Genomic DNA, 57,336 nt, shown 5'->3' on the forward strand with positions numbered 1-57,336 from the left:
GCCGGGTACCGGGCTGCGTGCCGGGCAGCGTTCGCGCCGGGCGGGGCCCGAGCGGCGCGCCGACGGCGCGGCCCCCCGCCGCGCCCCCCCCCGGCCCGCCCCGCCCGCACCCCCCCCCCCCCCCACCCCCGCCTTGTCGAGGCGCGGCGCCACCGATGCGCCGCGCCGCGCTCCCCCCTACCCAGAAACCGCATGCATTTACGCAGAGGACCCCCGAATGTCCCTTTCGCTCGCCGCGTCCGCCCCTGCCGAGACCCCGCCCCACACCGGAGGTCTGCTCCTCCTCGTGGACGGCACGGCCGGACTTCTGCTCACCGCCGCCCTCGGTATCGGGCTCCTGCTGTTCCTCATCATCAGGATGAGACTCCAGCCGTTCGTCGCCCTGCTCGCGGTCTCCATAGCCGTCGGCCTCGCCGCCGGCCTGTCGGTCACCGAACTCTTCGGCACGGTCCAGAAGTCGGACGCCGTCTCCACCATCGAGTCCGGCATGGGCGGCATCCTCGGCCATGTCGCGATCATCATCGGCCTGGGCACCATGCTCGGCGCGATCCTCGAAGTCAGCGGCGGCGCCGAGGTATTGGCGAGGCGTCTGCTCGGTCTGTTCGGCGAGAAGCGGGCCCCGCTCGCCATGGGCCTCACGGGCCTGATCTTCGGCATCCCGGTCTTCTTCGACGTCGGCATCTTCGTCCTGGCCCCGATCGTCTACGCCGCCGCCAAGCGGTCGGGCAAGTCGATCCTGCTCTACTGTCTGCCCCTGCTCGCGGGCCTGTCGGTCACCCACGCGTTCCTGCCGCCGCACCCCGGCCCGGTCGCCGCCGCCGGACTCCTCCACGTCGACCTCGGCTGGGTCATCCTCATGGGCATCGTCTGCGGTCTGCCCGCCGTGGTGGCCGCCTGGGGCTACTCGGCATGGGTCGGCCGCCGCATCTTCGTCCCCGTGCCGCAGGACATGGTCGAGGCGGCGGAGGAGGCGAAGCAGGCCGTCGTCGACGAGCAGCGGGCCGCCGGGGTCGCGCCCAGCGAGCAGCCGGTCTCCCTCGGCACGGTCCTCGGCATCATCGGCACCCCGCTGGTCCTCATCCTCGCCGCGACCTTCTCCTCGATCGCCCTGGGCCCCTCCACCCTCCGCTCGGTGATCGAGTTCTTCGGCAGCCCGTTCGTGGCGCTCACCCTCGCCCTGTTCCTCGCGTACTACCTGCTCGGCATCCGCCGCGGCTGGTCCCGCAAGTCCCTGGAGACGGTGTCCACCGCGTCCCTCAAGCCGGTCGGCAACATCCTGCTGGTGGTCGGCGCGGGCGGCGTCTTCGGCGCGGTCCTCAAGGCCAGCGGTGTCGCCCAGGCCCTCTCGGACACCTTCAACGACGTGGGCCTGCCGGTGCTCGTCCTCGCCTACCTGATCTCCGTGGTGCTGCGCGTGGCCCAGGGCTCGGCGACGGTGGCGATCGTGACGACGGCGGGCATCGTGGCCCCGCTGCTGTCCGAGGGCGACCACTCCCAGGCCTTCGTCGCCCTGGTCATCATGGCCATCTCGGCCGGCTCCATCTTCGCCTCGCACGTCAACGACGGGGGCTTCTGGATGGTCGCCAAGTACTTCGGCATCAGCGAGCGGGACACCCTCAAGACCTGGACGGTGCTGGAGAGTGTGCTGTCGGTGGCGGGGTTCGCCGTGGCGGCGGTACTGAGCCTGTTCGTGTAGGCAACTGATAACGATGCCGGGGCCGACTGTGTGCCGCACAGGATTCTCGACCATACTTCTGCGCTGTGGAGCAGCGCATAGGTTCGAGCAGCCAGCCCCTGGAAGGCGCCGGATTCGACCCGGCCTTCATCCCCGGGCTCACCTCACCCGCGTCCGAACGGGCAAAGGAGGACGGGCGGGAGAAGGAGCCTCAGGTCGCCGAGGCGGAGACGGCCGAGGAGGCCACCGCCGAGCAGGAGGAGACGGAGCAGGCGCCCCCCTCCGGCTCGGAGGAGGACGCCGCACCGGACGCGGACGCCGAGCCGGACGCGGACGCCGAGCCGGACGCGGACGCCGAGCCGGAGGAGGCCGCCCCGGCCGACGGCCCCGTCTTCGAGGCGTCCGACCGCCGCGCCCGGCTGGTCGCCGACCACAGAGGCGTCCGCCTGGCCCTGGACGACCAGGAGTGCGAGTTCCGCTGGGACGAGATCGGCGCGGTGGAGACGGAGACGGCCCGCTTCGGCAAGCGGTGGACCGTCACCGTCCACACCCCTGACCGGCGCTGGTACCCGATCGAGATCGAGGCGCCGGCCAGGAGCCACTTCAAGGAGTGGGACGAGGGACTGGACGCGGTCCTGGACGTCTACTTCGAGACCGAGACCGAGACCGGGACCGAGACCGAGACCGAGTCCGAGACCGAGACCGAGTCCGAGGTGAAGGCGGAGGCGGACGCGGACTAACCGCAGTACTGGCTCTCCTTGCCGATCGACCGGTACATGCAGTCCGCGTTCTCCAGCAGTTGCAGCACGGCATCGCGGTTACGGGAGGTCTCCCGCTCGATCACCTCGTCGGGCGGGTAGAACCCGCCCCCACCGGAACGGGGGTACATCTCGAAGGTGTACGCGAAGATCTTGTGCGCGCCCCAGAGGTAGTCGTCGATCGACCCGTCCGTGATGTACAGGTCGCTGGACTGCTCCGCCGTGTACCCGTTGCTCGCGGCCATCTTCCGTCCGACGGCCTTGAACGCCGCGTTGTCGTCCGCGGTCATCCCGGTCGCCGTGTCGGAGTACGTGTAGCCGAACGGCCACAGCACCAGCTCGCTGTAGGTGTGGAAGTCGACACCCGCCTTGATCTGCTGCGTGCCGCCGACGACCCGGCTGCGCACGAAGTCGGCGACGACCTTCACCTCGGGAGCCGACTCCGCGGCCGCGCCCCGGTACGTCTCGGACGACGTGGAGCCCGAGGAGCCGCCGCAGCAGCCCCAGCGGAAGTTCCAGTTGCGGTTCAGGTCCGTGCCGACGTACGACGAACCGGAGTTGGGCTGGCGGTTCTTGCGCCAGGAGCGGTAGGAGCCGGTGGCGATGTCGTACTCGCCGCCGTCCGGGTTGACGTCTGGGACGATCCAGATCTCGCGGTTGTTCACCATGCTGGTCACCCGTGAGTCGGAGCCGTAACCGGAGGTCAGCTCGCGCAGCAGGTAGAGCGCCATCTCGACGGTCAGGTGCTCGCGGGCGTGCTGGTGGTGCGTGAACAGCACCTCCGGCTCGGACTCGTCGGTGCCCACGTTGTCGCTGATCTTGACGGCGACGATGTTCCGTCCCTGGTAGGACGTGCCGATCACGCGCCGGCTCACGATGGACGGGTGGGCCGAGACGATCGAGTCGATCTCGTTCGTCATCTCCGCGTAGTTGTGGTACTTCGAGTCGGCCGACGGGAAGTCGAGGAGCCGGACGTCGTCCTCGCCGGCGGACCGGTCGGGCACCGCGCCGAGCGGGGAGACCTCGTAGCCCCGCGCGCGCAGCTTCCTGATCTGGCCGGCGCGGCCGGAGACCACGACGCCGTGCGCGTGGACCTCGTCCACGCTCACGCCCGCGCGCTGAAGTGCCGTGCGGTCCGCGGCCGTCGAGTGCAGGTGGATCTCGTACTGCCGGATGTCGTCGGCCGAGGCGGACGGTTTGCGGGCGCTGTCGGCGGCGGCGTCGTCCGTGGCCGCGGACAGGGGGGCCGCGAGGGCGAGGGCGAGGAGCCCGGCGAGGGCGGCGGTGCGTCTGCCGGTGCGGGCACCGGCGCCTCGTGTGCGAAGTCGCATGAAATCTCCTGGTGGGAGGTGGGGTTGTTCCGTGCGACGTACGTGTGCGGGTGGCGCATATCGTTCTGCTGATGGCATGAGCAGGTCAAGACTGAAAGCAGCCGCGCAGTGTACGCGCGTGGTGTCGCGGTCGAGGTGTCACGGCCGAAGTGCACCCTCAGGTGTGGCCCCGGCGTGCATATATGTACGCGACTTCGACAGAGTGAGGGGCCGCGCACACGGAGCCGGAGTGTCCGGATCCCCGGACTCACACCCTTTCAGAGGACTGGCTGATCATGGGCGGATCAGCGCCACGACAGGACCACCACCTGCCGGCCGAGACGACCAGCTTCGTCGACCGGCGTGGCGAACTGACCCAGGGCCGCGAACTGCTCGCCCGCGCGCGTCTGGTGACGCTGACCGGGCCGGGCGGCGTCGGCAAGACCCGGCTCGCCGGACGCATCGCGGCCCGGGTGCGGCGCGCCTTCCCCGACGGCGTGCGCTACGTGCACCTGTCCGGACTGCACGACCCGGCCCTCGTCCCGCTCGCCGCCGCCGACGCGCTCGGCCTCCACGACCGCTCCGCCCAGTCGCCCCTGGACGCCCTCGTCGAACAGGTACGCACCCGGCGGCTGCTCCTCGTCGTCGACAACTGCGAGCACCTGGCGGACGCGTGCGCCCGGCTCGCCGCGGCCCTGCTGCACGGCACTGAGGGCGTCCGGATCCTCGCCACCAGCCGCCACCGGCTCGGCCTCACCGAGGAGCATCTGCTGGAGGTACGGCCGCTGCCGGTGCCCGACCCGGACGGCGACCTGTCCGCCGCCGAGGGCTACCCGGCCCTCACCCTCTTCGCCGACCGGGCCGCCGCCGTCGTGCCGGGCTTCCGCCTCACCCCGGCCAACCGAGCCTCCGTCGCCCGGCTGTGCCACCGCCTGGACGGCCTGCCCCTGGCCATCGAACTCGCCGCCGTCCGCATGCGGGTCCTCGACGTCGACCAGCTCCTCGACCGCCTCGACGACCGCTACCGGTTCCTCACCACCGGCAGCCCCGCGGCCCTGCCCCGCCACCAGACCCTGCGCGCGGCCGTCGCCTGGAGCCACGACCTGTGCACCCTCCCCGAGCAGACGGTGTGGGCCCGGCTGTCGGTCCTGGCGGGCAGCTTCGACCTGGAAACGGCGGAGGCGGTCTGCGCGGACCCGACGCCGGAGCCCGTCCCCCGGCCGGCCGACCGCCCCGGAACACCGCTCCGGCCCGGGGCCGCGCCCGCCGGAGGCACCCTCACCCTGCTGCCGCCCCCGCGCCTGCGGACCGACGACGTCCTGGAAGCCGTCGCCGGGCTCGTGGACAAGTCCGTGCTCTGCCGGGAAACCGGGCCCGGCGGGGTGCGCTACCGGCTGCTCGACACCCTGCGGCAGTACGGCCGGGAGCAGTTACGGCGGGTCGCCGGGCAGGAGGAGGCGGCCCGGCGGCGGCAGCGCGACTGGATGGCCCGCCGGGCCGAGACGTGGGAACGCGGCTGGTTCGGGCCCGGCCAGCCGGAGACGGTGGCCCGGCTGCGCGCCGACCGGGACAATCTCCGCGCCGCCCTCGACTTCAGCCTCTCCGCCCCCGGCGAGGCCCTCGCCGGACTGCGTCTCGCCGGCACGCTCTGGTTCCACTGGCACGCCTGCGGCGCCTCCCGCGAGGGCCTGTACTGGCTCGACCGGGCCCTGACCGCCGCCCCCGGACCCACCCCGGAACGGGCCCGCGGCCTGTGGGTCGCCGGGCTGCTGGCCGCCGCCAACCGGGACTTCCCCCGAGGCCGCCGCCACGCCACCGAGGCCCTCGCCCTCGCCCGCACCCTCGGCGACGACGCCGAAGCAGCACACGCCGAGTACGTCATCGGCGTCATCCGGCTGTTCGGCGACGACCTGCCCGGAGCGCTGCGGCACTTCGAGACCACCGTCGCCCGCGGCCCCGTGCCCGGACAGCACCTCAGCCTCGCCGGCCTCGACCAGGTCGAACTCGCCTGCGCACTGGCCTACCTGGGCGAGGCCGAGCGGGCCGTCGACGTCTGCGAGGACGCCTTGAGGCTGTGCGAACGGCACGGCGAACAGTGGGTCCGCTCCTACGTGCTGCGCATCCTCGCCCTCGCCCACACCGTGCGCGGCGACCGGACCCGGGCCGAACGGCACGCCCGCGAGGCCCTGCGGCTCAAACTCGCCGTCCACGACGTCATCGGCATCGCCCTCACCCTCGACCTGCTCGCGTCGATCGCGGCCGCGGGCGGCTCCCACGAGCACGCCGCCGTCCTCCTCGGCGGCGCCGACCGCGTCTGGGCCGACATCGACACCGGCCGCTGGGGCTCCCACACCCTCAACTCCGTACGCCGGGACGTCGAGGAGCGGGCGGTCCGGGCCCTCGGCCCCGAGGCGTTCGAGCGGGCCCGCCGACGGGGCAGGGCCCTGCCCGCCGCCGAACTGGCCGGCCGGGAGCCGCAGGAGCCGGGCCGACCGCGCCCCGCGGAGCCCGGCCCCCTGCCCCCGCACGACGACGGCACGGTCCGTCTGACCCGCCGTGAGACCGAGGTCGCCCAGCTCGTCGCCGAAGGCCTCGCCAACCAGCAGATCGCCGACCGCCTGGTGATCGCCCGCCGCACCGCCGAAGGCCATGTGGAACGCATCCTCGGCAAGCTCGGCTTCAGCAACCGCAGTCAGATCGCGGCCTGGGTGACGGCGCGGCGCTGCCCCGACCCCGCACGCATCCACCCACCCGAGGGGACCACGTGACCACCGCAGAACACCGCCCGTTCGACCACCGCATGGCCGTCTTCGACACCGACGACGGGTTCCTGGCCGCCGCCCTGCCCTTCCTCGGCGAAGGCCTCGGCGCCTTCGGCGAACCGCCGCCGGTGGCCATCGCCGCCCCGCGCCACCTCGACCTCCTGCGCGACGCCCTCGGCCCCGGCGCGAAGGACATCACCTGCATCCCGCACACCGACTGGTACACCGGCTCCGCCGCCAACGCCGTCGCCCGGGCCGCCACATATCTCGCCGCACACGCGGGCCCCGGCGGCCGGCTCCACCTCGTCATGGAACCCGTCTGGAGCGGCCGCGCCGGCCGCTCGGCCCGCGAGACCACCGAGTGGATCCGCTACGAGGCCCTCGCCAACCTCCTCTTCGCCCCCCTGTCCACGACCGCGCTGTGCGCGTACGACACCCGCACCGCCGGACCCGCCGTCGTCGCCGCGGCCCGCCGCACCCACCCCGACACCGAGGTCTACGAGGACCCGCTGCGGCTCGCGGCCGAACTCGACGCCGTACCGCTGCCGTTGCCGCCGGACCGTGTGCTGCGCCTCCCGCGGCCGGACACCGCCGCCGTGCAGAGCTGGGCCGTCGGCAGAGGGCTGCCCGCGGCGGACGCCGAGCTGTTCGCCGCCGCCGTCGCGGAGAGCGCCGCGGCCCTCGCGCCCCTCGGCGGCGACCTCCTGCTGTGGGGCGAGAGCCCCGGCTGCGTCTGCGAACTGCGCTCCGCCCGTCGCCTCGACGACCCGCTCGCCGGCTTCGTCCCGCCGGCCGCCGACCCGGAACCGGGCCCGGGGCTGTGGTACGCGCGACAGGTCTGCGCGTACGTCGACATCCGTGACGACGCCGACGGAGCGACGGTCCGCCTCCAGTACGCGTAGGCCTCCTCACCTGCGCAAGCAGGTAGGGGATCGGGTAGTCCTCCCCCTGCGCCGGGCCGCCCCCGGGCACCACCCTGGTCCCATGCTGCAACACCCCGGGCGGCACCTCCCCGACCCAGACGCCCGCTACGGCCCGTTCCCGCAACCGCCCCTGGGGGCGGGGCACCTGAGGGTCGAGTACGCCCCCCGGCCCTCCGCCGTCCGCGAGGCCCGCGCGGAGGTGCGCAGGCAGCTGGAGAGCTGGGGACTGGCCGAGCACGGTGACGTCGCGGACGTGGCCGAACTGCTCGTCGGCGAACTGGCCACCAACGCGGTGGTGCACGCCGGGAGCCGCTTCCGGCTCACGCTGTTCGCGGCGCACGGCCTGCTGCGCTGCGAGGTCGCCGACGCCGAGCGCCGGGTGCCGCGGGTGCTGGACGCGGACACCGGGGAGAGCGGCCGTGGGATGTTCCTGGTGGACGCGCTGGCCCGGCGCTGGGGCTGCCACCGGGACGGGCCGGGCAAGACCGTGTGGTTCGAGCTCGGCACCTGCGGGGCGGACGGCTGCGGTCGGCGACAGCCGTGACGCCCGCCGGCCGGGCCTCGGCGGTGCGACGTGCCGCCTTGGTCCGGCTTCGGGCCGCGGGTCGCGTGTGGTTGCTCGCGCAGTTCCCCGCGCCCCTGCGCTCGTTGCGCTCACGCCCTCTTGTCCCCCCGGGCCGCTTGCGCTTTCTTGATCTGTATGGCGGACACCACAGAGCACACGGGCACGCAGCAACCCCAACCGCGGAAGGCGAGCTGGAAACACATCGGTCCGGGCATCGTCGTGGCGGCGACCGGGGTCGGTGCCGGTGACCTGGTCGCCACGCTGATCGCGGGCAGCAACTTCGGCTACACCCTGCTGTGGGCCGCCGTCATCGGATGCCTGGTGAAGATCTCCCTGGCCGAGGCGGCGGGCCGCTGGCACCTGTCCACCGGCCGCACCCTGTTCGACGGCTGGGCGAGCCTCGGCCGCTGGACCACCTGGTTCTTCGCCGTGTACGTCGTGGTCTGGGGCTTCGTCTACGGCGCCGCGGCGATGTCGTCGAGCGCGCTGCCGCTGCAGGCGCTGTTCCCGGACGTGATGGACCTCAAGTGGTGGGGCATCGCCTGCGGTCTGGTCGGACTGGTCTTCGTCTGGTTCAACAAGTACGCGGTGTTCGAGAAGGTCATGACGGTCCTGGTGGGCGTCATGTTCGTGGTGACGGTGTACCTGGCGATCCGGGTCACGCCGAACATCCCCGACGCCCTCGCCGGTCTCCTGCCGGTGCTGCCGGACGAGAAGGACTCGATCCTCAACACGCTGGGCCTGATCGGCGGTGTGGGCGGCACGATCACGCTCGCGGCCTACGGCTACTGGGTCAACGCCAAGGGCTGGACCGACACCGGCTGGATGAAGGTCATGCGGCTGGACAACCGCGTCGCCTACGCCACCACCGGCGTCTTCGTCATCGCCATGCTGTTCGTCGGCGCGGAACTGCTCCACTCGGCGAACGTGGCCATCGCGAGCGGCGACAAGGGCCTGATCCAGCTGGGCGACATCCTGGAGGAGGAGTACGGCTCGGCCACCGCCAAGTTCTTCCTGATCGGCTTCTTCGCCACGTCCTTCACCTCGCTGATCGGCGTCTGGCACGGCGTGAGCCTGATGTTCGCCGACTTCGTGGCCCGGCTGTCGGGCAGGGGCCAGGCCAAGGGCGAGGAGGTCGCCTCCGGGACGCGCGAACGCTCCTGGCCGTTCCGCGCCTATCTGCTCTGGCTGACGTTCCCGCCGATGATCCTGCTCTTCCAGGGCCAGCCCTTCCGCCTGGTCATCCTCTACGGCGTCCTCGGCGCGGCCTTCCTGCCGTTCCTCGCCGGCACCCTGATCTGGCTCCTCAACTCCGGCCGTACGCCCCGGGAGTGGCGCAACGGCCCGCTCAGCAACGTCATGCTCGCCGTCGCCGGACTGCTGTTCCTGATCCTGTGCGTGAAGCAGATCTGGGACCAGCCGTGGGGGGAGTTCTTCTAGGGCGGAAGCAGATCTGGGACCGGCCGTGGGGCGAGTTCCTCCAGGGCGGGACAATGGCCGGATGACCCAGCAGCCCCCGCCGCCCGGCCCCGGTTTCGGCCCGCCCCCGCCGCAGTACGCGCCGGCGCCGCCCCCGTACGCCGCCGCACCGCCCGCGTACGCGCCCGCACCGCCTCCGTACGCCCAGGCGCCGCCGCCGCAGCAGGCGGCGGCCGGGCCGGACTTCCTGGCCGTCGACAAGCGCAACGCGGTCGTCGTCGACGCGTCCGGTGTCGCCTTCGAGTCGTCCGGTCTCTCGATCGAGTTCCGCTGGCCCGAGATCCGCAGCGTCCACTACCGGGCCAGGCCCGACGGCAAGGCGCTGATGGTCGCCGTGGTCCATGTGGACGGCCGGTTCTTCGAGTGCGTGGTGGAGGCCAGACCCAGGACGCGGCTGACGGAGTGGTTCCCGCAGCTGGCCTGGGTCCTCGGCCACTACCGCCCGGCGGGATAGGGCCCGCTACGGCAGCCCGTGCACATGCGGCCCCACCGCGTTGGACCAGGCGTTGCCGGCCGTGGCGTCCCAGTTGGTCGACCAGGTCATCGCACCGCGCAGGTCGGGGTATGTCCGCGGCGGCTTGAAGGACCCGCATCCGGTGCCCTTGGCCAGGCAGTCCAGGGCGTTGTTCACCACGGAGGGCGATACGTAGCCGCTGCCCGCGCCCCGGGTGGAGGCGGGCAGGCCGAGCCCGACCTGGGACGGGGCCAGGCCGCCCTCCAGCTGGATGCAGGCGAGGGCCGTGAGGAAGTCCACCGAGCCCTGGCTGTAGACCTTGCCGTCGCAGCCCAGCATGGAACCGCTGTTGTAGTACTGCATGTTGACGACCGTGAGGATGTCCTTGATGTTCAGGGCCGTCTGGAAGTAGGAGTTCGACGTCGACTGCATGTCGATGGTCTGCGGCGCCATCGTGATGATCAGCGACGAGCCCGCCTTCGCCGAGAGCGACCGCAGCGCCTGCGTCATGTAGGTCGCGTTGAGACCGTTCTCCAGGTCGATGTCGACGCCGTCGAAGCCGTAGGTCTGCATCAGCGCGTACACGCTGTTGGCGAAGTTCGCCGCCGACGCGGCGTCGTTCACGGCCACCGTGCCGCGCTCGCCGCCGACCGAGACGACGACCTTCTTCCCGGCCGCCTGCTTGGCCCGGATGTCGGCCTTGAACTGGTCGACGGTGTAGCCGCCGAGACCGGCCGAGTCGAGGGTGAAGGTCACCGCGCCCGGCGTCGAGGTCGCGTCCGCGAAGGCGACGGCGATGATGTCGTACTGCGCCTGGACGTCGGCGAGCTTCTGGACGGTCGCCCCGTTGTCGAAGTTCTGCCAGTAGCCGGTCACGGCGTGCTTGGGCAGCGCGGGGCCGGGACCGTTCGGCTTGTTCGTGGTGGCCGTCACCGCCGCCGACTTCGGCGACTCACCGGCCCCGTTCGTCGCCGTGACCTGGAAGGAGTACGACGTCGACGCCGCGAGGCCGGTCACCGTCGCGGAGGTACCGGAGACCGCGGTCACCTTGGTGCCGTCGCGGTACACGGTGTAACCCGTCGCCCCGGAGACGGCGTTCCAGGCCAGCGACACCGACGAGGACGTCGTGCCGGAGACGTTCAGGCCGCCCGGCGCCGACGGGATCGTCGGACCCGGGTCCGTGCCTCCGCCGCCGTCGGGGCCGAACACCGACACGTCGTCCGCGTAGTACGCCGCCTGCCCGTACCAGCCGTGCGTGTACACCGTCACCGACGTGGTCGAGGAGCCGGTGGTGAAGGTGGTCGACAGCTGCTTCCAGGAGGAGGAGTCGGGCGTCCAGGTGGACACGTCCGTCGTGCCCGTGCCCGTCACGCCCAGGTAGGCGTACCCGCCCCGGACCCACGCGCCCAGCGTGTACGTCGCGTTGGGCTTCACCCGGACCGTCTGGGCGCACCGGGCGTTGTCCTGCCCCGACGGGGTCGCCCGCAGCGCGGCCGACCCGGAGTGCACCGGGGAGAAGACCGTCGCACCGCTGCCCGCCGAGCAGGTCCAGTCGCTCAGGCCCGACTCGAAGCCGGCGTTCCTGGCGTTGTTGACGTCGGCGGCGCTGGCCTGGCCGACGGTCGTGACAGTGAGGGCCAGGGCAGCCGTGACGGCGCCCGACCACAACCGCAGGGATCGTCTGTGTGGGGACATGACAAGAAAATGGTCCAGACCAAAGAGGCTGTCAAGAGGTCCAGACCAACCTGTCGAGCAGCAGTCCCACCGCGCATCCCGCCAGCAGCACACCCGTGGACATCCAGAACGCCGCACCCGCCGGGTCCAGCACCCCCGGCCGCAGGGACAGCAGCAGCACCTGCGCCGCCGCCGGCACCGCGCACGCCGCCGCCAGATGACGCACCGGCACCTCGCGCCACGGCTCCGGATGGACCCGCGCCGCCGCCCAGGTCGCCAGCACGACGCACACCAGGTTCGGCAGATGCACCAGCGCCAGCGCGGCCCCGAACGACCCGACGCCCCCCGGGCCGACCAGCGGCCCGTACACCAGCGTCATCTGGACGTACTCGGTGAGGACGAGCACCACGATCCCGACGGCCCAGCAGCGGACGAGCGTCATCGGTCACCTCCGGCGATCTCGAAGAAGAGCAGGACCGTGAAACCCGCCGCGGCCAGGCCGCAGCCCGCCACCAGGGCCAGCGACTGGAGCACCGGGGACCAGCTGCCCCGGCCCGCCACCGTCGCCGTGCCCGCGGGATCGCGGGGGTCGTAGGTGACGGTGACCGGGCTGCCCTCGGTCGTCGACCAGCCCGCCAGGTCCTCGAACTCGACCCGTGCGCCGTCGGCCGTGCGGAAGGCGAAGAAGTGCCGCCGCGCGTCGGAACGCTGGTACGGCTCCGTCTCCACGCGCACGCACTCGCCCTCCGCGCGGGCCCCGCGCCGCAGCACCCGCGTCACCGTCACCAGCCGCCGCGCGTACCGCCACGCCAGCGCGCCGAACAGCGCCACCAGCGCGGCCAGTACGACGTATCCGGCGCCCGGCACCGCCACGGCTAGTGCACCTCGACCGAGTCGATGATCCGGTCCAGGTCCCCGTCCGGCAGGGAGCCCCGCTGCGCGTCGATCCGGATCGCGAAGGCCGTGTCGCGCGCGTCCAGCCCGGCCAGGATCACTCCCTCGACCGGGGTGCCCGCGGCCGGCCCGCCGTCCTCGCCGGTCGCCTTGAAGGAGAAGTCGATGCGCCTGGCCTCGTCCGTGCCCGCCAGCTCCACGTCCTTCTGGCCCTTGACGTCGGCGCCCATCTGGATGCCCGCCTCGGCGGCGATCGCGGCCTGCTCGGCGGAGTTCGCCTCGGTGAACCCGAGCTGCACGGTGATGACGGAGACCTTCCTTCCGCCCTCCGTCCGCACCGCCGCAGCCGCGTTGTGCTTCCCGCGCCCGGCGGCGCTCTGCTCCTCGTAGCCCTTCGGGTACGACACGTCGACACCCTTCGTCTTCAGCGTCCCCCAGCCCTCGGGCACGCTGCCCGCGCCGGAGTCGGTACTCCCGCAGCCGGTCAGGGCGGCGGCGGTCGTCAGTAGGGCGGCGGCCAGGCCGGCACGGCGGGTCTTCATCGGCAGGGGCTCCCGTCTCGTCAGTTCGCACAGTAGCTGTAGGGAAGATAGGAGCGGCCCTGTCCGTGCGGCGCCCCCAGGAACTGGGCGTCGGTCAGGGTCTCCGCCTTCTTCTCCGTGCTGATCGTCATGCCCAGACTCAGCCCCAGATTCAACTCGAAGCCGTACTCGGCCGCGTTCACCTCGCCCGTGTACGTCATCCGGCTCGACTTGCCCTGGTCGAACATCAGCTGCCCGAAGGGGTCGTCCGCGCCCGGGCGGGACGTCGGGGCGTGGTCGGCGAACATGTACTGGAAGGGCGTGGCGACCTGCTCGTTGTTGCTGTCCAGCCAGCGCTCGGCGATCGCCCGGTCCCGGTCGCCCGCCGGGCCGGGATCGAAGGCGAGCGTGTTCGTGACGATCTCGATGCCGGTCTGCGAGTCGGTGCCCTTCACCCCCGCGTTCCCGCCGCGCTTGTCCCCGTCCTTCTTGCCGTTGTCGCCGCCCGCCTTGGCGCCGTCCTTCTGGCCGCCCTCCTCGACCGTGCGCGTCATGTCCACCCGGACCAGCTTCCCGGTCTTCTTGTCGTAGGTGACGGTGATGGTGCCGGTCTGCGTGGTGTTCGCCGTGTACTCACCGCTGAGCGGGCCCGCCTCGTACCCCACCTTGGAGCCGTACTCGATGGACGAGGAGTAGGTGTACGACTTGGTGTTCTTGTAGGCGTTGTCGGTCCAGGTGACCTCGGGCGCGTACTTGAAGGTGCCGCCGAGTGCGGCGCTCAGCTTCTTCTCGTCGCCCGCGGAGATCTTCATACCCGCCGACGCCGACGCCTCCAGGCCCACCTTGCCGTAGGTGATCTTCCGGTTGTCGCCGAGGTGCTCCTTGATGCGGTTCTGCGTGTCCTCCTCGTCCTTCAGGGGGCCCTTTCCGAAGAGGTAGAGGATGCTGTCGCCGACACTCGCCTCGGCGCCGCCCGGCATGGTCCGCCGCATCTCGTACATCTGCAGCTTCTCCACGTCGTCCCGGAACCGCTGGGCCTCCTCGGGGCTCTGGAACACCCAGGTGTCGCCGTTGGTCACCTTGATGCCGAGCCCCAGTTCCACCTTGTCGGCGCCGAACCGGCCCACCTTCATGCCGGGCTTGAAGTCCTTCTTGGCGGCGACCGACGCCGCGTCCGTGAACGTCAGGTAGACCAGCTGGTCGCTGTCGTCGACCTTGCCGTCCCCGTTGACGTCCGTCTTCGCCTTCAGGCGCTGCTCCTGGAAGCCGTACTCCTTGCCGATCTCCCAGAAGAGGATCTTCGCCTTGGAGCCCGCCTTGTCGGTGACGGAGGAGACCTGGCACAGCGCCGGCTCGAAGTCCGCGTCGGTGAGCGGCTTGCCCGGGCCGGGCCCGGCCGCCCCGCAGTCGCCGCCGCCGGCGACCCGGCAGACCTGCGCGGCGATCCTGTCGTAGATCAACTGGCCGACGCCGGTGGCCGAGAGGGCCAGGACGATCGCCGCGCTGACGACGACCATCCCGAGGTACTCGGTGCCGGTCGCCCCCCGGTCGTCGAAGACCGGCCTGCGCCCGTACGCCCGTATGCCGCCCCCGTCCGCCATACGTCACCCCTCCTCACGGATCCGCGGGCCTGCCGTCCGCGTGCGTTCGTCCGCGTGCGTTCGTCCGCGTGTCATCCGTCCGCGTGTCTTCCGTCCGCCTGCGTTCCGGCTGTGCGCGTTCCGTCCGCGTGTCTTCCGCCCGCCTGCGTTCCGGCCACGTGTGTGCTTTCCGGACGGCGAGCGTAGGTACGCGACGCTGTGTCAGGCGTGGGCCTCAGGGCCCAAAGGGAGGCCCATCGTCACCACTGGGCCCGCTGGGCCCGCTGGGCCCGCCGCACGAATCGGCCCGGGCCCGCCTCGGCGTCCGGCAAGATGCTCAACCTGCCCCGTTTTGACGCCTCTTGTGCAACGACAGTTGCTCTTCAGGTACACAAACGCTGTTCTCCGGTCACAGAGGCGTGGATACAGTGCTGAGGTAGTCACGCAGTGAAGTCGACACGGTGCGCCGGAGTGACACCCGGCGTTCCGACCGGCATGGGGAAACGGGGAGCTGCGCGTGCCAACTGCCATTGCCGTGACCGGCGCCGACATGGCGCTGCCGCCACAGGACGACCGCACCCTGCCCGCCGTCGTGCTCCGGGACGTCGACCGACGCCCCCTGGAACAGGCGCTGGCCGAGATGCAGGCCCTGGTGGACCACCACGGGCACGTCATCGTGGTGTGCTCACCGGCCGCGCCCACCGCCGTACAGCGACGGCTGCACACCCTGCGCTCCCTCATGGAGAGCGACCGCATCGCCCTGTTCCGGCCGGACCTGCCGCCCCTCGGACTGGCCGTCCTGGCACGCCAGTTACGGCAACTCGCCTCCTGCGACATCAGCCCCGGCGTGCTCGCCTCGGCCGGCCGGCTGCTCGTGCACTACATCCACTCCGGCGCGCTGCTGAACTCCGTCGCCCGCCTCGACCGCGTCCCCGTCGGCCTGAAGTCGCACGCCAAGTCATGGGTGCCCGGCAGCCAGTTCGGCGTCCTCGCCCACCCCGAGCCGCAGCTCGTCAAGATCACCCCCGAGGCCACCCTGCCCGGCCCCGAGTTCGGCACGTGGATGCTGATCGCCAAAGGACAGCTCCAGTCCGACTGGGTCACGGGAACCCTCGCCCCCTCCTGGAAGGTGCAGGGGCTGCGCGAGACGCCGCTCCCGGCCGAATCGCCCGGCTGGTGGGGCACCGGCAAGCTCATCGAGTTCTGCAGCTACCTGCCGGACCTGTCCGTCCTCTACCAGCTGGTCACCTCCGTCCGGCGCAGCCGCTGCCACTGGTGCGGCATCGACGTCATCGGGGACCGCTGCGTGTTCTGCTCGGCCACGCCACCCGCCCACGACAGTCCACCCCACCAGCAGCTCGAGAACCGAACGGCCGTCGGCTGACGCTGACACCGCTCAACAGCACCGTTCCGATCCCGCTCGACCGATATCCCCAACGAGGTTGTACGGTTCATGAACTCCCGTCAGCGCCGCGGCGTGATTCTCCTGCTCCTGTCGGTCGTCTGCGCCCTCGGCGCCTTCGTCGGCGTGCTCTCCGTCATCAGCGACGTGAAGTCGAAGGTCGGCCCCGAGGTCACCGCCTACCGGCTCAAGTCCGACGTGCCGCCCTACACCACCCTCAGCACGGGCCAGTTCGAGAAGATCGAGATGCCCGAACGGTGGCTGTCCGACAACGCGGTCACCGATCTGCGGGACATACAGGGCAAGATCGCCGTGACCACGCTCCGCGCGGGCTCCCTGCTCCAGTCCGACATGATCGTCCGCCAGCCGGCCCTCCAGCCCGGCCAGCAGGAGGTCGCGATCATGATCGACGCGGCGACCGGCGTGGCCGGCAAGATCACACCCGGCGCCTCGGTCAACGTCTACGCCACCTTCGAGGGCGCCCGTGAGGGCGACCCCGACCAGTCGAAGATCATCGTCACCAACGCCAAGGTCCTCGACGTCGGCGAACTCACCGCGCTCGAGCCTGACGAGGGCAACCGCACCCAGCAGCCCACCGACGCCGTCCCCATCACCTTCGCACTGTCCGCGCTCGACGCCCAGCGCATCACCTACGCCGAGTCCTTCGCCAAGCGCGTCCGGCTCGCCCTCGTCGCGCCCGGCAGCGACACCACCGTCCCCGAGCGGGACCGGACGTACGAACTCGCGAAGGACAAGTGAGAGGCTGCCATGCCCACGAGGATCCTCCCGGCAGTCGGTGACACGGACGCGGTCCGGTCCGTCACGACACTGCTCAGCCAGCTCCCGGACGCCGAGCCCGTCGCGCCCGTGGTCGACTCCACCCAGCTCGTTGACACCCTCGCACGGCTGGCCGCCGAGTCGGTCGACGAGCTGCCCGAGGTCGTGATCGTCCACGAACGGATCGGCCCCGTCCCCGCGCTGGAACTGATCCGCGAAGTGGCCCTGCGCTTCCCGGCCGTCGGCGTCATCCTCGTCACCTCCGACGCGAGCCCCGGCCTCTTCCAGGCCGCCATGGACTACGGCGCCCGCGGCCTGGTCGCCCTGCCGCTGAGCTACGAGGAACTCGCCAGCCGTGTCCAGGCCGTCGCCCAGTGGTCCGTCGGCGTACGACGGCACCTGGGCGCGGGCGGTGATGTGTTCACCGGCGTCGGCGGCACCGTCGTCACGGTCAGCGGCGCGAAGGGCGGCACCGGCACCACCCTGACCGCGATCCAGCTCGCCCTGGCCGCGCAGGCCTCCGGCCGCAGCACCGCCCTGGTCGACATGGACCTCCAGACCGGCGACATCGCCTCCTACCTGGACGTCCAGTTCCGCCGCTCGGTCGTCGACCTCGCCGCGATCAACGACATCTCCCCGCGCGTCCTCGCCGACGCGGTCTTCCGCCACGACACCGGCGTCGCCCTGCTGCTCGCCCCCGCCGAAGGCGAACGCGGCGAGGACGTCACCGACCGCGCCGCCCGGCAGATCGTCAGCGCCCTGCGCTCCCGCTACGAGGTCGTCGTCATCGACTGCGGCGCCCAGCTCGGCGGCGCCGGCGCGGCGGCCGTGGAGATGGCCGACCGGGCCCTGCTGGTCACCACGCCGGACGTGGTCGCCGTACGCGGTGCGAAACGGGCCGTGCGGATGTGGGACCGGCTGCAGATCCGCAAGGCCGAGGAGACGACCGTCGTCGTCAACCGGCACTCGCGTGCCACGGAGATCCAGCCGCCCCTGATCCAGAAGATCACCGGCACGGAGGTCGCGGCCACCGTGGTCCCCGCCCATTTCAAGGAACTGCAGAGCGTCGTGGACGCGGGCCGCATCCACGAACTGGAGAACAAGAGCGCGGTGAAGCAGGCCCTGTGGGGCCTGGCGGGAGAGCTGGGCCTGGTCAAGACCGCGGAGGGCGCCCAGAAGGGGGGCCGGGGAGCGGGGGGATTCCGGCGGAGGAGGGAGGGGTGAGGGTGCTGAGGGCGCAGAGGGCGCAGAGGGCGCAGAGGGTGCTCTTGAGGGAGCGGGACAGGGGTCAGGTGACGATCGAGTTCCTGGGGATGACGCCGACGATCATCGTGACGCTGGTGGTGCTGTGGCAGCTCGTACTGGTCGGCTACACCTTCACGCTCGCGGGGAACGCCGCCGACGAAGCGGTACGGGCGGGAACGGCGGCAGAACGCGGGAGCCGGCAGGCCGCATGCGAGCAGGCGGGCAAGGACAAGCTGTCGGACGCGTGGAGGAGCGGCGCCACGGTCGACTGCCCACCGTCCACCGGCTATGTGACGGCTGACGTCCGGCTCCGGGTCCCCGTCCTCTTCCCCGGCACCATCGCGTTCCCGTTCGAGGTGAAAGGCCACGCCGGTGCGGTCGAGGAAGAGGATGACTGAGATGTCTGACAGCCGTCAGCGCCGCGATCGAGGCCAGGTCGCTCTCGAGTATCTGGGGTTTCTCCCGATCCTGCTCCTCGTCGCCCTGGCGGCGGTACAGCTGGGGCTGATCGCGTACACGGCCCAGCAGGCCGGTACGGCGGCCCGCGCGGGTGCGCGCAGTGCTTCGCTGGGCGGTCCGTCCGAGGCGGATTGCAGGGCGGCGGTGAGCGGTTGGCTGGCCGACGAGACCAGTTGTCTGCCCTCGCCGGGTGGGGACGAGGTCACGGTCACGGCCGAGATCACCATCCCGTCGGTCTTCCCGGGCAAGGACAACTTCGGAACGGCCCGCAAGACCGCCACGATGCCGCGCGACCACTGAGCGAAAGCTAGGAGCACCGCACTCATGAGCCTGCGAGCACGCATCAACACCCCCGAGGAGAACGGCAACCGGGGCGAGGACGGCCACATGGTCGCCTCCTACCGGGCCAAGCTCCTGGAGGAGATCGACCTCGCGGAGATGAGTTCGCTGGCCGCCGCCGAACGCAGGGCCCGGCTGGAACGGGTGCTGGGACACATCATCAGCCGCGAGGGCCCGGTCCTGTCGACGGTCGAACGCGCGCAGCTGATCCGCAGGGTGGTCGACGAGGCACTCGGCCTCGGCATCCTGGAGCCGCTCCTGGAGGACGCCTCCATCACCGAGATCATGGTGAACGGCCCGGACGCGATCTTCGTGGAGCGCGGCGGGCGGGTCGAGCAACTGCCGCTGCGCTTCGCCTCGAACGACCAGCTCATGCAGACCATCGAGCGCATCGTCTCGACGGTCAACCGCCGGGTCGACGAATCGAACCCGATGGTCGACGCCCGCCTGCCCTCCGGTGAGCGCGTCAACGTCATCATCCCGCCGCTGTCCCTGACCGGCGCCACCCTCACCATCCGCCGCTTCCCGCGCTCCTTCACGCTCCAGGAGCTGATCGGCCTCGGTTCGCTCGACGAGCACATGCTGTATCTGCTGGCGGGTCTGGTGCAGGCGAAGTTCAACATCATCGTCTCGGGCGCGACGGGCACCGGCAAGACGACCCTGCTGAACGCCCTGTCGGGGCTCATCCCCGAGGGCGAACGCATCATCACCATCGAGGACTCCGCCGAACTCCAGCTCCAGCAGCCGCACGTGATCCGTCTGGAGTCCCGCCCGCCCAACGTGGAGGGCAAGGGCCAGGTGACGATCCGCGACCTCGTCCGCAACTCGCTGCGCATGCGCCCCGACCGGATCGTCGTCGGTGAGGTCCGTGGCGGTGAGTCCCTCGACATGCTCCAGGCGATGTCCACCGGCCACGACGGTTCGCTGGCCACCGTCCACGCCAACAGCGCCGAGGACGCGCTGATGCGGCTGCAGACGCTGGCGTCCATGTCGGACGTGGAGATCCCCTTCGTGGCGCTGCACGACCAGATCAACAGCGCGGTCGACGTCATCGTGCAGCTGACCCGCTTCGCGGACGGCGCCCGCCGCATCACCGAGATCGCACTGATGGACAGCCATGGCAGCGACCCGTACCGACTGGTCACGGTCGCCCGCTTCCACGCGCAGCCCATGACCTCCGACGGCCGTATCCACGGCGTCTTCGAGTACTTCCCGCTCCCGCGCCGCACCGCCGACCGCCTCTACATGGCGAGCCAGCCCCTTCCCCAGGCGTTCGGCATCGCCCGGACGGCGGACCAGCTAGCCACCCGAGAAGCCAGGTAGGACCGACCGATGGAACTGCAACCGCTCATCACGCTCACCACCGGCATCACCCTGCTGACCTGCGTCCTCGTCGTCGCCGGCCTGCACTCCTACGCCATGGGCAAGGCGCAGCGGCAGGCCCTGGTGGACCGCCTGTCCGCCACCGGCCAGGTCCCGGCGGGCGGCCGGCGCCGCAACTTCCGCGGCATCGACCGCCGGCTGCGGCGCACCAGGCTCGGCAAGAAACTGGAACTGCGCCTGGCGGCGACCGGCTTGGACATCACGCCCGGTGAGTTCTTCGTCTACATGCTCGCCACGGTCGCGGGCCTGTGGCTGATCGGCCAGGCGGCCCTGGCCCCGTTCTTCGGCCCGCTGGCGGGGCTGCTGGGCATCTGGGTGGCCTTCCAATTCCTCAACTGGCAGCGCCAGAAGCGCATCGAGAAGTTCATCAACCAGCTTCCCGAATTGGCCCGGATCCTCGCCAATGCCACGCAGGCGGGGCTCGCGCTGCGTACCGCCATCGGAATGGCGGCGGAGGAACTGGAGGCCCCCGCGGGGGAGGAGCTCGCAAAAGTCTCCGCAGTGTTGGCGGTGGGTGCCTCCCTGGACGACGCACTGGGCGAACTGGCGGACCGTCTCCCGTCCCGCGAACTGGTCGTGCTGGTCACCACCCTGATGCTGTCGAACAGGGCGGGCGGCCAGGTGGTCAGCGCATTGCGGAACCTGACGGAGACGCTGGAGGAGCGGAAGGAGACGCGGCGCGAGGTGCGGACGCAATTGTCGCAGGTCAACATGACGTCGTACGCGGTGCCGGTCCTGGGCGTGGGCGCTCTGTTCATGCTGAACGCCATCAACGACGGCTCGCTGGACCGTATGACGGGGTCGCCGATCGGTCAGGCCTGCGTGATCATCGCCTTCAGCCTCTACGCCATCGGCTTCTTCCTCATCCGCCGCCTGTCGCGCATCGACGTCTGAGCACCGAGCCATAGGAGAAGGAGCGCCACATGGGACTTCTGCTGGCACTCGTCATGGGTCTCAGCGTGTGGGGAGCCTTTGCCGGCATCCGCATGTACCGAGCGGAGGCGCGGCTTCCCGGCGACCTGGCATTGGCCCTCGAGATCGGTGGGACCCGCACCAACGCCGTGGGGTCGCTGGTCGACCGGCTCGGCATGCGGTACGCGCCCTCCGTGCTCCGCTTGATGGGGCCGAAGCGGGTCGCGAAGTACCGGCGCAAGATCGACCTCGCAGGCAACCCCGGAGGTCTCACCATCGACCGCTATGCGGCCAGGCGTGCGGTGTACGGCATGATCGGCGGGCTGGGCGGCTTCATCGCCCTGACCAAGGGCAGTGTCTTCGCCGCTCTCCTGATGATCGCCTTCGCCGTCTTCTGGGCCGACGTCGGGATCTGGTCCGCGATCCGCATCCGCAAGGACGCGATCGAGCGGACATTGCCGGACTTTCTGGACGTACTCGCGGTTGTCGTCAGCGCGGGGTTGGGGTTCCGCCAGGCGCTCGATCGAGTCTCGTCCAAGTACGAGGGCCCTTGGGCCGACGAGCTCCGGATCACCCTGCGTCAGATGGATCTCGGGATGAGCCGACGTCAGGCCTTCGACGAGCTGCGCAAGCGCAATGATTCGGAGCAGGTGGCCATGTTCGTCACGGCGCTCCAACAGGGTGAGGAACTGGGTGCGCCCATCGTGGACACGCTTGTCGCGCTCGCGAAGGACATGCGTCGCACAGATGCGCAGAACGCCCGTCGCAAGGCCGCGCGCGCCGTCCCGAAGGCAACCCTGATGATCACCACCTTCATGGTCCCGGCCACGATGATTCTCCTCGGCGCGGGAATGCTGCTCGGTTCCGGCACGGACTTCAGCTCCATCACGGGCGAGTAGAACGGGGCGACGTCATGTCCACGACCAAGGAACGTGCCAAGCTGTTGCGGCTTCGCCCGAAGACACCTGAGATCACCACTCCACCGGCAGGCACGGTCCTCCCGGATCACGTTCGGACGGGTGCGCCGGACATTCCGGTGACGTACGCGACGCCTGCCCTCCCCCCTGGCTGGGTGCCGGCAGACGCGCCGGCGTCAGCAGGACCCCCAGGACGGGCCTCGGCTTGGCCGACGGCACAGGGGGACGCCGGGACCGAGCGGACGGTACGGATCAGGAAGAGGGAGCACGGACGCGCGGGACGCCGGGACGCGGCATCCGCGAAGCCGGGACCCCGGGCCGATCAGCCGACCTCGACGGCGGCTGCCGCTCGGGCCGCTGATCCGTCCACCACTGGCCGGATGTCGGCGACGACATCCGACACGGTCACCATCCCCATCCAGATCAACGCCCTCCAAGCCATGTGCCGGCAGGTCTTCGGCTTCCGCCTGGCCATGATCGCCTTAGCCGCTCCGGCGGCCCTCATCAATGCCAACTCCGGTCTGAGCACCCGCTTGGTCGGCATCGCCGTGGTCGTCACCTTCATGGCCTCCTACGTCCTCTTCCGGGACTGGGAACGCTTTGGTCCCCTCCTGCTGCGCCATCCCTCCCTTCTGGCCGTGGACACCCTTCTCGGCTCCTTGCTCCTGATCAGCGCGGGCCCGGACACCACGTTGGCCTACGTGAGCGTGTGCACGCCTCTGCTCGCGGGCCTCGTCTACGGCTGGCGGGGCGCGGCCGTGTTCGCGTCGCTCCAGTCATTGATCCTCCTGTTGATCTACGCCACGTCGGCGCGTGAGCACACCGGCATCGCCGAGTCATCCCTCCTCCCCGGCTTGTGCCTCATCGCCGGTGCCGTCGGTTCAAGCCTGCGCAACCTCATGCTCCGCTTCGGCGCCGCCACCCAGGCCCTCACCACCGTCCAAGCACGTCTCGCCGTCACGGAAGCGGTCAGCGCCGAACGGGCGCGCCTGGCACGGGAGATGCACGATTCAGTGGCCAAGACGCTGCACGGAGTGGCCCTGGCCGCCGACGGCCTGACCGGATCCGCAGGCGCCGCTCGTATGGACAGCAGACTGATCAAACAACAGGCCGAACTGGTTGCCCGCTCAGCCCGCCGAGCGGCAGCGGAATCCCGTGAGCTTCTCGCCGACCTGCGGCGCGAATCCGACCCGGACCAAGGCACGGACGTACTGGTGGAACTGGCGGCGCGCACGAAGGATTTCAGCACCCGTACACAGCTCCCGACCGCCTACCGTCCCACGGGTGAGCTTGCCGTCCCGCCGGTCCCACCCGCGGTGGCTCGCCAGCTTCTCACCATTGCCTCGGAGGCCATGGAGAACGCCCACCGTCACGCCCACGCCACCCGGGTCGACGTCAGCGCAGGTGTTCACGGGGACCTGCTGCGCATCAGCGTTTGCGACGACGGCCGCGGTCTCCCTCAAGGCACGACCCTCGAACAACTGCGCCGAGCGGGCCATTTCGGCTTGGTCGGCATGGTGGAACGAGCCGCCTCGGTGGGCGCGCGCATCCGCATCGGCCGTGGCAGTCGGACCCAGGGCACAGAGGTGCGCCTGGAACTCCCGCTGGCAGCACTACGCACATCCACCGTCTGACCCACACGACCCGAGAGGAGGCCTCTGATGCCGGACCCCAGCACTCCACACCCCGGCGCATCCCAGCCGCCGCCCCCACAGGACCTTTTCGCCGCACCGCCGACCCACCGCCTCCGGGTCGTCGTCGCGGACGACAATCCCGTGGTCCGTGCGGGTCTCACCGCACTGCTCTCCGGCCGCGCCGACATCGAGGTGGTGGCGGAGGCCGCCGACGGCCGCCAGGCCTACGAGGCCGCTCACCGGCACCGTCCGGACGTCGTGCTGCTCGACGTCCGCATGCCCGGAGTGGACGGCATCTCGGCGCTGCCCTACCTGGTGCAGATCGCGCCGGTGGTGATGCTGACCTACAGCAGGGAGTCCGAGATCGTCCAGGAGGCCCTGCGCCGGGGAGCGGGCGGCTACCTGGTCCACGGCGAGTTCACGGCCGACCAGCTGGTCGACGCCGTGCGGGACATCAAGGAGGGCCGGGCCCACTTCACTCCCACGGCGGCGGGCGCCCTGCTGGCCCAGTTCCGCCGGGACCCGGGCCCGGCCCCGACGGCGTCCCTCCCGGAGGGCCTGGGACAGTCGTCGAGTGCGACTGCATACGGAATTTCCCCGTCCGTAGAACCGTATACACACACTCAACATGCAGTACAGCCAGCACGTTTGCGGCCTCCCGCATCCCCCCATGTGTCAACTTCTTCAGAAAACCTTTCGCAAGTGCAACCGAATGTGGGACAGTCTTCGTCTGAGTGGACGGGTGGCCGCCCGGCCGCTCCCGACAGGTCGCGGTTCCAACTGAGCACGAGGGAGGCGGAGATCATGGACCTCATCGCGTCCGGCATGAACAACCAGCAGATCGCCGCCACGTGCTTCATCAGCGAGAAGACCGTCAAGAACCACATCAACCGCATCTTCGCCAAGCTCCACAGCACCAGCCGCTCCGAGGCCGCCGCGAAGTGGATCGGCACGGCGCCGGACACACGCCGGGGCGGGAGTGACCTCCGATGACGCGATGGGGTAACACCCGGAACAACCCGTTGGGCCCGCGTCATTGGGCCCGGAATTGGGCCCTGGGGCCCTCTGGCGGACAGGGTCTTCCGCCGTACGTTCCTCGTGTCGAAAGCGACACAGCCGAACCCGGAGGGGAACACCATGAGCGACCTGATGCTGAAGACCGCCGTCGCGACCAAGGTCCGTGTGAACGGCTGGAAGAACACGACGGTCGAGGCCATGCAGCGCCGCACCGCCGACAAGGGCCAGACGGCGGTCGAGTACCTGGGCATCATCGCGGTCGTGGTCGCGATCGTCGTGCTGATCGCCTCCACGAACATCGGTCAGACGATCGTCAACAAGCTGACCACGCAGATCAACAAGGTCGCTCCTTGATCCGACCTCACCGTCACAGCGACGCAGGGCAGGCATTCCCCATCTACATCACAGTGGTGGGGAGCCTGCTCTTCCTCGCGTTCGCGTACTTTGCGGTCGGCCAGGCCGCGGTCAATCGGAACGGTGCCCAGACGGCCGCAGACGCCGCGGCTCTTGCTGCGGCGCAGGACAGGCGGGACGTGCTCGCCGGTGTCTGGGTGAAGAACTTGCTCGACCCGACCAAGTGGCTGGACATCTTCGAGGGCAACGCAGAAGGAGTCGGCCCGTCGTGTTCGCGCGCAGACCAACTCGCCGCACGGAACGATGCACGGGTGGTGAGCTGCGCACCGGAGGGGCTTCTGGGCTTCACGGTCAAGGTAGAGGCCAACGAGCCTGTCGGTGACTCGATCATCCCCGGCACGGAGGACCGCAAATCGCACGCTTCCGCCACGGCCGTGATCGAGTCTCGCTGTGAATTCAAGCCCCTGACCCCGGACGCGGGTGAGAAGGTGCTGCCGAGGCTCACCTGCAAGGGCAAGAACTGGGACCTGAAGCCGGACGATCCTCCCCGGGTCCTGCCGAAACCCGAGGATCTCTTCGACGTCCACCTGGCCGACTGACAGCGAACGACGAGTTGAAGGAAGCAGAGCCATGAGCATGCGGTTCACTACGAAGGTCCGCAGGGGAGCGGTCGCCTTGACCGTCGCGGCCGGGATGGCTGTGGCCGGCTGTGGAGGCGGTGGCGGTGACGACGAGAAGCCGAAGCCCTCGGCGTCTGCATCCAAGGGCAATGGATCCCAACCGACTCCTCAGGAGGGGCGGACCAGTGAGCCGTTGGCCGAGGTGAAGGGGCCGAGCGGCCTTCTTCTCCAGATCAACTCCGCGGAGCGCGACTCCGGTGGTTTCATCACGGTGAACGGCAACTTGAAGAATGACGGCTCGGACATCGTCACGATCCCGGCCGAGCTGAGTGGCAACGAGACCGAAATCATCAACAATGGCAGGTCCTTCGGAGGCGCCACGCTCGTCGACTCGAAGAGCAAGAAGCGGTATTACGTGTTGCGCGACACGGATGGGCGCCCATTGACCACCACAGGCTTCTCGGCTCTCAAGGCCGGGGAGTCCATGGCTGTGTTCCTGCAGTTCCCTTCCCCTCCGGCGAGCACTACCGAAGTCACCTTCCAGCTGCCGCTGTTTCCGAGCGCACTCATCAAGATCTCTGCGTGAGGCGCATTGTGACCACTACACCAGCCTCAGGCCGCGTGGCGGCGAAGCACTTCTCCTTGATCGTCTCTGCCGCTGCCCTCGCGGTCACCATCCACCTCAACGGAGCTGTGAGCGCCCACGCGGACGAAGGCCCAAGTGTCCCCCCCGGCACCGAACCCTCCGCCGGAGCACCGGTGAAGGTCGACCCCAACGACCCCGACCTGAAGCTCCCCGAAGGCGCCACCCTCGCCGAACCCAAAGTCCTCGACATCAAGCAGGTCGTGGAGGACCAAAGCGGCGACGAGCGGCGGGAAGACACCAACGCCGATGTCAAGTTCGCCCTGCAGGCCGAGGTTCTCTTCGGCAAGGACAGTGCGAAGCTGAGTGGCCAGGCGAAGGCGCGCATCTCCGCGATCGCCGAGGAGATCAAGGCGCAGAACGCCACGAAGATCCGCGTCTTCGGCTTCACGGACAACCTCGGCTCCTCCGCCCACGGCGACGTCCTCTCCAGGAAACGGGCCGACGCCGTGCAGAACGTCCTCGACCAGGAACTGACCGACGCCGGCGTCACCTACGAGGTCCGCGGCTACGGCGAGCAGTACCCCATCGCCGACAACGCGACGGAAACCGGCCGCAAGAAGAACCGCCGGGTCGAAGTCTCCTTCCCGCGCCAGGAAAGCTGAGCCACCGGGCGTGTGCAGCGTTGCCCCTCCAGGATGGAGGACGGCTGCGGTGAAGGACGTCATGCGGTAGGGGCTTGCGGCTCCTGTGCTGATGGGCTGGGGGTGTCGAGGTTACGGGCACCCCCACGGCGCAGGAGCCCCGCACGGCATCCCACGTGGCACAGGACACGTGCATGACAGGATTGCGCCGGGGAAGGAGCAGGGAAGCCATAGGGGCGTCCACGACTGCCGTGAAGGGATGCCCCGTGACGTCCGCTGCGCCTCTCCCCATACCTCGGGCTGCCGGATCGCTACCGTTCATCGGCCACGCGCTGAGAATGCGCGACAACCTCGGCTTCACCGAGTCGCTGCGCGACACCCGCGAACCGCTCGTCGAGATCGTCCTGCAACCCGGCACACGCACCGTCGTGGTCCAGGACCCGGCCCTGATCCACCAGATGCTCAAGGCCCTGGCACCCACGCTCGACAAGGGCCGGCTCTACGACAAGCTGGGCCAGCTGCTGGGCGACAGCGTCGTCACCGCCACCGGCCGGCCCCACGTACGCAAACGCCGCCAGCTGCAACCGGCGTTCGCCCACACCGAGATCAGCCGGTACGTGGACCTCATGCGCACCGAGGTCACGGCCACGGTCGCCGGCTGGGAACGCGGGCGGCCCCTCGACGTACGCGAGGCGATGGTCGGACTCAGCCTCGACATGCTGGCCAAGACGGTGTTCGCCGGCAGTCTCGACGACGCCGTCTTCCGCCGGCTGCGCAACGACCTGTCGGTGGTGATGAACGGCGTCGGTGTGCGCCTGATGCTGCCCGACTGGGCCGAGCGCCTGCCCTTGCCCTTCAACCGCCGCTTCGACCGGGCCCGGGCCGGCGTACGCGCCACCGTCAACACCGCCGTCGCGGAGTTGCAGGCCTCCGGGCACGACACCGGAGACATGCTCTCGATGTTGCTGCGGGCCGTCGACGAGGAGACGGGCGAGCCCTTGACCGGGCATCAGATCAGCTCCGAGATCCTCACCCTGGCGGTGGCGGGCACTGAGACCACCGCGTCGGTGCTGTCCTGGGCCCTGTACGAACTCGCCCGCCACCCCGCCATCGAGGCCCGCCTCCTGGCCGAGCTGGACGAGGTCCTCGGTGAGCGGCCCGTCACCTTCGACGACGTGCCCCGGCTGCCGTACCTGAACCGGGTGATCACCGAGACCCTGCGGCTGCACCACCCCGGCTGGCTGGTCACGCGCCGCACCACCGAGGAGACCCGTCTCGGCGGCTGGACACTGCCCGCCGGCACCGAACTGGCCTACTGCCAGCACGCTCTGCACCGCGACCCCGCGCGTTTCCCCGACCCGCTCTCCTTCGACCCGGACCGGTGGAACGACGCCGCGCAGGAGCCCCCGCCGGGCGCGTTCCTGCCCTTCGGGGACGGCAAGCACAAGTGCATGGGGGACCGCTTCGCCCGCACCGAGATGGTCACGGCGCTCGCGACGATGCTGCGCTCGGTACGGCTGGAACGCGCCGACGACCGGCCTGTCCGCCAGGTCGCCCGGCTCACCGTACGGCCGCGCGCCCTGCGCATGACCGTCCTCCCCCGCAACCGCCCTGAACGAGCTCACTGAAACTGGGCCCAGGGTTGGGGCCACGGGCCCATGCGTGAGTGATCGACGTTCCTTAGCCTCGGCTCGATGTCCGTCCTGAACGGCCGTATGTCGAGCTGAGCTGAGGTCGCGCATGTCCCCTGCCGGTGACCGGATACCCCCGTTCGGGACGGGGGGTGCACAGAGCAGCCCTCCCTGGGAACGGCGTGCGCCGTTGCCGAGGGAGCTGGGCTGGGCGCAGCTGCTGCTGTGGGTGCAGTTCGCGCTGACGGTGCTGTACGTGATCACCGTGCTGTCGGTGGTGACGTATCACTCCGGGGAGATCCTCGGGATCCTGGTCTACGACTCACTGCCCAGCGTGGCCGGTGTCTGGCTGGCCCGGCGCCTGTGGCGGGGCGGGGCGTGGACGAGCCGCGCGCTGATCGCCGTCCAGGCGTGGATCGTGTGGCTGTCGATCGGCACGCTGCTGCAGGGTGACCCGCGGGGCATCACCCAGGCGGCGATGCCGGTGGCGGTCATCGTGCTGCTGCTGCGGGCCCGTTCGCGTGAGTGGTTCGCGAGCCCTCCCGAAGACAGGGAGCAGCGGCGGGCATTCAGCCTGGAGAGGATGATCCGCTGGCGACGGGACGAGGGCCAGACCGCGGTGGAGTACGCGGGGCTCATCGCGGTGGTCGCGGCGATCATCGTCGCGCTGTCGGTGGGCGGCCTCGGCGGACGCATCGCCGACGGCATCCAGTCGGCGATCTGCTCCGTGACGGGCACGGCCTGCCCGGCAACCCCGCAGGGCGACGGTACGGAGACGGACGCGGCCGGGGACGGCGACGGCGCGCAGCACGACGGTCCGGCAAAGGGCACCGACGGGGGCGACGACGCGGACCCGGACGGAGCCGCGAACACCGACGGAGCCGCGAACACCGACGGCGGCGCGGATGCGGACGGCGGCGCAGACACGGACGGCGGCGCGGAGGCGGACGGCGGCGCGGATGCGGACGGCGGTCAGGGTCCGGGCGACGGGCCGGGCCCGGGTGACGGGCCGGGTCCGGGCGACGGTGTGCGGGCAGGCGAACGACCGGCGTGGTCGACCAGCATCATCACCTATGAGGGCGCGGGAACGAACGACACGATCCCCCTCGCTCCGGGGCCGTTCGACGAGCGGTCGCTCTGGGACGACGTACATGACCAGGAACGCCACGACAGGACGTTCATGGACCACGTCCGGGGCTTCTTCGTGGCCCCCGCCAAGAGCTTCCTGGCCGACACCATGGACGTCGTCAGCGACCCGGTCGGCTCGATCAAGGACACCTGGAACGGCCTGAAGGGCTACACCACCGACTGGTGGGGCGACAAGGCCGACGAACTGGGCGCGGAATGGGACAAGGGGAACTACCTCTCCTCCGTCTGGGGCTGGGTCAATTCGCCCGAGGACTTCGTGTCCGACCTGGCGATCGACACGTTCGTCGACAAGGAGAACTGGGAGAAGGGCAACTACGGCGCCTCCATCGGCAACACCGTGGTCAACGTCGTCGGCATCTTCAGCCCGAAGACCATCACGAAGTTCACCAAATTCAAGAAGCTGGCCGAGGTCGGTGAAGCCCTCGACAAGGCGTCGGACGCGGCGGAGAAGGCCCGCAAGGCGGCCGAGGCCGGCGATGCCGCAGGCGCTCGAAAAGCGGCGAAGGATGCCGACGAGGCGGCGGACGCGGCCGAGAAGCGGGCCCGCGAGTCGGGCTGCACCATCGCCGCGCCCGCGCGCCGGATCCCGTACGGCGGTAACCCGCCCGCGACCACCACCGGCCCCCTCACCGGCTCCGCCGGCACAGGCACCACAGTCCTCGCCGCCGCCCCGTCCGACTCCCCGTACGTCATCCTCGCCGAGGGCGGCTGCGACGAGGAGGCCAAGGAGGGGGCCCAGGACGCCCGGGAGAAGGCGGACGAGGCACAGCAACTGGCGCTGGAGGCCCAGGCGGAGGCGGCGAAGGCCGCCATCAGGCAGGGCAGGCTCAGCATCGACGAGCGCAACATCGACGACTTCGTCAAGAACGCCAAGAAGGACCCCGGCAAGAAGGAGATCGGCAAGGACCAGGCGGCGGCCGCGCTCGGTGAGCTCACTGACCTCGCACGACGCGGGAACGTCGACCGGGCGGGCGCGAGCAAGCTCGGCTCCGAGGTGACCAACGCGCGAACCCCGAGCAGGCTCGAGGAGATGCTCGCCGAGGTGCGCGGCGTGCGGCGTGCCTCGGAGGACGCGGCACCCGGCAGCACCGTGCACACGGCCGTCGGCTCGGAACACAACCGGCGTCAGGTCGAGGTCGCGCCCGGAGAAACCGTGGATGTGTCGAACGTGCCGGACGCCGATGTCCTGTACAAGGGGCGGGACGGCAGGGTGCACCTGGTCGAAGTGAAGAACACGGTCAACCCGACCCGTCAGCCGGAATTCGTCGGGAAGATCAATACCCTCTCCGAGTGGAACAAGGCGAACCCTGGCGGGACGGCTCGGGTCGAGATCGACAAGCCCGATAAGTGGACTGAGGTTTTCCGGCCCATCAAGGGCCAGAAGGTCTCTCCTGCCCAGCTCATGAACGAGAAGGGAGTGGACGCCCGTATCGGTGACGCGAACTTCACTGCCAAGCAACTGGGTGATATGCAGCGGGCGCTGGAAGCGAAGTACAGTCGAGGCGAGGAAATCGACTGGCAGCGGTTGAACGACAACCCCAAGGGGGCGTTGGAGTACCTGGGTGTGGAATGACAAGAGGCCCCCCGGGGAGGGGGGCTTCTTTCAGCCGCCGAACCAGACGACGAGGCGGACGTTGTCCTCACCGTGGAGTTCGGCCAGAGTGCCCATCACGTTCCACACCGGTTGCCATGGTCCGTCGGTCGGTACCAGGTCGCGGTAGGCAGGGGAGACAGGGCGGTACACCTCGTCGCCGAGCACGAGTTCCCCGTCGGCCGGCCACCGGGAGGGAGCGATGTTGCCCTCTCCGAACGCCTCGGCGGCCGCGTCGTACAAGTCGTCCGGGAGCGCAGTCAGTCCGTCGGGTACGAGGGATCCTGTGCGGGCACGGGACCAGCGGCGGACCCAGTACCGAGACGGGCCGTCAGTGCAGCGGGCGTTCCAGTCGACGGCCGTCAGTTCACGCCAGGAGAACCACGAACGACTGTCGCCGTCGAAATCGTCCGCATCCCTGCGTACCGTGTCCGAAACGTCTGGAGGGGCCCCGCGGTCAGGGAAGAGTGCTCTGACAGGCTCCACACTCCGGACGTCGAAGAGCACTGACCACGACTTGTAATCACGGGCCCAATAAAGGTGCCTGAGGTCACAAAAGGGCTCCCATGACGCGTGTTCCATGCCATGGCGTCCGAGTCCGGGCCGGCATTCCAGCCATCCATACAAGTCGGTACTCATAAAAGTGACCCTACCCAAGGCGGCCGCTGAGTGTGCTATTCGGACGTGCAAGTGATGAAACCGAGAAACCCTATCCGCCCTCCGCCGGTACGGCGACCTCCACCCGGGCTCCCGCTCGCATCCCCCACGCGTCCATCGCCCCGGCCATCGCCTCGACCACGTGCCGGGCCCGGAGGCGAGGCATCCCCAGTCGCCCCGGACGCATGGTGCGGACGGTGAGGACACGCAGGTCGCGGTCGAGATAGGCCACGTCGATCGGTATGCGCATGCGGAAGGTGTGCACGCTGTTGGCGGGGGAGAGCAGTATCGCCCCGTCGAGGGCGTCCCGCCCCAACAGGCCCTTGGTGCGCGCCCGGTAGGAGGTGGCGATCTCCAGCGGGACCCGGACGGACGGCTGTCCGTCACCCCCGTGCACGACCAGTTCCCCACGCCCGTCCCGCCAGCGCCGCCCCATCCGGACCCCCTCCGACCGTGCCACCCGTCCATGGCTTCAAGGCCCTGAAGGTAGCCGGACGCGGCGGCCCTCACATGGGCCCACGGACCCAACCGGCCCCAGTGCTTTGCTGGTTCGTGTCTGGAACTTCCCGGTGCGGCACCGCCGTTGGCGTCCCCGTGTGGCGCGTTATGCAACCGTTACGGCGCAAAGCTGACGACGAACCGCCGATTCCTCCCCATACACACCGGGAGTTGACAACCTTCACCCTGGTGCGGCCGCACCCCGCTGTATAGCTTTGGTTCGCTCAAGAGAAGCCTCGTCACCTCCCGGGAGCCGACCGTGACCCGCCGCCCCACCCTCCTCGCAGCGCTCACGCTGACCGCCGCTGCGGCCCTGACGCTGTCCGCGTGCGGGAGCGATGACAGCTCCAAGAGCAAGGACAGCGACAAGATCGCGGGAGCGGACACCGGCGAGCAGGCGACCCCGTCGACCACCCCGAAGGAGCCGGACACCACCGGCCGCCCGAAGATCGAGTTGCCGTCGGACCTCTCCTACACGTTCGACTGGCCCAAGACCGGCGACAAGGACAAGGACGCGGTCCTCGCGGACAGTGAGCAGTCCATCAAGGCGGTCGACCTCGCGATCGTCAACCAGAACGCGCTCGACAAGCCGTACCTCTACTACTACGAGGGCGAAGCGGCCGCCAGTACGCAGAAGTTCATCCAGAACTACGTCGACCACAAGGCGGCCATCACGGGCGCCTACCGCTTCTACGCTCCGCAGGTGGCGGTCGACAAGGACGGCTCGGCGTCCCTCAGCTACTGCGAGGACCAGGGCAAGGCGTACGTGAAGGACCTCAAGACCGACAAGGCCAGGAAGACCGAGGTCACGGCCAAGAGCTACGTCATCTACCACACGTCGCTCAAGAAGAACGACAAGGGCGTCTGGGTGATCCAGAAGATGGTCTCGCAGAGTGGGAGCCCCAAGTGCCGGCCGTGAGAACGCCGTTGGAAAAGCTCACCGCAGTGGTGCTGGCCGGCGCGTGCTGGTCGCTCCTGGCCCTTCCAGGAGTGGCCACCGCTGACGATACCTTGGGCGGTGACACGCAGGGCACCCACCAGGAGGCCGACGCGGGTGCGGACGGCACCGTTTCCGTCACCGTCGGAGGTGTCGTCTTCGACCGCTCGAAGAACGGCAGTGGCAAAGCCGCCGGCGCGCTCAGGGCGGCGACGTCCTGGACCCCGCCGCCCTGCTGGTACGCCCCGAAGTACACCCCGGACCAGTTGAAGAAGTACCTGGAGCCGACCTGGGAGGCCGGTTCGACGGGGTACGAGTGGGATGCCGAGCAGCGGGACCGCTACGTCGACGGACACCCCTACAAGGACTTCAACAAGGACAAGACCGGCAAGGGCTACTTCTGGGACTCCTTCGTCAACAAGGACTTCCCCCCGGGCTGGGACTCCTGCGAGGAACCCATCTTCTGGGTGGACCAGGGCGACCCCCCGCCCGCGAACATCAAGAACGCCGTCACCCCGCGGGTGCTCGCCGAACTCGCCTACGCCGAGATCCGCGTCCCCGGCACCGAGGTGACCCTCGCTCCCGCCGCCCGGACGAAGGTCAACCTCCCGACCTGGGCCTGGCTGGACGCCGCCGACTTCAAGCCGGTCTCCGTCACCGCGTCCGTACCCGTCATCGGCATCACCGCGACAGCCACCGCGACACCCCAGTCGCTGCGCATCGAGCCGGGCACGAAGGACGCCGTCACCTACCCGGCCTCCGGCGTCTGCGAGATCGCCGACGACCGTATCGGCGAGCCCTACGCCACCGGCAAGGCGAACCGCACGCCACCCTGCGGCGTGAAGTACCTCCGTTCCTCGGGCGACGGCACGTACCCCCTCCGGGCCACCGTCACCTGGAAGATCACCTGGACCGGCTCCGGCGGCGCGAGCGGCGACCTCCCGGACGGCGCCTTCGGCGCCACCCAGGACGTGGTCGTACAGGAGATCCAGGCCGTCAACCGCTGAGCGGGGCCACGGCCCCGACCGGCGAGCGGCCACCCGTGTGGGTGGCCGCTCCGCCGCGCGCGTCCTCGCCGGAACCCGAGTCGTCGACGGGCACGGGTGTTTCCCGGCGCCCCCGATCGTGGGTAGGAAAGGCCCATGACCCCTCTAGGCGCAGTGTTCCGACCCCAGTTGGCCCCCGAGCGACTCCGTTCCGTGTGTGACGTCGCGGAAAGTGCCGGGCTCGACGAGCTGTGGCTGTGGGAGGACTGTTTCAGAGAAGGCGGGATGTCGACCGCCGCGGCTGCTCTCGCCTGGACCGAGCGTGTGCGGGTGGGGGTCGGGCTGTTGCCCGTGCCCCTGCGGAACGTCGCCATCACCGCCATGGAGGCCGCCTCCCTGCACCGCATGTTCCCGGGGCGAGCGATCCTCGGCGTCGGGCACGGCGTGCAGGACTGGATGGGGCAGGTCGGCGCCCGCGTCGAGTCGCCCCTCACCCTGCTGCGTGAGCATCTCCTCGCGCTCCGGGCCCTGTTGAGCGGCGAGCGGGTCACCGTCGACGGCCGGTACGTCACGCTCGACGACGTCGCCCTCGACTGGCCGCCGACCACCCCGCAGACCGGTGTGCTGGCCGGTGCCACCGGGCCGCGGTCGCTGCGGCTCACCGGAGAGGCCGCCGACGGCACCATCCTCACCGCCGCCACCAACGCCGAGGGCGTCCGCCGAGCCCGGCGGCTCGTCGCGGAGGGGCGCGCCGCGGCCGGACGCGCGGCCGGACCGCACCCCTTCGTCGTCTATCTGCTCACCGCCACCGGGCCCGACGCCGACGCCCGCCTGCGTGCCGAGCTCGACGCCGAAGGGGTCGCCGCCGTCCCGGACCTCGGGGTCGCCGGAGACGCCGGGGCCGTCGCGGAGGCCGTCGCGCGGCTGGTCGAGGCCGGCGCCGACAGCGTCGTACTGCAGCCGACCGCGGACGAACCCGACCCGGAAGGCTTCGTGCGGTTCGCGGCCGAGGAGGTGCGTCCCCTCGTCCCCTGACCTCCGGCAAGGGGTCGGTGAGGGGCCCAGGGCGCCCGCCGGCACATAAAGAGCGGGCGTCCCCCTGCCGTCCGATGCCACCATCTCCCCATGGCACAACCCCGGGAACCGCACCCGCACCCCTCACACCCCACCTCCTACGAGGACCTCCTCGCCGAAGGGGCCTCCGTCCCCACGGAAGGCTGGGACTTCTCCTGGTTCGAGGGACGGGCGACGGAGGCACGCCCCTCCTGGGGGTACGCCGTGTCCATGGCCGACCGGCTGGGCCGGGCGAGTGCGGTGCTCGACGTGCAGACCGGGGGAGGAGAGGTGCTGGACTTCGCCCTCGCCAGGATCGCCGACGCGGGGACCGGCGACCCGACCGGGGAGAACACCACCGGAACCCCCGCCCTGCGGCAGTCTCACGTCGCCCCCGGAGAACCCGCCCCGAAGCCGCCCCTCCTCACCCTCGCCACCGAGGGCTGGCCGCCCAACGTCGCCAAGGCCACCGCCCTGCTCCGGCCGCGCGGTGTCGGGGTCGTCGCCGCCGCCGAGGACGCGCCCCTGCCCTTCGCCGACGGCGCCTTCGACCTGGTCGTCAGCCGCCATCCCGTCCGCCCCCGGTGGGACGAGATCGCCCGCGTCCTCCAGCCCGGCGGCACCTACTTCGCCCAGCACGTCGGCCCGAGCAGCGTCTTCGAACTCGTCGAGTACTTTCTCGGGCCCCAGCCGGACGACGTGCGCGGTGCCCGGCACCCCGACCGGGAGCGCGCCGAAGCCGAAGCCGCCGGGCTGGACGTCGTCGGTCTGCGGGCGGAACGGCTGCGGATGGAGTTCCACGACATCGGCGCCGTCGTGCACTTCCTGCGCAAGGTGGTCTGGATGGTTCCCGGCTTCACCGTCGAGGCCTACGAGCCACAGCTCCGGGCACTGCACGAGCGCATCCGGGCCGAGGGCCCGTTCGTGGCGCACAGCACCCGGCACCTCTTCGACGTACGCAAGCCCGCCTGACAGACGCACCGCGGGAGAGCCCGCCTGACCCACGCACCCGCGCGAGCCCGCCTGACACCCGCACCCGCGCGAGCCCGCCTGACACCCACACCCGCGGAAGCCCGCCCGGCGCCTCACGCGTGCGGGCCCACCGTCACCTCTCCCACCACCAGTTCGGGCGTCGCCTCCAGCACCTCGCCCACCCGCTCCACCTGCTCGCCCAGTTCCCGGTGCTGCCGCGCGGTCAGCCGCACGAGCGGCTCGACCGTGACGGTCGTACGACGGCCCCGGCGCCGCTGGTGCCACACCCCCGCCACCACACCGTCGACGAGCAGCACCGGGTAGTTGCCCGCCTGGCCGCCCCCGAGGGCGCGCTGGTACGCCTTTCCGGGGAACAGCCGCTCGCGGGGCTGCCCCGCGATGACGTACGCGTCGAAGTAGGGGAGCAGCCGCACACCCCGCACCGGGCCGGACGGGAAGTCGGTGTCACCCGCCGCCACCCATGCCGGTGTCCCCTCGAAGTCGACCTCCTCGATACGCCCTTCGGCGGCCAGTTCGCCGAACAGGGCCGTCGCCCAGCCGGTGGGCGCCGCCAGCCAGCGCGCGAAGTGCTGCGGCGTCGCCGGACCGTACGCGTACAGATGGCGCAGGACGAAAGCGGCCGTCGGGCTCTCCGCCGCCGCCCCCGCACCGGCCTCCGCCCCAGCGTCCCCCGGCACCGGCTGCGTGTACGTCACCTTGCGGCCGCGGTTCGGGCCGAAGCACAGCGTGCCCGCCCAGCCGGCCCGGTGCATCACCTGGCGCCAGCGCGGCCACAGGTCCTGGAAGGCCGGCATCACCCGGTCGCCGGCCCACGGGCCGGTGCGGGCGACGACCTCCTCGGACAGTTCGTCGACGGTCAGGCACCTGCCGTCGAGCGCCTCACCGATCGCCGCCACGATCCGGGCGGTCTGCTCCTCGGTGAGCCGTGCGCCGGGCGGGAACGGGCTCGGTCCGGTGGGTACCGCGGTCAGCGCCGCCGAGAAGAGGGGCAGTTCACGGGCCGGGAGGAGGTGGACCGTGCCGCGCGGGCCGTACGTCTTGATCAGGGACCGGTCGTCCCACAGCGCGGCCCGTACGTCCGCCCGCGTCGCCCCGTGCATCCGCATCCCGACCGACAGCTCCGCCGCGGAGAGCACCTGCGCGTGCGCGCCCAGCATCGCGGCGACCACCTCGGCGACCGGCGTACCGGCCGCGGCCGGCCTGGCCAGGAACTGCCGCTCCGCCCGGCGTGCGCTCGCCGCGTCCCACGTGATCCTCAGGGTCGTCGTCATGAGGCGAGGCTAGGACTCAATGAGGACAGAAACGGTCCTCTATGAGCCCCGGGCACGGCCCCTGGCGCTTCACCTCACCCGGGGGGCTCGCGGGTCGCTCCCTTCACACACCGCACTTCCGCATCATCCGACGAGGGTTTTCACATCGTTATCGGCCGCGGCTCGCTTCCGAGCGGCCGCTCACGTAAATTCGAGCAGGGTAATTCGCGTGAGCAAAGCTGCGCGGGCGGTACCGCGCAGTGGAGGGGGCTGCGCGGTGCCTGGGGGATCTTCATCGAGCCGTGCGGCGGCCATATCGGTCGGCAAACATCCGTGCCCCGACGGTCCGGGCCGCCCCGGCCCCCGTCCGGCGGTGGTTCCGGTCAAGCGGGCGTTCACAGCCGCGTCACCCGTCGGGGGGATGTCGGGACAAGTCGCCCGAGCGGGCCCCAAGGTGCGGCAAATCCGCCGGCGCTCAGCCCCCGGACGCCTGAATCCCCAGCGTATGGCCCATGTTTCGGCCAGAAGCGGGCCCTGAATCAGGGACTCCGCGAGCATCGCCGCGTCGCCGGGCGGCTCCGGAGAGTAGTTGTGGCACGCCGATGCGCGCGGCATCACTCACGAAGGGTTATGGTGGAAACCCCCCCTCGGGCCGGTCCGTCTCCCCCCCACGGACCGGCCCGTTTTTCATGGTCCACCGAGCGGCTCGAACCACCGGCCGGAACCGCTCGTTCCGTCCCCGTGGGCGGCCCGGGGCCGCGGCGAGGGTAGGCTTCGCCTCCGGGGACTGCCACACGGGCAGGGACCGCCCGCGGCCACGACCGGGCCGCACGCCGCGGCCTGTCCGATCCGTACGGAGGGGCTGACAATCACGTGAACCTGCGCGACAAGCTGCGCGGCCTGCTGGTCAGGCTGTACGCACGCCGGGTGGAAGGTCACCTGGACCACGCTCAGGTGCCCAAGCACATCGGCGTCATCATGGACGGCAACCGGCGCTGGGCGAAGGCCGCCGGTTCCAGCACCGTCGACGGCCACCGGGCCGGTGCCGGGAAGATCGAGGAGTTCCTCGGCTGGTGCACCGAGACCGACGTCGAGGTCGTCACCCTTTGGCTCCTGTCCACGGACAACTTCGACCGCCCGCGCGAGGAACTCGTCCCCCTGCTCGGCATCATCGAGGACGTCGTCCGCACCCTGGCCGCCGACGGCCGCTGGCGCGTGCACCACGTCGGCACGCCCGACTTGCTGCCCTCGGGCCTGCAGACGATCCTCAAGGAAGCCGAGGAGGCCACCGCGCACGTCGACGGCATAGTGGTCAACGTCGCCATCGGCTACGGCGGCCGCCAGGAGATCGCCGACGCGGTGCGGTCGATGCTGCTCGACGCCCAGGACAAGGGAACCTCGCTGGAGGCCCTCGCGGAGGCCGTCGACACCGACATGATCGGGCGTCACCTCTACACCAGCGACCAGCCCGACCCCGACCTGGTCATCCGCACCAGCGGCGAGCAGCGGCTGTCCGGTTTCATGCTCTGGCAGACCGCGCATTCGGAGTACTACTTCTGTGACGTGTTCTGGCCGGCGTTCCGCAAGGTGGACTTCCTGCGGGCCATGCGCGACTACGCGGCCCGCCACCGGCGCTACGGCGGCTGACGTACCCGCCGCGACGCGCGCGAATACGGGACGTCCCACGTCACACCACCTCCCGGTACCCGTTCGAGGGGGACCGGTCACGCCGAGTTCACCGGCGCGCCGTCATATGCCGTGGCATGGCGACGCTCGTTCGAGGGCATAACCCAGTCAGGTCGACGCCCGAACCACGGGTGTCGGATCTCAGCGGACGGCACGGGGCCGTCCGCCCGGGAGGCCCTTTGCACCAGCCCGATCGTGCGGTCACAGCACGGACGAAGAGGCGGAGGGCCGGTTTTCGGCCCGCGCAGGGCGGCCGACGACCGGTCCAGCTCCATACCGTCGCTCCCCGACCTCATCCGAGGGGGTACGTCCTTCCGTGGTGACCAGCACAAAGCGCCACAAGCCCGACCGGCGCACCTATGTTCTCGACACCAGCGTCCTGCTGGCCGACCCGAACGCCCTGAACCGCTTCGACGAGCACGAGGTCGTGCTCCCCATCGTCGTGGTCACGGAGCTGGAGGCGAAGCGGCACCATCCCGAACTCGGCTACTTCGCCCGGCAGGCCCTGCGCCTGCTCGACGAGCTGCGGGTCCGGCACGGTCGCCTCGACGCCCCCCTCCCCACGGGGGACCTGGGCGGGACCGTTCGTGTCGAGCTCAATCACTCGGACCCCAGCGTGCTGCCCAGCGGCTACCGCCTGGGGGACAACGACTCCCGCATCCTCGCGGTCGCCCGCAACCTGCAGGCCGAGGGACTCGACGTCACCGTCGTGTCGAAGGACCTCCCGCTCAGGATCAAGGCGTCCTCCGTCGGGCTCCTCGCCGAGGAGTACCGCGCGGAACTCGCCATCACGGACTCCTCCGGCTGGACCGGAATGTCCGAACTGACCCTGCCGGGCGAGCAGGTGGACATCCTCTTCGAGGAAGGCCATGTCTACGTCCCCGAGGCCGCCGGACTCCCGGTGCACACGGGCCTGACCATCCAGTCGGAGCGCGGCAAGGCGCTCGGACGGGTCACGCCCGAGGGCAACATCCGCGTCGTGCGCGGGGATCGGGAGGCGTTCGGCATCAAGGGCCGCAGCGCCGAGCAGCGGATCGCACTCGACCTGCTGCTCGACCCGGACGTCGGGATCGTGTCCATGGGCGGCCGGGCCGGCACCGGCAAGTCGGCGCTGGCGCTGTGTGCCGGTCTGGAGGCGGTGCTGGAGCGCCGTCAGCACCAGAAGGTGATGGTCTTCCGTCCGCTGTACGCGGTGGGCGGCCAGGAGCTGGGCTATCTGCCGGGCTCCGAGGCGGAGAAGATGAGCCCCTGGGCGCAGGCCGTGTTCGACACGCTGTCGGCGGTCACGTCCCGGGAGGTCATCGAGGAGGTGACCGCGCGCGGGATGCTGGAGGTCCTGCCGCTCACCCACATCCGCGGACGCTCGCTGCACGACGCGTTCGTGATCGTGGACGAGGCCCAGTCGCTGGAGAGGAACGTCCTTCTCACCGTTCTGTCCCGGATCGGCTCCAATTCACGGGTGGTTCTCACCCATGACGTGGCCCAGCGGGACAACCTCAGGGTCGGCCGGTACGACGGTGTCGTCGCCGTGGTCGAGAAGCTGAAGGGGCATCCGCTCTTCGCGCATGTGACCCTGACTCGGTCCGAGAGGTCCCAGATCGCCGCGCTTGTGACCGAAATGCTCGAAGACGGGCAGATCTGACCGGCCGCAGTAAGTAGTAGCGGTTATGCGATAGTTGGCGCCGTCCGGAAAAGGCCAAGAGCCTAGCCGGGCGGCGCCTTCGCGTGTGGCCGTTCCGTGGAATTTCCTGCGTCAAACGGGATGTGAGCTTTCACACGCAACGTGGAATTGCCTTGCCCCGTCGGGTTACGGCAGAGTCTCACTCCTGTCAGGCCCCGCATACGACACAGCTGTACCCCCAGCGGTACGGCACCACAAAAGCAACAGCGCCAACTGCATAGCGATGTCGTATGCCGCCCGAGCAACACGCGGCGCTCCCCCCGGGGGAGTTGCCCACCGGGCCCGCGCCTCCCGTGACCCCGCAGTTGGGGAGGCCAGTGCCAGGGGCACGATTGCGTCCGCGAGGGTCACCGAAGCGGGCGATGCTGGAAGGAAACCGTGTGAGCCGGATCTCGGTCCGGGGATTCGCAGTGGCTTCGGCCACGGCGGTCACCGCTGTCGGAAGCGTCGTCGGCGTTGCCTCGGGCAGCACCGCGCAGAACAACGACGCGGAAGCGACGGCAACCGGCGCCACGCTGCTCGCGGACATCCCCGCGGGCCAGCAGGCCCAGGTACAGACCGCGTCGCTGACGCAGCAGGCCGACGCACAGGCCATCCAGGCGGACGCGAGCGCGAAGAAGGACGCCGAGGAGGCCGCCCGCAAGGCCGCCGCCGAGACGGCCATCGCCAAGCAGGAAGCCGCGAAGAAGGCCGCCGAGGCCGCGGCCAAGGAGCGCGCGGAGGCCAAGGCCGCCGCCAGCCGCTCCAAGGACATCGCCGACTTCCCCGTCGCCAGCTCGTACAGCATCGCCCAGATCCAGGCGATGGCACGGCAGCTGGTCCCCTCGGGCCAGTTCCAGTGCTTCAGCAACATCGTGGACCACGAGTCCGACTGGAACTACAAGGCCGTCAACCCCTCCTCGGGGGCCTACGGCATGTTCCAGGCGCTCCCCGGCTCCAAGATGTCGTCCGTCGGCGCCGACTGGCGGACCAACCCGGCCACCCAGATCAAGTGGGGCCTCAACTACATGAACGACCGCTACGGCAGCCCCTGTGAGGCCTGGTCGTTCTGGCAGGCCAACCACTGGTACTGAGCCGACCGGCCCCCGGCCGATCCGTTCCTCCGCTCGAGCCCCGCACCGTCGTCCGGTGCGGGGCTCGCGCCATGTACGGTCGGACGGACGGCTCCCCGGGGGAGTGGTGCGCCAAGACGGGGGAAGAGGACGGATCATGTCGCGTGTGCCAGGGTGGCTCGGCCGGCTCGGTGCCGGGCTGACCGAGATGAGCGAGCGGTACAACGAACGCCGCGCCGAAGCCGAACGGGAGCAGGACGACGACCCCGTGGCGCGGACGCTCGCCGACGGCCAGGTACCGCCGCCCCCGGACTACGCACCCGACGTCGCCGCCCGCCCCGATCCCGCGCTCGCCGTGCCCTGGGGGGTACGGGTCGCGGCCGAGGCCGGCTGGCGGCTCCTCGTCCTCGCGGGCACCGTCTGGGTGCTGATGCGGGTCATCAGCGCCGTCCAGCTCGTGGTGCTCTCCTTCGTCATCGCCCTGCTCATCACGGCGCTGCTGCAGCCGACGGTGGCCCGACTGCGGCGCCACGGCGTGCCGCGCGGGCCGGCCACCGCGCTGACGGCCGTCCTCGGCTTCGTCGTCATGGGCCTCATCGGCTGGTTCGTGACCTGGCAGGTCATGGAGAACATCGACGACCTCTCGGGCCAGATCCAGGACGGCATCGACGAGTTGCGGAACTGGCTGCTGAACAGCCCCTTCCACGTCACGGACAAGCAGATCAACGAGATCGCCACCAACCTGCGCGAGGCGGTCGGGGCGAACACCGACCAGATCACCTCCGCCGGGCTCGAGGGCGTCACGGTCGTCGTCGAGGCCCTGACCGGGATCCTGCTGTCCGTCTTCTGCACGCTGTTCCTGCTCTACGACGGCAAGCGGATCTGGCAGTGGACGCTGAGGCTGGTGCCGGCGGCGGCCCGGCCGGGAGTGGCCGGGGCCGGTCCCGCGGCGTGGCGGACGCTGACGGCGTACGTGCGGGGCACGGTCATCGTCGCGCTGATCGACGCCATCTTCATCGGGCTCGGGATCTACTTCCTCGATGTGCCGATGGCCGTGCCGCTGGCGGTGTTCATCTTCCTGTTCGCGTTCATCCCGCTGGTGGGCGCGGTGGTGTCCGGTGCGCTGGCGGTGGTCGTCGCGCTCGTCACCCAGGGCGTGTTCACGGCTGTCATGACCCTCGTGGTGGTGCTGGCGGTGCAGCAGATCGAGGGGCACATCCTGCAGCCGTTCATCCTCGGACGGGCGGTGCGGGTGCATCCGCTGGCCGTGGTGCTGTCGGTCGCGGCGGGCGGGATGGTCGCCGGGATCGGCGGCGCCGTGGTCGCCGTGCCGCTGGTGGCGGTGACGAACACGGTCGTCGGCTATCTGCGGTCCTACTCGCAGAAGTCGGCCCTGCGGCACTCGGTCCGGCCACGCGGGGCCACGGCGGTCAGCGCCGAGCCCACGCCTGACGCGCCGTCGCAGTAGCGGAACCCCCGGCAGGACAACACCACCCCCGGCAGGACAACACCACCCCCGGCAGGACAACACCACAGGGCCCCGCCCACCGGTCAGGTGGGCGGGGCCCTGTGGTGCGGGGCGGGCAGCCGGGGTTACTCGGCCAGAACCGCCTCGGCGTCCAGCGTGACGCCGACCGCCTGGATCACGGAAGCGATCTTGAACGCCTCCTGGATGACATCGCGTTCCAGGCCCGCCTTGCGCAGCACCTGCTCGTGCGAGTCGAGGCACATGCCGCAGCCGTTGATCGCGGAGACCGCGAAGGACCACAGCTCGAAGTCGACCTTGTCGACGCCCGGGTTGCCGATGACGTTCATCCGCAGACCCGCGCGCAGGGTGCCGTACTCGTGGTCCGACAGCAGGTGACGCGTGCGGTAGAAGACGTTGTTCATCGCCATCACCGCGGCGGCGGCCTTGGCCGCCGTGTAGGCCTCCGGCGACAGGTTCGCCTTGGCCTCCGGCTCCAGCTCGCGCAGCACGATCGGGGAGCGCGAGGCGATCGCCGTCGACAGGACCGTGCCCCACAGCTGCTGCGCCGGCAGGTCGGAGTTGCCGATGACCGAGCCCAGGTTCAGCTTCAGGTCCTTGGCGTAGTCCGGTATCGCGGACTTCAGTGCGTCGAGGGACATGTCAGATCACTCTCCGGAGAGCAGCGCGACCGGGTCGAGGGTCTCGTCGCCCTTGGACCAGTTGCAGGGGCAGAGCTCGTCCGTCTGGAGCGCGTCCAGGACCCGGAGGACCTCCTTGGGGTTACGGCCGACCGAACCCGCGGTCACCATCGAGAACTGGATCTCGTTGTTCTGGTCCACGATGAACACCGCGCGCTTGGCGAAGCCGTCCTCGCCCTCGATGCCCAGCTCGCGCATCAGCTCGTGCTTGGAGTCGGCCATCATCGGGAAGGGCAGGTCACGCAGGTCGTCGTGGTCCTTGCGCCAGGCGTGGTGGACGAACTCGGAGTCACCGGAGAAGCCGAGGACCTGCGCGTCGCGGTCCGCGAACTCCTCGTTCAGCTTGCCGAAGGCGGCGATCTCGGTCGGGCACACGAAGGTGAAGTCCTTGGGCCAGGCGAAGATGACCTTCCACTGACCCTCGTAGGTCTTGTGGTCGATCTGCTGGAACTCCTTGCCCTTCTCCAGCGAGACACAGGCGGTCAGGTCGAACTCGGGGAACTTGTCACCGACAGTGAGCACACGCTCTCCTTGCAGCGAAGGAAACACCCGGATCGCGGGCGTTTCCCATGGGTTGGACTCTGTTGATGTTGGCACAGGCTCGATTGATTACGGAAATAGCTACACTCGGTCGGGTTGATCGGAGGTAGTTATCAGTGACTTTCGGTAGCAAGCGGAGGCAGCCCAGTCTCGCCCAGCTCCGGGCCTTCGCGGCGGTGGCCGAGCACCTTCATTTCCGGGACGCGGCGGCGGCGATCGGCATGAGCCAGCCTGCCCTCTCGGGCGCCGTGTCGGCCCTGGAGGAGACACTCGGAGTGACGCTCCTCGAGCGTACGACGCGCAAGGTGCTGCTCTCGCCCGAGGGGGAGCGGATCGCCGTACGGGTCAAGGCGGTTCTGGCGGAGATGGGGGCGCTCATGGAGGAGGCCGAGGCGGTCCGGGCGCCCTTCACCGGGGCGCTGCGCCTCGGGGTGATCCCGACGGTCGCGCCCTATCTGCTGCCGACGGTGCTGCGGCTCGTCCACGACCGGTATCCGCAGCTCGACCTCCAGGTGCACGAGGAGCAGACCGCCAGCCTCCTCGACGGTCTCACCAGCGGGCGCCTTGATCTGCTGCTGCTCGCGGTGCCGCTGGGCGTGCCGGGGGTGGCCGAACTGCCCCTGTTCGACGAGGACTTCGTGCTCGTCACGCCGCTCAACCACTGGCTCGGCGGGTGGGAGGGCATTCCGCGCGACGCGCTGCGCGAGCTGAACCTGCTGCTGCTGGACGAGGGGCACTGCCTGCGCGACCAGGCCCTCGACATCTGCCGGGAGGCCGGCCGCGACGACGTGCCGGTCACCACGACCGCCGCCGGGCTGTCCACCCTGGTGCAGCTCGTCGCGGGCGGACTCGGAGTGACGCTGCTGCCGCGCACCGCCGTGAAGGTGGAGACCTCCCGCAGCAACCAGCTCCTCACCGGGTACTTCGCCGACCCGGCCCCGACCCGCCGTATCGCACTGGCGATGCGGGCGGGGGCCGCGCGCGCCGCGGAGTACGAGGAACTGGCGGCAGCCCTCCGCGAGGCCCTGCGCCCGCTGCCGGTACGCGTCCTGGACCGCGACGCCTGAGGCCCACGGACCACCACGCCTGACGCCCACGCCCGGGCCGGGCCCGTGCCGACACCGGCACGGGCCCGGCCCGGGGCGCGGACAGCCCGCGCGGGGTCCGGTCCTACTCGGTGCGCAGACCCTCCGGCCGCATCAGCTTCAGCAGCGGTGGCAGGCTCAGCAGGGTCACCGCGAGGACGACGCCCGCGCCGATGCCGGTCATCGACAGCACGCTCGGCCAGTCCACCCGGACCGACGTGTTGGTCATCCGCAGCAGCACCGCGCCCAGCGCCATGCCCACCGACGCGGCGAGCAACAGGCCCAGCCCGATGGGGATCGCCGTCTGCCACAGCACCGACAGGCCGAGGGTGCGGCGGCGGGTGCCGAAGGCCACCAGGGCCGACAGCAGCTTGCGGCGTTCCCGCAGCTGCTCCAGCTGCGAGACCAGCAGACTCGCCCCGATCAGCGCCAGCACACAGGCGGCGCCCACGGACAGGCCGGTGCGGATGGCGGCGTAGTGCCTGTTGCTCTCGGTGCTGTGCCACGTCATCGGCTGGATGGCCCGGTCCAGCCGCGCGGCCGTGTTGCGCACGTGGTCGTACGCGTCCGGCTCCGAGGGGTCCAAGCTCAGGAACAGCCGGGTGGAGATGAACGGTGCGAGCCGCTCGGGCAGCGCACCGGGCGTGATCAGGATGCCGCCGCGGTCGTACCCGGTGGGATCCTCGCGGGACATGGCCTGCCGGATCCCGCGCGGCACGGTCCAGGAGACCTTGCGGCCGGAGTCCTCCGTCTCGGCCACCAGCTTCGTACCGGGCTTGGCCAGGTGCTCGCTCTCGCTGTCGTACTGCGAGCCCTTGACCGCGAACACGTCACCGTCGCGGCAGGAGGGGAACGTGGCCACCTCGCGCAGCGACGCGCAGTCGGCCAGGGTGACCTGGATGACCTCCGCCTCGCCCCGCCGGTCGCCGAGATAGGCGTCGGACAGCGCGGTGACCTTGCGCACACCCTCGGTGTCGCGGTACTTCCCGACGACGGCCGCGGTGTCGGAGCCGTCCGGCACGTCCACGCTCATCTGGGCCCGGGAGACGTCGTACCGCGACGCGCGGGTGTAGGTGCCCTCCACCCCGGCGAACAGCATCTGCAGCGCGATCGCCCCGGCCACCGCCACCGCGATGCCGTTGACCATCCGGGCCGCCGCACCGCTGCTCAACTGAAGCCGGCGTACGGCCAGTTGCCAGGACACGCCGCCCGGCCCGAGCCGGCTCACGACCGTCTCCACCACCCAGGGCAGCAGGGCCGTGACACCGACCAGCAGCAGCATCACGCCGCCGACGACGAGGTACTGGTTGAAGTTCCCGCCGTCGTCGCCCTGCCCGACCATCGGGAAGAGCAGGGCGAGCCCGCCGAGCGGCAGCAGCAGCCGCCACCACAGCCTGCGCCGCGCGGGTCTGGCCGTGCGCACCACGCCGAGCGGCTCGATGACCACACCGCGCAGGGCGAGGACCGTCACCACGACCGCGGCCGCCGGCACCGCCAGCGCGACCAGGACGGCCAGCGCGGGCGAGGGGTTCAGATAGCTCGGGAACACACTGACCCGGAACACCTCGGCGGAGGCCGCGAGTTGGCGTCCGATCAGGAAGAACCCGAAGCCGAGGACGAGCCCGAGCACCGAACCGGCCAGAGCCTCACCGGCCGCGATCCGCCGGGTCATCCGGCTGTCGGAACCGACCAGCCGCAGGGCCGCCAGCCGGCGGTCACGCCGCTCCCCGCCGAAGCGCACCGCGGCGGCGATGAACACGGCGACCGGCATCAGCAGCACCACGAAGACGACCAGGACCAGCAGCAGCAGCACCGGGTCCCAGCGGTCGGACGGCCCCAGGTCGTCGTTGCCGAAGTGGTCGATGCGGGCTCCGCTGGAGGGACCTTCGAGCACCTTCGCGAGCCCCTCGCCGCCCGCGAAGTAGGCGAGTTCCTGGGAGCCGACCAGTCCCTGCTCGCCGATGGTCCCCGCGATCCGGTAGTCCAGCCGCTCCCGCAGCAGCTCGCCCTCGTCGGAGGCGAGCAGGTCCTTCAGCGCGGGGGAGACGACCATCTCGCCCGCCGCCGGGAACGCCGCCACCCCGGGCGGCAGCGGAGCGCGCGGGCCCTCCGCCTCCAGCAGCCGGCCGCGTACGTCCATGTCCCGGAACGTGGTGTCCGCGTCCACGACGATCAGCGTGTCGTCGGCCTTCGGGATCTCCTGCTGGCCGATGGTGTGGTCGCTGCGGGCCTTCTCGCGCCGGTCGCGTTCCGCCAGCGCGCCCGGGATGGCGGTGGTCAGCAGCAGCAGTGCCACCCCGAGTCCGACACCGACGGCGGTGAGCAGCGCCCGGGTCCACCCCTCGCGTCCGCCGGCGAGGGCGAACCGGGCCCCCAGGGCGAGGTCCCGGCTCCACTGCCTGACGCTCATACGACGCGCTCCATGTCACGCGACTTGCCGTCCCGTACGACGATCTCGCGGTCGGAGTACGCGGCCACCCGCGCCTCGTGCGTGACGAGCACCACGGCCGCGTTGGCGGACCGGGCGGCGTCCGTGAGCAGTTCCATCACCCGCTCGCCGTTGAACGAGTCGAGCGCGCCGGTCGGTTCGTCGGCGAACACCACCCGCGGGCCGGTCACCAGCGAACGGGCCACGGCGACGCGCTGCCCCTGACCGCCGGACACCTCGCCGGGCCGCTTCTTGCGCAGGTCGTCGACCTCCAGACGTTCCATCCACCCCAGCGCGGTGCGCTCGGCCTCCTTGCGGGACGAGCCGTTCAGCCGCAGCGGCAGGGCCACGTTCTCCACGCAGGTGAGTTCCGGCACGAGCTGCCCGAACTGGAACACGAACCCGAAGTCCGAGCGCCGCAGCGCGCTGCGCTCGGCGTCGCTCATCGCGGTCACCTCACGCCCGGCGTAGGTGATCGAGCCCGAGTCGGGCATCACGATCCCGGCGAGACAGTGCAGCAGCGTCGACTTGCCCGACCCGGACGGGCCCATCACGGCGACGACCTCGCCGGGATGGATGGAGAACGCGGCGCCGTCGAGCGCGGTCGTCGGGCCGTAGGCCTTGCGCAGGTCCTGGGCGGTGAGGAGGGAACCGGCGGGGATCGTCATCGGGCCACCGCCTCACGGAGCTTGTCCAGACGCGCCGCGGTCAGCTCCAGCCAGCGCAGATCCGCCTCCAGGTGGAACAGCGCGTGGTCGCAGATGAGCTGGTCGGCCAGATCGCCCTTGCGCTTGCGGTCGGTGAGGATCCGCATGCTGCGCAGGTGCTCGGAGCGCTGCGTGTCGAGGATGTCACCGGCGTCGCGGTGGGTGAGCAGCGCCAGGACGACCTTGGTGTAGAGGGTCGACTGGAGGTACGGCTCCGGCTTCTCGGGCGTGGCGAGCCAGCGCGCCACGTCGGTGATGCCGGCCTCGGTGATGGCGTACCGCTTACGCTCGGGACCGCCGCCCGCCTCGATGCCGTCGACCTCGACGAGCCCGTTCTTCAGCAGGCGGGACATCGTCGAGTAGACCTGGCCGTAGTGGAGCGGCCGGTCGTGACCGAACTTCTCGTCGAAGGCCCGCTTGAGGTCGTAACCGTGGCGCGGGCCGGACTCCAGGAGTCCCAGGAGAGTGTGACCGATGGACATGCCTGGGACTGTACACGTCGTGTATACGCACGATGTATACGCCGGGTGTGCAGTCCATGGCGGGGTGTGCGGGAGCGCAGGTGGGGGCCGTTGTCACGGTTCCGCAACAGCCCTCGCCGCCGCGGCCGGACAACGCCCCCCGAGGATGGTTCAGCTCTTCGGCGCCCCACCGGAGCCACCGGGCGCTCCACCGGAGCCGCCGGGCGCCCCACCCGAGCCACCGGGCGCCCCACCCGAGCCACCGGGTGATCCGCCTGAGCCGCCGGGCGCCCCACCCGAGCCGCCGGATGGTCCGCCCGAGCCGCCGGGTGGCCGGCCCCGTCGGGGGAGTGGTCCGGTCTCCCGGGGGAGCCGTCCCGCCTCCGCCAGCGCCTTGCGCAGCAGGAACTCGATCTGTGCGTTGGCCGACCTGAGCTCGTCCCCGGCCCACCGCGCGAGCGCCTCGTACACCGCCGGGTCCAGCCGCAGCAGCACCTGCTTGCGCTGCTGCTGCGGCCGGCGCTGCGGGCCCCGGCCCTCGGGAGGGACCGTCACTGGTAGAGGGACCCGGTGTTGAGGACGGGCTGCGCGGCCCGGTCCCCGCACAGCACCACCATCAGGTTGGACACCATCGCCGCCTTCCGCTCGGAGTCCAGCTCCACGATGTCCCGCTCGGTGATCCGGGCGATCGCGGCCTCGACCATGCCGACCGCTCCGTCCACGATCTGCCGCCGCGCCGCGACCACCGCTCCGGCCTGCTGCCGCTGGAGCATCGCCGAGGCGATCTCGGGGGCGTAGGCGAGGTGCGTGAAGCGGGACTCGATGATCTGCACCCCGGCCGCCTCCACGCGCGCGTGCAGCTCCACCGCGAGCTTCTCGGTGATCTCCTCGGCGTTGCCGCGCAGCGAGAGGCCGTCCTCCTCGTGGGCGTCGTAGGGGTACTCGATGGCGATGTGCCGCACCGCCGCCTCGGTCTGGGTGGAGACGAACTCGATGTAGTCGTCGACCTCGAAGGTGGCCTGGGCGGTGTCCTCGACGCGCCAGACCACGACCGCGGCGAGCTCGATCGGGTTGCCGTAGGCGTCGTTGACCTTGAGCACGGCGGTCTCGTGGTTGCGCACGCGGGTGGAGATCTTCGTGCGCGAGGTGAAGGGGTTCACCCAGCGCAGGCCGTCCTGCCGGATCGTGCCGCGGTAGCGGCCGAAGAGCTGGACGACCCGGGCCTCACCCGGCGCCACCATGTTCAGCCCGCACATGGCGAGGAACGCCGCGAGCGCGACCAGGATGCCGCCGATGATCAGCGCTGCCTGCGCGCCGGACGCGTGCACCGAGGTGGCGGCCGCGATCAGCCCGGCACCGGCCAGCAGTCCGAGCAGGCCCAGCAGCAGGGCGAGCCCGCCGCCGATGCTGTGGGCGGCGAACTCCCGCACCCGGGGTGCCGGCATCTCGGGCACATCGGCCGTGACCTGCGGTTCGGTCGTGGACATGGGTGATCCCCCGTTTCTCCTGGGAAGCCGCTGCTGCTTGGCTTCCGTCTATCTAAGTGATATCACTTTCTGGCGCCCTGGCAACCCTGAGGGTGTCTCGAACGTCGGTTCCGTTGGGATGGGTGCTGATTGTCACGTCCGCAAAGGGCCGGATCGGCTGCCCTATCTCATATCTCCCGGTGTTAGCTTTCTGAGCTGACCTGACCGGCGAACCTGTGTGACGCGTGAGCACACATGAACGAAGCGGAGCGGATCGGACCCATGGGACGAGCGGAAGAGAGACGCGCCAGACAGCGCGGTGGGCGCCGGGCGGCGCCCGGGCGCCGCCGTTCGTCGGACGCGGCCGGGGGGAAGAGCGGCATACGCAGGCTCTTCACCTGGAAGAAGCTCCTCGGCACCTTCCTCGGCGTGTGCCTGCTGGGCATGGGCGCCTTCATCGTGCTGTACATGGTGATCGACATCCCCGAGGGGAAAGCCGACGCCAAGCGGCAGAGCAACATCTACAAGTACAGCGACGGCTCGATCATGGCCCGCGACGGCAAGGTCAACCGCGAGAACGTCGATCTGTCCCGCGTCCCCAAGGGCGTCCGGATGACCTTCGTCGCCGCCGAGAACAAGACCTTCTTCAAGGACTCCGGTGTCGACTTCAAGGGCACCGCGCGCGGCCTGTTCAACACACTGTCGGGCCGCGGCGCGCAGGGCGGTTCGACGATCACCCAGCAGTACGTCAAGAACTACTACCTGACGCAGGAGCAGACCGTCTCGCGCAAGCTCAAGGAGATGGTCATCTCGCTGAAGCTGGACCGGGAGAAGTCCAAGGACTACATCCTCGCCGGGTACATCAACACCAGCTACTACGGGCGCAACGCCTACGGCATCCAGGCCGCCGCCCAGGCCTACTACCGCAAGGACGCCGAGGACCTCACGGTCGCGCAGGGCGCCTACCTCGCCGCCCTCCTCCAGGCCCCCAGCCAGTACGACTGGGCCGTCGCCTCCAAGGACGGCAAGAAGCTGGTGAAGGCGCGCTGGAACTACGTCCTCGACAACATGGTCGACCAGGGCTGGCTGAGCGCGTCCGAGCGGGCCGGCATGACGTTCCCGGTGCCGGAGGAGCCCAAGCCCGCCCCGGGTATGGAGGGCCAGAAGGGCTACCTGGTCAACGCGGCCAACGCGGCCCTCGAGAGGCGGCTCGTCGCCGAGGGCACCGCCGACGACGCGAAGGAAGCCGAGGCGCTGGTCAACGCCGGCGGCTGGACCCTCACGCTCAACATCGACAAGAAGAAGCAGGCAGCGCTGGAGAAGTCGGTCCGCCAGCAGCTGACCAGCAAGCTCGACCCCGAGAAGCGCAAGGTGGACGGAGACGTCCAGGCCGGTGCCGCGTCGGTGAACCCGAAGACGGGCGCCGTGGTCGCGATGTACGGCGGCGAGGACTACTTCAAGCACTACACCAACAACGCCACCCGCGCCGACTACCAGCCCGCCTCCACCTTCAAGCCGGTCATCCTGGCCGCGGCCCTGGAGGAACAGGCGACGACGCAGGACGGCAAGCCGATCACCGCGAACACGATCTACGACGGCACGAGCAAGCGCCCGGTCGTGGAGGACGGCACCAAGGTGGGCTTCGCCCCCGAGAACGAGGACGACCGCAACTACGGCCCGATCTCCGTCCAGACGGCCATGAACAAGTCCGTCAACTCGGTCTTCGCGCAGATGGGCGTCGACGTCGGCATGTCCGAGGTGGTGAAGGTCGCCGGCAAGCTCGGCATGGACACCGAGAACATGGAGGCCGTGCCCGCCCAGACCCTCGGCAGCATGGGCGCCAGCCCCCTGCAGATGGCCGGTGTCTACGCGACCCTGGACAACCACGGCAAGAAGGTCACTCCGGCGGTCCTGAAGTCGGCGGAGCACCTCAACCAGAGCGTCACCCTGCCCGACCCGGTCGGCGACCAGGTCATCAGCCGGCAGGCCGCCGACTCGGTCACCTCGGTGCTGACCGGCGTGGTCGACGACGGCACCGCCCAGGCGTCCGTGCGCAACAACCCGCTGCGCGACGGCCAGCAGGTCGCGGGCAAGACCGGTACGTCCGACAACAACAAGTCGGCCTGGTTCACCGGCTACACCCCGAAGCTGGTCACCTCGGTCGGCCTGTTCGGCGAGGACGCCAAGACGCACGCCCAGGTGGCGATGTACAAGGCGGCCGGCGAACCCCGGATCAACGGCGGTGACTTCCCGGCGCGGATCTGGGCGCAGTACACCTTCGGTGTGATGGGCGGCGTCAGCGAGTTCGACCTCGACACCCAGCAGGGCGCGGCCGTTCAGCCGACCTGGACGCCCACGCCCACGCAGGAGCCGACGAAGGAGCCGACCGAGGAGCCGACGACGAAGGAACCGTCGTCGTCCCCGCCGCCGACGACCGAGAAGCCGTCGTCGTCCCCGCCGGCCTCCCCGTCGACGACCCCGCCCACCCAGACCCCGCCCTCGTCCCCGCAGACGACACCACCGGGCGACGGCGGCGACCCGTTCGACCCGATCAGACCGGGCAAGGACGACCAGTAGGGACGACCGGCAGCAGACGCCGAAGGGCGCCCGGTGCACACCGGGCGCCCTTCGCCTGTCCCTGAGGCTTCTCAGCCGCGGTTGAGCTCGAACCAGACCACCTTGCCGGTGCTGAGGCGGGTCGCGCCCCAGCGCCGGGCCAGCCGGTTCACCAGATACAGCCCGCGCCCGCCCTCGTCGGTGGCGCGGGCCTGCCGCAGCCGCGGCAGCTGCGGCACGTCGTCGCCGACCTCGCAGCGCAGGACGTCCGTGCGCAGCAGCCGCAGCGTCACCGGCCGCGAGGCGTACCGGACGGCGTTGGTGACGACCTCGCTGACCAGCAGCTCCACGGAGTCGCTGAGCTCCTCCAGACCCCAGCGCGACAGGGCACGCCGGGCCAGCCGGCGGGCCCGGCCCGGTGCCGCGTCCTCCGGCTCCAGGAACCAGTACGCCACGTCACTGGGCGCGATCCCGTCGAAGCGGGCGGCGAGCAGCGCGATGTCGTCGTCCCGGTCGCCCGGCCCGAGCATGTCGAGCACCTCGTCGCACAGGGCTTCCAGGGGCGGCGGATGGTCCGGCCCGGTGAGCTGCGCGACCGCGGCGAGCTTCTCCCGCAGCTGCTCGATACCGGTCCACACATCGCGCAACCGGGACTCGACCAGGCCGTCGGTGTAGAGGAGCAGGGTCGCACCGGCGGGCGCGTCCAGCTCCACCGCCTCGAAGTCCACGCCGCCGACCCCGATGGGGGCACCGGCGGGCACGCGCAGCACCTCGGCACGGCCGCCCAGGTGCAGCAGGACGGGCGGCGGATGACCGGCGTTGGCGATGGTGATGCGGTGCGATACCGGGTCGTACACCGCGTAGAGGCAGGTCGCCATGCGGTCCACGCCGAGGCGCTGGGCCTGTTCGTCCAGGTGGTGCAGGACCTCCTGCGGCGGCAGGTCGAGGCCGGCCAGGGTCTGGGCGGTGGTGCGCAGCTGGCCCATGATGGCGGCCGACGTCATGGAGTGGCCCATGACGTCACCGACGACCAGCGCGACCCGGCTGCCGGGCAGCGGGATCGCGTCGTACCAGTCGCCGCCCACCCGGGCCGTCTCCGCCGCGGGCAGGTAGCGCGAGGCCAGCCGTACGCCCGTGGGGCGGGGCAGCGTCTCGGGCAGCATGGTGCGCTGCAGCTCGTCCGCGATGTACGCCTCGCGGCCGTACAGCACGGCCTTGTCGATGCCGAGGGCGCTGTGCGTGGCGAGCTGGGCGGCCACCAGCAGGTCGTCCGGGTCGAACGCGATGCGCTCGGGGCGGCGCAGGAAGAGGGCGGCACCGATGACCCGGCGCCGGCCGCGCAGCGGGGCGAGGATCGCGCGCTGCCCGTCCGGCACGGCGAACTCGCCGTCCTCGCCGAGCAGCTCCGGCAGTGCGGCGCGGGCCGCGGGAGCGTCGGTGAACACCGGGCGTACCCCGCGCAGCACCTCGGCGAGGGCGCTGCCGGGCCGGACCTCGCACAGCTCGGCGCCGACCGTGTCCAGTTCATTGGGCTCGGGCTGCGCGGCCGGCAGGAAGCCGTTCTCGGTGTCGCGCTCCGCCGGTATCCGGTCGGTGCGGCGCAGCCGCAGCACCAGCGGGCCGGTGGGCCGCTCGTCGCCGACGGGCAGCGGGTCGCGCAGATAGACCAGGATCGCGTCGGAGAAGGTGGGCACGGTGGCCCGGCACAGCCCCATGACGATCTCGTCGAGGTCGATGCCGCGGGCGATCCGCCGGGTGGCGGCCCCCACGAACCGGAGCCGGTCGCCGTCCCGCCGCATCGGCGTGGGGCGGCCGGGCGGCAGGCTCTGGCCGCTGCGGCGCTCCTGCCCGTCGGCGTTCACCCCCGGCCGGTCCTGCTCGTCGGCCGGCTGCACGGGGATGCCCTCGGGGGCGGGGCGCGGCCGGGGCGTCTCGCGCTCGGCGGTCTGCTCTGCACCCGGCTGGGAGTGCTCGGAGGCGGGGTCGCTCACGGTGTCCTTGCCCTTGCCGAACGGCGTGGAGGTGCCCGGCTCCGACGTGCCCGGCGTGGTGTGTGCCGTCGTGACCGGAACGCTGACGTCGCCGCCTGGGCGGCTCTGTACCGGTAAGGCGCCGGGCCCGCGCGCCGGGGCCGGGGTATGCGCGAACGCCCCGCGGGGGTCCGCGGGGTCGACGCCCGCCTGGGGGCGTTCGAAGGAGGTCGGCTGCTCCGTCACGCGTGTCGCATCCATCCGTCCGGGGCTGCGCGCCGCGCGCGCAGTGGGTCCCGCCGAAACTCCGATACCCGGATTACCTGCCCCAGGAACGGAATTCCCGCGTGGTCAGAGGTTGTTCCTGTGCCACCGGCGGGCCGTCCGCGGCCCCAGGGGGCCTGCTGCCGGCCCAGGGGGCCTGTGGCGCAGGCCCTGCCGGTGTTGCCCTCGTACCCCTCGCTCACGTCCTGCCGCCCCTCGGTGACGATCGGTCAAGCCCAGCGCGTGCTCCGGTAGTTGCCGCCGCGCGCCCTTGCGGAGGACGATCCTACGTTTCTTGCCCGGGGGCGCATCAAGGGTCTCATGAGGACACATGCGCGGGAGTGCGGTCCCAGTCCTCCGGCAGTGACGGTACCGTCCAGGACGGATCCGGGCGCCAGTGCTGCCAGCCTTCCGAGAACGGCGGCCCCCAGGCGCGGATCACCTCCACGGCGTCCCCTCCCGCCGTCCGTACCTTTTCCGCCTGTTGGTCGTCCATCAGCCCGTCCCGCCGGGCCTGGGCGAACTCGTCCTCGTCGCGCCAGTGCCAACTGCGGTCGGGATGGACGGAGATGTCCAGGAAATGGTCGACGGAGTCGACGCCACCGGCCCAACGGGCCAGCGGCTCCTCCAGGTTCACGTACCAGTTCTTGAACTGCCAGCCCGGCTCCCAGAACAGCCACACCGACCAGGGCTCGCCGGGGCGGGCCAGCTTCAGCACGCCCGTGCCGAACCACCGGTCCCGCTGGACGGTCCGCGGCTTGGTGTAGCGCGACTCCAGCGGTTCCAGGTGTACGGGCGTGCCGTCGGCGAGCACGGGCTTCACACACTCCGTGCCGGGCGCCAGCCACACGGCGAGCAGGTCCGCGTCGTCCCGGACGACGGTGACCGGGCGCGCGATGTGCACCTGCGTGCCGCCGTTCTCCCGGTACCGCCACAGAATCCGGCTCCCGGGCGCCCAGAAGCCTGCCGCACCACCCGTTTCCACGCGTCTCATCGCTCCACCGTCTGCCATGAACAGATATTAGGTGCCGTAGGCATACGACGCTGCGGCGCGTGTCACGGTTCACGCGCCGGGCACACGGACGCGCCCCCCTGTCACGGGTGCGTCATCCGCAGGACATCGAGCGCCTCGTCGAGCTGCTCCGCGGTGAGGTCCCCACGCTCCACGTACCCGCCGTCCAGCACGACCTGACGGATCGTCCTCCGCTCGGCCAGGGCCTTCTTGGCGACCTTCGCGGCCTCCTCGTAGCCGATGTACTTGTTGAGCGGGGTGACGACGGAGGGGGAGGACTCGGCGTACTCCCGCGCGCGCTCGCGGTTCGCGGTGATGCCGTCGACGGTCCGGTCGGCGAGCAGCCGCGTCGCGTTCGCCAGGAGCCGGATCGACTCCAGCACGTTCTTGGCGATGACCGGCAGCATCACGTTGAGCTCGAAGTTCCCGGCGGCGCCGGCGGTCGCGACGGTGGCGTCGTTGCCCACGACCTGGGCGGCGACCATCAGCACGGCCTCCGGGACGACCGGATTCACCTTGCCCGGCATGATCGAGGAGCCGGGCTGGAGGTCGGGCAGGGCGATCTCGGCGAGGCCGGTGCGCGGCCCGGAGGACATCCAGCGCAGATCGTTGGCGATCTTCGTCAGCCCGACCGCG

51 protein-coding genes and 1 pseudogene (1 of these 52 cut by a window edge) are annotated in these 57,336 nt (G+C 70.6%); 33 read left to right on the forward strand and 19 right to left on the reverse strand.

Annotation, left to right across the window (positions count from 1 at the left end; all coding sequences use genetic code 11):
- The first annotated feature begins 217 nt into the window (after positions 1-217).
- Together ACFV20_RS00975 and ACFV20_RS00980 are read left to right on the forward strand one after the other, a co-directional pair.
- Positions 218-1,696, forward strand: a complete 1,479-nt coding sequence (locus ACFV20_RS00975) for a GntP family permease (RefSeq protein ID WP_385650843.1) — start codon at positions 218-220, stop codon at positions 1,694-1,696.
- A gap of 65 nt (positions 1,697-1,761) precedes the next feature.
- Positions 1,762-2,415 (forward strand): hypothetical protein, encoded by a 654-nt coding sequence (locus ACFV20_RS00980; RefSeq protein WP_385650846.1) that lies wholly within the window; start codon positions 1,762-1,764, stop codon positions 2,413-2,415.
- On the opposite strand, the gene ACFV20_RS00985 is transcribed toward ACFV20_RS00980, so the two are convergent.
- Positions 2,412-3,764 carry a M14 family metallopeptidase gene (locus ACFV20_RS00985; protein ID WP_385650849.1) on the reverse strand — a complete coding sequence of 451 codons (1,353 nt, stop codon included), beginning with the start codon at positions 3,762-3,764 and terminating at the stop codon, positions 2,412-2,414. The genes ACFV20_RS00980 and ACFV20_RS00985 overlap by 4 nt on opposite strands.
- 275 nt (positions 3,765-4,039) lie before the next feature.
- On the opposite strand from ACFV20_RS00985, the gene ACFV20_RS00990 reads away from it, so the two are divergent.
- From ACFV20_RS00990 to ACFV20_RS01010, 5 genes are all read left to right on the forward strand, one after another.
- Positions 4,040-6,511, forward strand: a complete 2,472-nt coding sequence (locus ACFV20_RS00990; RefSeq protein WP_385650852.1) for an ATP-binding protein — start codon at positions 4,040-4,042, stop codon at positions 6,509-6,511.
- Positions 6,508-7,407, forward strand: coding sequence for an anti-sigma factor RsbA family regulatory protein (locus ACFV20_RS00995; protein WP_385650855.1), 900 nt, complete (start codon positions 6,508-6,510; stop codon positions 7,405-7,407). The genes ACFV20_RS00990 and ACFV20_RS00995 overlap by 4 nt, the downstream gene beginning before the upstream one ends.
- 82 nt (positions 7,408-7,489) lie before the next feature.
- Positions 7,490-7,972 carry an ATP-binding protein gene (locus ACFV20_RS01000; protein ID WP_385650858.1) on the forward strand — a complete coding sequence of 161 codons (483 nt, stop codon included), beginning with the start codon at positions 7,490-7,492 and terminating at the stop codon, positions 7,970-7,972.
- Positions 7,973-8,128: 156 nt separating this feature from the next.
- Positions 8,129-9,433, forward strand: a complete 1,305-nt coding sequence (locus ACFV20_RS01005) for an Nramp family divalent metal transporter (protein ID WP_385650860.1) — start codon at positions 8,129-8,131, stop codon at positions 9,431-9,433.
- A gap of 61 nt (positions 9,434-9,494) precedes the next feature.
- A complete protein-coding gene (locus tag ACFV20_RS01010; protein WP_385650862.1) occupies positions 9,495-9,926 on the forward strand; it encodes a hypothetical protein in 432 nt (143 codons plus the stop codon).
- Between the two features lie 6 nt (positions 9,927-9,932).
- On the opposite strand, the gene ACFV20_RS01015 is transcribed toward ACFV20_RS01010, so the two are convergent.
- Genes ACFV20_RS01015 through ACFV20_RS01035 form a run of 5 tightly spaced genes read right to left on the reverse strand, consistent with a single transcriptional unit; the run spans position 9,933 to position 14,616 of the window.
- Positions 9,933-11,621 carry a chitinase gene (locus ACFV20_RS01015; RefSeq protein WP_385650864.1) on the reverse strand — a complete coding sequence of 563 codons (1,689 nt, stop codon included), beginning with the start codon at positions 11,619-11,621 and terminating at the stop codon, positions 9,933-9,935.
- A 31-nt stretch (positions 11,622-11,652) separates the two neighbouring features.
- Positions 11,653-12,042, reverse strand: a complete 390-nt coding sequence (locus tag ACFV20_RS01020) for a hypothetical protein (RefSeq protein ID WP_385650866.1) — start codon at positions 12,040-12,042, stop codon at positions 11,653-11,655.
- A complete protein-coding gene (locus ACFV20_RS01025; protein ID WP_385650869.1) occupies positions 12,039-12,473 on the reverse strand; it encodes a DUF3592 domain-containing protein in 435 nt (144 codons plus the stop codon). Before ACFV20_RS01025 ends, ACFV20_RS01020 begins: the two co-directional genes overlap by 4 nt.
- Positions 12,474-12,475: 2 nt before the next feature.
- Positions 12,476-13,036 carry a hypothetical protein gene (locus ACFV20_RS01030; RefSeq protein ID WP_385650871.1) on the reverse strand — a complete coding sequence of 187 codons (561 nt, stop codon included), beginning with the start codon at positions 13,034-13,036 and terminating at the stop codon, positions 12,476-12,478.
- Positions 13,037-13,056: 20 nt separating this feature from the next.
- Entirely contained in the window at positions 13,057-14,616 is a 1,560-nt protein-coding gene (locus ACFV20_RS01035) for a hypothetical protein (RefSeq protein ID WP_385650872.1), read from the reverse strand.
- 496 nt (positions 14,617-15,112) lie between these two features.
- On the opposite strand from ACFV20_RS01035, the gene ACFV20_RS01040 reads away from it, so the two are divergent.
- The 16 genes from ACFV20_RS01040 (at position 15,113) to ACFV20_RS01115 (ending at position 31,234) form a co-directional block, all read left to right on the forward strand.
- A complete protein-coding gene (locus ACFV20_RS01040; protein WP_385650874.1) occupies positions 15,113-15,979 on the forward strand; it encodes a hypothetical protein in 867 nt (288 codons plus the stop codon).
- Positions 15,980-16,048: 69 nt separating this feature from the next.
- On the forward strand, positions 16,049-16,756 hold the full coding sequence (gene cpaB / locus ACFV20_RS01045) for a Flp pilus assembly protein CpaB (protein ID WP_385650876.1): 708 nt from the start codon (positions 16,049-16,051) through the stop codon (positions 16,754-16,756).
- 9 nt (positions 16,757-16,765) lie between these two features.
- Positions 16,766-17,998, forward strand: coding sequence for a CpaE family protein (locus tag ACFV20_RS01050; RefSeq protein ID WP_385650878.1), 1,233 nt, complete (start codon positions 16,766-16,768; stop codon positions 17,996-17,998).
- A gap of 89 nt (positions 17,999-18,087) precedes the next feature.
- Positions 18,088-18,417, forward strand: coding sequence for a pilus assembly protein (locus ACFV20_RS01055; protein ID WP_385651267.1), 330 nt, complete (start codon positions 18,088-18,090; stop codon positions 18,415-18,417).
- 1 nt (position 18,418) lies between these two features.
- Positions 18,419-18,778, forward strand: coding sequence for a TadE/TadG family type IV pilus assembly protein (locus tag ACFV20_RS01060; RefSeq protein ID WP_385650880.1), 360 nt, complete (start codon positions 18,419-18,421; stop codon positions 18,776-18,778).
- Positions 18,779-18,802: 24 nt separating this feature from the next.
- On the forward strand, positions 18,803-20,140 hold the full coding sequence (locus ACFV20_RS01065) for a CpaF family protein (protein ID WP_385650882.1): 1,338 nt from the start codon (positions 18,803-18,805) through the stop codon (positions 20,138-20,140).
- Positions 20,141-20,149: 9 nt separating this feature from the next.
- On the forward strand, positions 20,150-21,094 hold the full coding sequence (locus ACFV20_RS01070) for a type II secretion system F family protein (protein ID WP_385650884.1): 945 nt from the start codon (positions 20,150-20,152) through the stop codon (positions 21,092-21,094).
- Between the two features lie 29 nt (positions 21,095-21,123).
- Positions 21,124-22,011, forward strand: a complete 888-nt coding sequence (locus ACFV20_RS01075) for a DUF5936 domain-containing protein (protein ID WP_385650886.1) — start codon at positions 21,124-21,126, stop codon at positions 22,009-22,011.
- A 14-nt stretch (positions 22,012-22,025) separates the two neighbouring features.
- Positions 22,026-23,663: a sensor histidine kinase gene (locus ACFV20_RS01080; protein WP_385650888.1), complete on the forward strand. Its 1,638-nt coding sequence runs from the start codon at positions 22,026-22,028 to the stop codon at positions 23,661-23,663.
- Between the two features lie 27 nt (positions 23,664-23,690).
- Complete coding sequence (locus tag ACFV20_RS01085) at positions 23,691-24,656, forward strand: response regulator (RefSeq protein ID WP_385650890.1); 966 nt, start codon at positions 23,691-23,693, stop codon at positions 24,654-24,656.
- A gap of 144 nt (positions 24,657-24,800) precedes the next feature.
- Positions 24,801-25,034, forward strand: coding sequence for a hypothetical protein (locus ACFV20_RS01090; protein WP_385650892.1), 234 nt, complete (start codon positions 24,801-24,803; stop codon positions 25,032-25,034).
- Entirely contained in the window at positions 25,031-25,633 is a 603-nt protein-coding gene (locus tag ACFV20_RS01095; RefSeq protein ID WP_385650894.1) for a flp pilus-assembly TadE/G-like family protein, read from the forward strand. The genes ACFV20_RS01090 and ACFV20_RS01095 overlap by 4 nt, the downstream gene beginning before the upstream one ends.
- A gap of 31 nt (positions 25,634-25,664) precedes the next feature.
- Positions 25,665-26,240 (forward strand): hypothetical protein, encoded by a 576-nt coding sequence (locus ACFV20_RS01100; protein WP_385650896.1) that lies wholly within the window; start codon positions 25,665-25,667, stop codon positions 26,238-26,240.
- Between the two features lie 35 nt (positions 26,241-26,275).
- A complete protein-coding gene (locus ACFV20_RS01105) occupies positions 26,276-26,902 on the forward strand; it encodes an OmpA family protein (RefSeq protein ID WP_385650898.1) in 627 nt (208 codons plus the stop codon).
- Positions 26,903-27,147: 245 nt separating this feature from the next.
- Complete coding sequence (locus ACFV20_RS01110; protein WP_385650900.1) at positions 27,148-28,509, forward strand: cytochrome P450; 1,362 nt, start codon at positions 27,148-27,150, stop codon at positions 28,507-28,509.
- Positions 28,510-28,702: 193 nt separating this feature from the next.
- A complete protein-coding gene (locus tag ACFV20_RS01115) occupies positions 28,703-31,234 on the forward strand; it encodes a hypothetical protein (protein WP_385650902.1) in 2,532 nt (843 codons plus the stop codon).
- 30 nt (positions 31,235-31,264) lie between these two features.
- Here the strand turns inward: ACFV20_RS01115 and ACFV20_RS01120 are convergent, their stop codons facing one another.
- Both ACFV20_RS01120 and ACFV20_RS01125 read right to left on the reverse strand, forming a co-directional pair.
- Positions 31,265-31,495, reverse strand: a complete 231-nt coding sequence (locus tag ACFV20_RS01120; protein ID WP_385650903.1) for a hypothetical protein — start codon at positions 31,493-31,495, stop codon at positions 31,265-31,267.
- A 466-nt stretch (positions 31,496-31,961) separates the two neighbouring features.
- Positions 31,962-32,345 carry a DUF192 domain-containing protein gene (locus ACFV20_RS01125; protein ID WP_385650906.1) on the reverse strand — a complete coding sequence of 128 codons (384 nt, stop codon included), beginning with the start codon at positions 32,343-32,345 and terminating at the stop codon, positions 31,962-31,964.
- A gap of 321 nt (positions 32,346-32,666) precedes the next feature.
- Here ACFV20_RS01125 and ACFV20_RS01130 point away from each other — a divergent pair, with 321 nt between their 5' ends.
- From ACFV20_RS01130 to ACFV20_RS01145, 4 genes are all read left to right on the forward strand, one after another.
- Entirely contained in the window at positions 32,667-33,326 is a 660-nt protein-coding gene (locus ACFV20_RS01130) for a hypothetical protein (RefSeq protein WP_385650908.1), read from the forward strand.
- The gene (locus ACFV20_RS01135; protein WP_385650910.1) at positions 33,314-34,351 is read left to right on the forward strand and encodes a hypothetical protein; all 1,038 of its coding nucleotides are present in this window, start codon (positions 33,314-33,316) and stop codon (positions 34,349-34,351) included. Before ACFV20_RS01130 ends, ACFV20_RS01135 begins: the two co-directional genes overlap by 13 nt.
- Before the next feature lie 135 nt (positions 34,352-34,486).
- Complete coding sequence (locus ACFV20_RS01140) at positions 34,487-35,365, forward strand: LLM class flavin-dependent oxidoreductase (protein ID WP_385650913.1); 879 nt, start codon at positions 34,487-34,489, stop codon at positions 35,363-35,365.
- 90 nt (positions 35,366-35,455) lie between these two features.
- A complete protein-coding gene (locus ACFV20_RS01145; RefSeq protein WP_385650914.1) occupies positions 35,456-36,355 on the forward strand; it encodes a methyltransferase domain-containing protein in 900 nt (299 codons plus the stop codon).
- Between the two features lie 113 nt (positions 36,356-36,468).
- Here ACFV20_RS01145 and ACFV20_RS01150 read toward each other — a convergent pair whose 3' ends face one another.
- Positions 36,469-37,647, reverse strand: coding sequence for a winged helix DNA-binding domain-containing protein (locus ACFV20_RS01150; RefSeq protein WP_385650916.1), 1,179 nt, complete (start codon positions 37,645-37,647; stop codon positions 36,469-36,471).
- An 852-nt stretch (positions 37,648-38,499) separates the two neighbouring features.
- Between ACFV20_RS01150 and ACFV20_RS01155 the strand changes: the two genes are divergently transcribed.
- The 4 genes from ACFV20_RS01155 to ACFV20_RS01170 all read left to right on the forward strand — a co-directional run bounded on the left by ACFV20_RS01155 (position 38,500) and on the right by ACFV20_RS01170 (position 43,513).
- A complete protein-coding gene (locus tag ACFV20_RS01155) occupies positions 38,500-39,273 on the forward strand; it encodes an isoprenyl transferase (RefSeq protein WP_385650919.1) in 774 nt (257 codons plus the stop codon).
- 355 nt (positions 39,274-39,628) lie between these two features.
- The gene (locus tag ACFV20_RS01160; RefSeq protein WP_385650920.1) at positions 39,629-40,954 is read left to right on the forward strand and encodes a PhoH family protein; all 1,326 of its coding nucleotides are present in this window, start codon (positions 39,629-39,631) and stop codon (positions 40,952-40,954) included.
- A gap of 401 nt (positions 40,955-41,355) precedes the next feature.
- Complete coding sequence (locus ACFV20_RS01165) at positions 41,356-42,066, forward strand: transglycosylase SLT domain-containing protein (protein ID WP_385650922.1); 711 nt, start codon at positions 41,356-41,358, stop codon at positions 42,064-42,066.
- 136 nt (positions 42,067-42,202) lie between these two features.
- Positions 42,203-43,513, forward strand: a complete 1,311-nt coding sequence (locus ACFV20_RS01170; RefSeq protein ID WP_385650924.1) for an AI-2E family transporter — start codon at positions 42,203-42,205, stop codon at positions 43,511-43,513.
- 125 nt (positions 43,514-43,638) lie between these two features.
- Here the strand turns inward: ACFV20_RS01170 and ACFV20_RS01175 are convergent, their stop codons facing one another.
- Both ACFV20_RS01175 and ACFV20_RS01180 read right to left on the reverse strand, forming a co-directional pair.
- Positions 43,639-44,172: an alkyl hydroperoxide reductase gene (locus ACFV20_RS01175; protein ID WP_385650926.1), complete on the reverse strand. Its 534-nt coding sequence runs from the start codon at positions 44,170-44,172 to the stop codon at positions 43,639-43,641.
- Positions 44,173-44,178: 6 nt separating this feature from the next.
- Positions 44,179-44,733: a peroxiredoxin gene (locus tag ACFV20_RS01180; protein ID WP_234846702.1), complete on the reverse strand. Its 555-nt coding sequence runs from the start codon at positions 44,731-44,733 to the stop codon at positions 44,179-44,181.
- 134 nt (positions 44,734-44,867) lie between these two features.
- Here ACFV20_RS01180 and ACFV20_RS01185 point away from each other — a divergent pair, with 134 nt between their 5' ends.
- Entirely contained in the window at positions 44,868-45,818 is a 951-nt protein-coding gene (locus tag ACFV20_RS01185) for a LysR substrate-binding domain-containing protein (RefSeq protein ID WP_385650929.1), read from the forward strand.
- A gap of 103 nt (positions 45,819-45,921) precedes the next feature.
- On the opposite strand, the gene ACFV20_RS01190 is transcribed toward ACFV20_RS01185, so the two are convergent.
- From ACFV20_RS01190 to ACFV20_RS01210, 5 genes and pseudogenes are all read right to left on the reverse strand, one after another.
- Positions 45,922-48,246, reverse strand: a complete 2,325-nt coding sequence (locus ACFV20_RS01190; protein WP_385650932.1) for an ABC transporter permease — start codon at positions 48,244-48,246, stop codon at positions 45,922-45,924.
- Positions 48,243-48,932 (reverse strand): ABC transporter ATP-binding protein, encoded by a 690-nt coding sequence (locus tag ACFV20_RS01195; protein WP_385650935.1) that lies wholly within the window; start codon positions 48,930-48,932, stop codon positions 48,243-48,245. Before ACFV20_RS01195 ends, ACFV20_RS01190 begins: the two co-directional genes overlap by 4 nt.
- Positions 48,929-49,453, reverse strand: coding sequence for a PadR family transcriptional regulator (locus ACFV20_RS01200; protein WP_361946296.1), 525 nt, complete (start codon positions 49,451-49,453; stop codon positions 48,929-48,931). Before ACFV20_RS01200 ends, ACFV20_RS01195 begins: the two co-directional genes overlap by 4 nt.
- 288 nt (positions 49,454-49,741) lie before the next feature.
- A pseudogene (locus ACFV20_RS01205) lies at positions 49,742-50,038 on the reverse strand (hypothetical protein); the annotation flags it as partial.
- On the reverse strand, positions 49,984-50,919 hold the full coding sequence (locus ACFV20_RS01210) for an SPFH domain-containing protein (protein WP_385650939.1): 936 nt from the start codon (positions 50,917-50,919) through the stop codon (positions 49,984-49,986). The gene ACFV20_RS01210 and the pseudogene ACFV20_RS01205, both read right to left, overlap by 55 nt.
- A 261-nt stretch (positions 50,920-51,180) precedes the next feature.
- On the opposite strand from ACFV20_RS01210, the gene ACFV20_RS01215 reads away from it, so the two are divergent.
- On the forward strand, positions 51,181-53,475 hold the full coding sequence (locus tag ACFV20_RS01215) for a transglycosylase domain-containing protein (RefSeq protein ID WP_385650940.1): 2,295 nt from the start codon (positions 51,181-51,183) through the stop codon (positions 53,473-53,475).
- Positions 53,476-53,546: 71 nt separating this feature from the next.
- Here ACFV20_RS01215 and ACFV20_RS01220 read toward each other — a convergent pair whose 3' ends face one another.
- The 3 genes from ACFV20_RS01220 to ACFV20_RS01230 all read right to left on the reverse strand — a co-directional run.
- The gene (locus ACFV20_RS01220) at positions 53,547-55,685 is read right to left on the reverse strand and encodes a SpoIIE family protein phosphatase (protein ID WP_385650943.1); all 2,139 of its coding nucleotides are present in this window, start codon (positions 55,683-55,685) and stop codon (positions 53,547-53,549) included.
- Between the two features lie 322 nt (positions 55,686-56,007).
- Positions 56,008-56,700 (reverse strand): DUF402 domain-containing protein, encoded by a 693-nt coding sequence (locus ACFV20_RS01225; RefSeq protein ID WP_385650946.1) that lies wholly within the window; start codon positions 56,698-56,700, stop codon positions 56,008-56,010.
- An 83-nt stretch (positions 56,701-56,783) separates the two neighbouring features.
- On the reverse strand, positions 56,784-57,336 hold the 3' end of the coding sequence (locus tag ACFV20_RS01230; protein ID WP_385650949.1) for a class II fumarate hydratase. The gene runs 851 nt beyond the window's last position; only the last 553 of its 1,404 coding nucleotides appear in the window; its start codon lies off the right edge, out of view; the stop codon is at positions 56,784-56,786.

This window comes from Streptomyces sp. NPDC059696 (genome assembly GCF_042733745.1).
Classification (GTDB): domain Bacteria; phylum Actinomycetota; class Actinomycetes; order Streptomycetales; family Streptomycetaceae; genus Streptomyces.

What these genes read in the sequence shown, in the direction of transcription:
- ACFV20_RS01190 (WP_385650932.1), bottom strand. Translation starts at nt 48,246, where the DNA reads ATGAGCGTCAGGCAGTGGAGCCGGGACCTCGCCCTGGGGGCCCGGTTC.
- ACFV20_RS01055 (WP_385651267.1), top strand. Translation starts at nt 18,088, where the DNA reads ATGACGCCGACGATCATCGTGACGCTGGTGGTGCTGTGGCAGCTCGTA.
- ACFV20_RS01075 (WP_385650886.1), top strand. Translation starts at nt 21,124, where the DNA reads ATGGGACTTCTGCTGGCACTCGTCATGGGTCTCAGCGTGTGGGGAGCC.
- ACFV20_RS01215 (WP_385650940.1), top strand. Translation starts at nt 51,181, where the DNA reads ATGGGACGAGCGGAAGAGAGACGCGCCAGACAGCGCGGTGGGCGCCGG.
- ACFV20_RS00990 (WP_385650852.1), top strand. Translation starts at nt 4,040, where the DNA reads ATGGGCGGATCAGCGCCACGACAGGACCACCACCTGCCGGCCGAGACG.
- ACFV20_RS01090 (WP_385650892.1), top strand. Translation starts at nt 24,801, where the DNA reads ATGAGCGACCTGATGCTGAAGACCGCCGTCGCGACCAAGGTCCGTGTG.
- ACFV20_RS01080 (WP_385650888.1), top strand. Translation starts at nt 22,026, where the DNA reads ATGTCCACGACCAAGGAACGTGCCAAGCTGTTGCGGCTTCGCCCGAAG.
- ACFV20_RS01140 (WP_385650913.1), top strand. Translation starts at nt 34,487, where the DNA reads ATGACCCCTCTAGGCGCAGTGTTCCGACCCCAGTTGGCCCCCGAGCGA.
- ACFV20_RS01175 (WP_385650926.1), bottom strand. Translation starts at nt 44,172, where the DNA reads ATGTCCCTCGACGCACTGAAGTCCGCGATACCGGACTACGCCAAGGAC.
- ACFV20_RS01070 (WP_385650884.1), top strand. Translation starts at nt 20,150, where the DNA reads ATGGAACTGCAACCGCTCATCACGCTCACCACCGGCATCACCCTGCTG.
- ACFV20_RS01170 (WP_385650924.1), top strand. Translation starts at nt 42,203, where the DNA reads ATGTCGCGTGTGCCAGGGTGGCTCGGCCGGCTCGGTGCCGGGCTGACC.
- ACFV20_RS01150 (WP_385650916.1), bottom strand. Translation starts at nt 37,647, where the DNA reads ATGACGACGACCCTGAGGATCACGTGGGACGCGGCGAGCGCACGCCGG.
- ACFV20_RS01220 (WP_385650943.1), bottom strand. Translation starts at nt 55,685, where the DNA reads ATGGATGCGACACGCGTGACGGAGCAGCCGACCTCCTTCGAACGCCCC.
- ACFV20_RS01000 (WP_385650858.1), top strand. Translation starts at nt 7,490, where the DNA reads ATGCTGCAACACCCCGGGCGGCACCTCCCCGACCCAGACGCCCGCTAC.
- ACFV20_RS01035 (WP_385650872.1), bottom strand. Translation starts at nt 14,616, where the DNA reads ATGGCGGACGGGGGCGGCATACGGGCGTACGGGCGCAGGCCGGTCTTC.
- ACFV20_RS01030 (WP_385650871.1), bottom strand. Translation starts at nt 13,036, where the DNA reads ATGAAGACCCGCCGTGCCGGCCTGGCCGCCGCCCTACTGACGACCGCC.
- ACFV20_RS01050 (WP_385650878.1), top strand. Translation starts at nt 16,766, where the DNA reads ATGCCCACGAGGATCCTCCCGGCAGTCGGTGACACGGACGCGGTCCGG.
- ACFV20_RS01060 (WP_385650880.1), top strand. Translation starts at nt 18,419, where the DNA reads ATGTCTGACAGCCGTCAGCGCCGCGATCGAGGCCAGGTCGCTCTCGAG.
- ACFV20_RS01085 (WP_385650890.1), top strand. Translation starts at nt 23,691, where the DNA reads ATGCCGGACCCCAGCACTCCACACCCCGGCGCATCCCAGCCGCCGCCC.
- ACFV20_RS01145 (WP_385650914.1), top strand. Translation starts at nt 35,456, where the DNA reads ATGGCACAACCCCGGGAACCGCACCCGCACCCCTCACACCCCACCTCC.
- ACFV20_RS01195 (WP_385650935.1), bottom strand. Translation starts at nt 48,932, where the DNA reads ATGACGATCCCCGCCGGTTCCCTCCTCACCGCCCAGGACCTGCGCAAG.
- ACFV20_RS01065 (WP_385650882.1), top strand. Translation starts at nt 18,803, where the DNA reads ATGAGCCTGCGAGCACGCATCAACACCCCCGAGGAGAACGGCAACCGG.
- ACFV20_RS01225 (WP_385650946.1), bottom strand. Translation starts at nt 56,700, where the DNA reads ATGGCAGACGGTGGAGCGATGAGACGCGTGGAAACGGGTGGTGCGGCA.
- cpaB (WP_385650876.1), top strand. Translation starts at nt 16,049, where the DNA reads ATGAACTCCCGTCAGCGCCGCGGCGTGATTCTCCTGCTCCTGTCGGTC.
- ACFV20_RS00975 (WP_385650843.1), top strand. Translation starts at nt 218, where the DNA reads ATGTCCCTTTCGCTCGCCGCGTCCGCCCCTGCCGAGACCCCGCCCCAC.
- ACFV20_RS01200 (WP_361946296.1), bottom strand. Translation starts at nt 49,453, where the DNA reads ATGTCCATCGGTCACACTCTCCTGGGACTCCTGGAGTCCGGCCCGCGC.
- ACFV20_RS01125 (WP_385650906.1), bottom strand. Translation starts at nt 32,345, where the DNA reads ATGGGGCGGCGCTGGCGGGACGGGCGTGGGGAACTGGTCGTGCACGGG.
- ACFV20_RS00985 (WP_385650849.1), bottom strand. Translation starts at nt 3,764, where the DNA reads ATGCGACTTCGCACACGAGGCGCCGGTGCCCGCACCGGCAGACGCACC.
- ACFV20_RS01010 (WP_385650862.1), top strand. Translation starts at nt 9,495, where the DNA reads ATGACCCAGCAGCCCCCGCCGCCCGGCCCCGGTTTCGGCCCGCCCCCG.
- ACFV20_RS01100 (WP_385650896.1), top strand. Translation starts at nt 25,665, where the DNA reads ATGAGCATGCGGTTCACTACGAAGGTCCGCAGGGGAGCGGTCGCCTTG.
- ACFV20_RS01005 (WP_385650860.1), top strand. Translation starts at nt 8,129, where the DNA reads ATGGCGGACACCACAGAGCACACGGGCACGCAGCAACCCCAACCGCGG.
- ACFV20_RS01020 (WP_385650866.1), bottom strand. Translation starts at nt 12,042, where the DNA reads ATGACGCTCGTCCGCTGCTGGGCCGTCGGGATCGTGGTGCTCGTCCTC.
- ACFV20_RS01015 (WP_385650864.1), bottom strand. Translation starts at nt 11,621, where the DNA reads ATGTCCCCACACAGACGATCCCTGCGGTTGTGGTCGGGCGCCGTCACG.
- ACFV20_RS01210 (WP_385650939.1), bottom strand. Translation starts at nt 50,919, where the DNA reads ATGTCCACGACCGAACCGCAGGTCACGGCCGATGTGCCCGAGATGCCG.
- ACFV20_RS01165 (WP_385650922.1), top strand. Translation starts at nt 41,356, where the DNA reads ATGCTGGAAGGAAACCGTGTGAGCCGGATCTCGGTCCGGGGATTCGCA.